56 protein-coding genes, 1 tRNA gene and 2 rRNA genes (2 of these 59 only partly in view) are annotated in these 55,275 nt (G+C 64.0%); 34 read left to right on the forward strand and 25 right to left on the reverse strand.

Going from position 1 to position 55,275, the window contains the following annotated elements:
- Together GDR53_RS10785 and rrf are read left to right on the forward strand one after the other, a co-directional pair.
- A 23S ribosomal RNA gene (locus tag GDR53_RS10785) occupies nucleotides 1-2,532 on the forward strand; it begins 189 nt to the left of the window's first position.
- 132 nt (nucleotides 2,533-2,664) lie between these two features.
- A 5S ribosomal RNA gene (gene rrf / locus GDR53_RS10790) occupies nucleotides 2,665-2,780 on the forward strand.
- Nucleotides 2,781-2,934: 154 nt separating this feature from the next.
- On the opposite strand, the gene GDR53_RS10795 is transcribed toward rrf, so the two are convergent.
- Nucleotides 2,935-4,124 (reverse strand): IS3 family transposase gene (locus tag GDR53_RS10795; RefSeq protein ID WP_193334513.1). Its coding sequence is split into 2 segments (ribosomal slippage): nucleotides 2,935-3,866 and nucleotides 3,866-4,124, totalling 1,191 coding nucleotides; the frame shifts between segments, so codons are not numbered across the junction.
- A gap of 234 nt (nucleotides 4,125-4,358) precedes the next feature.
- On the opposite strand from GDR53_RS10795, the gene GDR53_RS10800 reads away from it, so the two are divergent.
- The 4 genes from GDR53_RS10800 (at nucleotide 4,359) to GDR53_RS10815 (ending at nucleotide 9,845) form a co-directional block, all read left to right on the forward strand.
- Nucleotides 4,359-6,668: a mechanosensitive ion channel domain-containing protein gene (locus GDR53_RS10800; RefSeq protein ID WP_193334514.1), complete on the forward strand. Its 2,310-nt coding sequence runs from the start codon at nucleotides 4,359-4,361 to the stop codon at nucleotides 6,666-6,668.
- Between the two features lie 131 nt (nucleotides 6,669-6,799).
- Nucleotides 6,800-8,017, forward strand: coding sequence for a lytic murein transglycosylase (locus tag GDR53_RS10805; protein ID WP_193334515.1), 1,218 nt, complete (start codon nucleotides 6,800-6,802; stop codon nucleotides 8,015-8,017).
- Nucleotides 8,018-8,187: 170 nt separating this feature from the next.
- Entirely contained in the window at nucleotides 8,188-9,198 is a 1,011-nt protein-coding gene (locus GDR53_RS10810) for an alpha/beta hydrolase (protein WP_232846601.1), read from the forward strand.
- 32 nt (nucleotides 9,199-9,230) lie between these two features.
- Nucleotides 9,231-9,845, forward strand: coding sequence for a nucleotidyltransferase family protein (locus GDR53_RS10815; RefSeq protein ID WP_193334516.1), 615 nt, complete (start codon nucleotides 9,231-9,233; stop codon nucleotides 9,843-9,845).
- Between the two features lie 4 nt (nucleotides 9,846-9,849).
- Here GDR53_RS10815 and GDR53_RS10820 read toward each other — a convergent pair whose 3' ends face one another.
- The 4 genes from GDR53_RS10820 to GDR53_RS10835 all read right to left on the reverse strand — a co-directional run bounded on the left by GDR53_RS10820 (nucleotide 9,850) and on the right by GDR53_RS10835 (nucleotide 12,628).
- Nucleotides 9,850-10,260, reverse strand: coding sequence for a VOC family protein (locus tag GDR53_RS10820; protein ID WP_193334517.1), 411 nt, complete (start codon nucleotides 10,258-10,260; stop codon nucleotides 9,850-9,852).
- 142 nt (nucleotides 10,261-10,402) lie between these two features.
- Nucleotides 10,403-10,888 carry a bacterioferritin gene (gene bfr / locus GDR53_RS10825; protein ID WP_193334518.1) on the reverse strand — a complete coding sequence of 162 codons (486 nt, stop codon included), beginning with the start codon at nucleotides 10,886-10,888 and terminating at the stop codon, nucleotides 10,403-10,405.
- On the reverse strand, nucleotides 10,854-11,165 hold the full coding sequence (locus tag GDR53_RS10830; protein WP_193334519.1) for a (2Fe-2S)-binding protein: 312 nt from the start codon (nucleotides 11,163-11,165) through the stop codon (nucleotides 10,854-10,856). Before GDR53_RS10830 ends, bfr begins: the two co-directional genes overlap by 35 nt.
- 71 nt (nucleotides 11,166-11,236) lie before the next feature.
- Entirely contained in the window at nucleotides 11,237-12,628 is a 1,392-nt protein-coding gene (locus tag GDR53_RS10835) for a putative bifunctional diguanylate cyclase/phosphodiesterase (protein WP_193334520.1), read from the reverse strand.
- A gap of 154 nt (nucleotides 12,629-12,782) precedes the next feature.
- Between GDR53_RS10835 and GDR53_RS10840 the strand changes: the two genes are divergently transcribed.
- The gene (locus tag GDR53_RS10840) at nucleotides 12,783-13,628 is read left to right on the forward strand and encodes an alpha/beta hydrolase (protein ID WP_193334521.1); all 846 of its coding nucleotides are present in this window, start codon (nucleotides 12,783-12,785) and stop codon (nucleotides 13,626-13,628) included.
- Here GDR53_RS10840 and GDR53_RS10845 read toward each other — a convergent pair.
- Together GDR53_RS10845 and GDR53_RS10850 are read right to left on the reverse strand one after the other, a co-directional pair.
- Nucleotides 13,561-14,328: a DUF599 domain-containing protein gene (locus GDR53_RS10845; RefSeq protein ID WP_193334522.1), complete on the reverse strand. Its 768-nt coding sequence runs from the start codon at nucleotides 14,326-14,328 to the stop codon at nucleotides 13,561-13,563. The two genes, GDR53_RS10840 and GDR53_RS10845, sit on opposite strands and share 68 nt — an antisense overlap.
- Before the next feature lie 63 nt (nucleotides 14,329-14,391).
- Nucleotides 14,392-15,429 (reverse strand): aldo/keto reductase, encoded by a 1,038-nt coding sequence (locus GDR53_RS10850; RefSeq protein ID WP_193334523.1) that lies wholly within the window; start codon nucleotides 15,427-15,429, stop codon nucleotides 14,392-14,394.
- Nucleotides 15,430-15,643: 214 nt separating this feature from the next.
- On the opposite strand from GDR53_RS10850, the gene GDR53_RS10855 reads away from it, so the two are divergent.
- From GDR53_RS10855 to GDR53_RS10905, 11 genes are all read left to right on the forward strand, one after another.
- A tRNA-Met gene (locus GDR53_RS10855) sits at nucleotides 15,644-15,720 on the forward strand.
- A 257-nt stretch (nucleotides 15,721-15,977) separates the two neighbouring features.
- On the forward strand, nucleotides 15,978-16,346 hold the full coding sequence (locus tag GDR53_RS10860; protein WP_210321317.1) for a hypothetical protein: 369 nt from the start codon (nucleotides 15,978-15,980) through the stop codon (nucleotides 16,344-16,346).
- Between the two features lie 58 nt (nucleotides 16,347-16,404).
- Nucleotides 16,405-16,932 carry a YcnI family copper-binding membrane protein gene (locus GDR53_RS10865; RefSeq protein WP_193334525.1) on the forward strand — a complete coding sequence of 176 codons (528 nt, stop codon included), beginning with the start codon at nucleotides 16,405-16,407 and terminating at the stop codon, nucleotides 16,930-16,932.
- A gap of 55 nt (nucleotides 16,933-16,987) precedes the next feature.
- Nucleotides 16,988-18,589: a copper resistance CopC/CopD family protein gene (locus GDR53_RS10870; protein WP_193334526.1), complete on the forward strand. Its 1,602-nt coding sequence runs from the start codon at nucleotides 16,988-16,990 to the stop codon at nucleotides 18,587-18,589.
- 87 nt (nucleotides 18,590-18,676) lie between these two features.
- A complete protein-coding gene (locus GDR53_RS10875) occupies nucleotides 18,677-19,699 on the forward strand; it encodes an Ldh family oxidoreductase (RefSeq protein WP_193334527.1) in 1,023 nt (340 codons plus the stop codon).
- Nucleotides 19,699-20,931, forward strand: a complete 1,233-nt coding sequence (locus GDR53_RS10880) for an iron-containing alcohol dehydrogenase (protein ID WP_193334528.1) — start codon at nucleotides 19,699-19,701, stop codon at nucleotides 20,929-20,931. The genes GDR53_RS10875 and GDR53_RS10880 overlap by 1 nt, the downstream gene beginning before the upstream one ends.
- Nucleotides 20,932-20,934: 3 nt before the next feature.
- Entirely contained in the window at nucleotides 20,935-22,410 is a 1,476-nt protein-coding gene (locus GDR53_RS10885) for an NAD-dependent succinate-semialdehyde dehydrogenase (protein WP_193334529.1), read from the forward strand.
- Nucleotides 22,411-23,082 carry a GntR family transcriptional regulator gene (locus tag GDR53_RS10890; protein ID WP_193334530.1) on the forward strand — a complete coding sequence of 224 codons (672 nt, stop codon included), beginning with the start codon at nucleotides 22,411-22,413 and terminating at the stop codon, nucleotides 23,080-23,082.
- Nucleotides 23,083-23,155: 73 nt separating this feature from the next.
- A complete protein-coding gene (locus tag GDR53_RS10895; protein ID WP_193334531.1) occupies nucleotides 23,156-24,565 on the forward strand; it encodes a phosphohexomutase domain-containing protein in 1,410 nt (469 codons plus the stop codon).
- Nucleotides 24,566-24,613: 48 nt separating this feature from the next.
- Nucleotides 24,614-26,041: a mannose-1-phosphate guanylyltransferase/mannose-6-phosphate isomerase gene (locus tag GDR53_RS10900; protein WP_193334532.1), complete on the forward strand. Its 1,428-nt coding sequence runs from the start codon at nucleotides 24,614-24,616 to the stop codon at nucleotides 26,039-26,041.
- Nucleotides 26,042-26,127: 86 nt separating this feature from the next.
- Entirely contained in the window at nucleotides 26,128-26,277 is a 150-nt protein-coding gene (locus GDR53_RS10905; RefSeq protein ID WP_193334533.1) for a DUF2256 domain-containing protein, read from the forward strand.
- Here the strand turns inward: GDR53_RS10905 and GDR53_RS10910 are convergent.
- From GDR53_RS10910 to GDR53_RS10920, 3 genes are all read right to left on the reverse strand, one after another.
- A complete protein-coding gene (locus tag GDR53_RS10910; protein WP_193334534.1) occupies nucleotides 26,274-27,272 on the reverse strand; it encodes a sensor histidine kinase in 999 nt (332 codons plus the stop codon). The genes GDR53_RS10905 and GDR53_RS10910 overlap by 4 nt on opposite strands.
- A 115-nt stretch (nucleotides 27,273-27,387) precedes the next feature.
- Nucleotides 27,388-28,782 (reverse strand): L-serine ammonia-lyase, encoded by a 1,395-nt coding sequence (locus GDR53_RS10915; protein WP_193338051.1) that lies wholly within the window; start codon nucleotides 28,780-28,782, stop codon nucleotides 27,388-27,390.
- A 39-nt stretch (nucleotides 28,783-28,821) separates the two neighbouring features.
- Complete coding sequence (locus GDR53_RS10920; protein ID WP_193334535.1) at nucleotides 28,822-29,535, reverse strand: SDR family NAD(P)-dependent oxidoreductase; 714 nt, start codon at nucleotides 29,533-29,535, stop codon at nucleotides 28,822-28,824.
- Nucleotides 29,536-29,681: 146 nt separating this feature from the next.
- Here GDR53_RS10920 and GDR53_RS10925 point away from each other — a divergent pair, with 146 nt between their 5' ends.
- The 3 genes from GDR53_RS10925 to GDR53_RS10935 all read left to right on the forward strand — a co-directional run bounded on the left by GDR53_RS10925 (nucleotide 29,682) and on the right by GDR53_RS10935 (nucleotide 31,055).
- Complete coding sequence (locus tag GDR53_RS10925) at nucleotides 29,682-30,290, forward strand: alpha/beta hydrolase (protein ID WP_193334536.1); 609 nt, start codon at nucleotides 29,682-29,684, stop codon at nucleotides 30,288-30,290.
- A 114-nt stretch (nucleotides 30,291-30,404) separates the two neighbouring features.
- Nucleotides 30,405-30,845 (forward strand): hypothetical protein, encoded by a 441-nt coding sequence (locus GDR53_RS10930; RefSeq protein ID WP_193334537.1) that lies wholly within the window; start codon nucleotides 30,405-30,407, stop codon nucleotides 30,843-30,845.
- A gap of 3 nt (nucleotides 30,846-30,848) precedes the next feature.
- On the forward strand, nucleotides 30,849-31,055 hold the full coding sequence (locus GDR53_RS10935; protein ID WP_193334538.1) for a hypothetical protein: 207 nt from the start codon (nucleotides 30,849-30,851) through the stop codon (nucleotides 31,053-31,055).
- Between the two features lie 5 nt (nucleotides 31,056-31,060).
- Here GDR53_RS10935 and GDR53_RS10940 read toward each other — a convergent pair whose 3' ends face one another.
- Nucleotides 31,061-31,357 carry a GNAT family N-acetyltransferase gene (locus tag GDR53_RS10940; RefSeq protein WP_193334539.1) on the reverse strand — a complete coding sequence of 99 codons (297 nt, stop codon included), beginning with the start codon at nucleotides 31,355-31,357 and terminating at the stop codon, nucleotides 31,061-31,063.
- Between the two features lie 77 nt (nucleotides 31,358-31,434).
- Nucleotides 31,435-32,136: a DedA family protein gene (locus GDR53_RS10945; protein WP_193334540.1), complete on the reverse strand. Its 702-nt coding sequence runs from the start codon at nucleotides 32,134-32,136 to the stop codon at nucleotides 31,435-31,437.
- A 122-nt stretch (nucleotides 32,137-32,258) separates the two neighbouring features.
- On the opposite strand from GDR53_RS10945, the gene GDR53_RS10950 reads away from it, so the two are divergent.
- Complete coding sequence (locus GDR53_RS10950; protein WP_193338052.1) at nucleotides 32,259-32,633, forward strand: RidA family protein; 375 nt, start codon at nucleotides 32,259-32,261, stop codon at nucleotides 32,631-32,633.
- Between the two features lie 111 nt (nucleotides 32,634-32,744).
- Nucleotides 32,745-33,215, forward strand: a complete 471-nt coding sequence (locus GDR53_RS10955) for a hypothetical protein (RefSeq protein ID WP_193334541.1) — start codon at nucleotides 32,745-32,747, stop codon at nucleotides 33,213-33,215.
- A 40-nt stretch (nucleotides 33,216-33,255) separates the two neighbouring features.
- Here the strand turns inward: GDR53_RS10955 and GDR53_RS10960 are convergent, their stop codons facing one another.
- The 3 genes from GDR53_RS10960 to GDR53_RS10970 form a co-directional block, all read right to left on the reverse strand.
- A complete protein-coding gene (locus GDR53_RS10960) occupies nucleotides 33,256-34,107 on the reverse strand; it encodes a fumarylacetoacetate hydrolase family protein (protein ID WP_193334542.1) in 852 nt (283 codons plus the stop codon).
- 77 nt (nucleotides 34,108-34,184) lie between these two features.
- Entirely contained in the window at nucleotides 34,185-34,619 is a 435-nt protein-coding gene (locus GDR53_RS10965) for an RbsD/FucU family protein (RefSeq protein WP_193334543.1), read from the reverse strand.
- Nucleotides 34,620-34,633: 14 nt separating this feature from the next.
- Entirely contained in the window at nucleotides 34,634-35,383 is a 750-nt protein-coding gene (locus tag GDR53_RS10970; protein ID WP_193334544.1) for a GntR family transcriptional regulator, read from the reverse strand.
- Nucleotides 35,384-35,506: 123 nt separating this feature from the next.
- Here GDR53_RS10970 and GDR53_RS10975 point away from each other — a divergent pair, with 123 nt between their 5' ends.
- Nucleotides 35,507-37,057 (forward strand): UxaA family hydrolase, encoded by a 1,551-nt coding sequence (locus GDR53_RS10975; RefSeq protein ID WP_193334545.1) that lies wholly within the window; start codon nucleotides 35,507-35,509, stop codon nucleotides 37,055-37,057.
- A 20-nt stretch (nucleotides 37,058-37,077) separates the two neighbouring features.
- On the opposite strand, the gene GDR53_RS10980 is transcribed toward GDR53_RS10975, so the two are convergent.
- Nucleotides 37,078-37,710: a class I SAM-dependent methyltransferase gene (locus tag GDR53_RS10980; RefSeq protein WP_332872313.1), complete on the reverse strand. Its 633-nt coding sequence runs from the start codon at nucleotides 37,708-37,710 to the stop codon at nucleotides 37,078-37,080.
- Nucleotides 37,707-38,621 (reverse strand): SMP-30/gluconolactonase/LRE family protein, encoded by a 915-nt coding sequence (locus GDR53_RS10985; RefSeq protein WP_193334546.1) that lies wholly within the window; start codon nucleotides 38,619-38,621, stop codon nucleotides 37,707-37,709. The genes GDR53_RS10980 and GDR53_RS10985 overlap by 4 nt, the downstream gene beginning before the upstream one ends.
- 488 nt (nucleotides 38,622-39,109) lie before the next feature.
- Here GDR53_RS10985 and GDR53_RS10990 point away from each other — a divergent pair, with 488 nt between their 5' ends.
- A complete protein-coding gene (locus GDR53_RS10990) occupies nucleotides 39,110-40,291 on the forward strand; it encodes an alpha-hydroxy acid oxidase (protein WP_193334547.1) in 1,182 nt (393 codons plus the stop codon).
- Between the two features lie 2 nt (nucleotides 40,292-40,293).
- Here GDR53_RS10990 and GDR53_RS10995 read toward each other — a convergent pair whose 3' ends face one another.
- From GDR53_RS10995 to GDR53_RS11005, 3 genes are read right to left on the reverse strand one after another with little or no spacing between them, the layout of a single operon-like run.
- Nucleotides 40,294-41,097 carry an anti-sigma factor family protein gene (locus GDR53_RS10995; protein ID WP_193334548.1) on the reverse strand — a complete coding sequence of 268 codons (804 nt, stop codon included), beginning with the start codon at nucleotides 41,095-41,097 and terminating at the stop codon, nucleotides 40,294-40,296.
- Complete coding sequence (locus GDR53_RS11000; RefSeq protein ID WP_193334549.1) at nucleotides 41,094-41,600, reverse strand: sigma-70 family RNA polymerase sigma factor; 507 nt, start codon at nucleotides 41,598-41,600, stop codon at nucleotides 41,094-41,096. Before GDR53_RS11000 ends, GDR53_RS10995 begins: the two co-directional genes overlap by 4 nt.
- Nucleotides 41,601-41,612: 12 nt before the next feature.
- Nucleotides 41,613-42,011, reverse strand: coding sequence for a COG4315 family predicted lipoprotein (locus GDR53_RS11005; RefSeq protein WP_193334550.1), 399 nt, complete (start codon nucleotides 42,009-42,011; stop codon nucleotides 41,613-41,615).
- 247 nt (nucleotides 42,012-42,258) lie between these two features.
- Between GDR53_RS11005 and GDR53_RS11010 the strand changes: the two genes are divergently transcribed.
- Nucleotides 42,259-43,359, forward strand: coding sequence for a TRAP transporter substrate-binding protein (locus GDR53_RS11010; protein WP_193334551.1), 1,101 nt, complete (start codon nucleotides 42,259-42,261; stop codon nucleotides 43,357-43,359).
- A 57-nt stretch (nucleotides 43,360-43,416) separates the two neighbouring features.
- On the opposite strand, the gene GDR53_RS11015 is transcribed toward GDR53_RS11010, so the two are convergent.
- Both GDR53_RS11015 and GDR53_RS11020 read right to left on the reverse strand, forming a co-directional pair.
- On the reverse strand, nucleotides 43,417-44,808 hold the full coding sequence (locus GDR53_RS11015) for a TRAP transporter large permease (protein WP_193334552.1): 1,392 nt from the start codon (nucleotides 44,806-44,808) through the stop codon (nucleotides 43,417-43,419).
- Nucleotides 44,808-45,371: a TRAP transporter small permease subunit gene (locus tag GDR53_RS11020; protein ID WP_193334553.1), complete on the reverse strand. Its 564-nt coding sequence runs from the start codon at nucleotides 45,369-45,371 to the stop codon at nucleotides 44,808-44,810. Before GDR53_RS11020 ends, GDR53_RS11015 begins: the two co-directional genes overlap by 1 nt.
- Nucleotides 45,372-45,532: 161 nt before the next feature.
- Here GDR53_RS11020 and GDR53_RS11025 point away from each other — a divergent pair, with 161 nt between their 5' ends.
- The 4 genes from GDR53_RS11025 (at nucleotide 45,533) to GDR53_RS11040 (ending at nucleotide 48,751) form a co-directional block, all read left to right on the forward strand.
- The gene (locus GDR53_RS11025) at nucleotides 45,533-46,558 is read left to right on the forward strand and encodes a carbohydrate kinase family protein (RefSeq protein ID WP_193334554.1); all 1,026 of its coding nucleotides are present in this window, start codon (nucleotides 45,533-45,535) and stop codon (nucleotides 46,556-46,558) included.
- Nucleotides 46,559-46,663: 105 nt separating this feature from the next.
- On the forward strand, nucleotides 46,664-47,380 hold the full coding sequence (locus GDR53_RS11030; protein WP_193334555.1) for a cytochrome c biogenesis CcdA family protein: 717 nt from the start codon (nucleotides 46,664-46,666) through the stop codon (nucleotides 47,378-47,380).
- A 16-nt stretch (nucleotides 47,381-47,396) separates the two neighbouring features.
- A complete protein-coding gene (locus GDR53_RS11035) occupies nucleotides 47,397-47,810 on the forward strand; it encodes a thioredoxin family protein (protein ID WP_210321318.1) in 414 nt (137 codons plus the stop codon).
- Between the two features lie 65 nt (nucleotides 47,811-47,875).
- Complete coding sequence (locus tag GDR53_RS11040; RefSeq protein ID WP_193334556.1) at nucleotides 47,876-48,751, forward strand: c-type cytochrome; 876 nt, start codon at nucleotides 47,876-47,878, stop codon at nucleotides 48,749-48,751.
- Here GDR53_RS11040 and GDR53_RS11045 read toward each other — a convergent pair whose 3' ends face one another.
- On the reverse strand, nucleotides 48,752-50,338 hold the full coding sequence (locus tag GDR53_RS11045) for an L-aspartate oxidase (protein ID WP_193334557.1): 1,587 nt from the start codon (nucleotides 50,336-50,338) through the stop codon (nucleotides 48,752-48,754).
- Between the two features lie 75 nt (nucleotides 50,339-50,413).
- On the opposite strand from GDR53_RS11045, the gene GDR53_RS11050 reads away from it, so the two are divergent.
- Nucleotides 50,414-50,866 carry a hypothetical protein gene (locus GDR53_RS11050; protein WP_193334558.1) on the forward strand — a complete coding sequence of 151 codons (453 nt, stop codon included), beginning with the start codon at nucleotides 50,414-50,416 and terminating at the stop codon, nucleotides 50,864-50,866.
- Here the strand turns inward: GDR53_RS11050 and nadA are convergent.
- Nucleotides 50,863-51,930: a quinolinate synthase NadA gene (gene nadA / locus GDR53_RS11055; protein ID WP_193334559.1), complete on the reverse strand. Its 1,068-nt coding sequence runs from the start codon at nucleotides 51,928-51,930 to the stop codon at nucleotides 50,863-50,865. The genes GDR53_RS11050 and nadA overlap by 4 nt on opposite strands.
- A gap of 124 nt (nucleotides 51,931-52,054) precedes the next feature.
- On the opposite strand from nadA, the gene eda reads away from it, so the two are divergent.
- From eda to modB, 3 genes are read left to right on the forward strand one after another with little or no spacing between them, the layout of a single operon-like run.
- Entirely contained in the window at nucleotides 52,055-52,690 is a 636-nt protein-coding gene (gene eda / locus GDR53_RS11060) for a bifunctional 4-hydroxy-2-oxoglutarate aldolase/2-dehydro-3-deoxy-phosphogluconate aldolase (RefSeq protein WP_193334560.1), read from the forward strand.
- 20 nt (nucleotides 52,691-52,710) lie between these two features.
- The gene (modA, locus tag GDR53_RS11065; protein WP_232846604.1) at nucleotides 52,711-53,463 is read left to right on the forward strand and encodes a molybdate ABC transporter substrate-binding protein; all 753 of its coding nucleotides are present in this window, start codon (nucleotides 52,711-52,713) and stop codon (nucleotides 53,461-53,463) included.
- 12 nt (nucleotides 53,464-53,475) lie between these two features.
- Nucleotides 53,476-54,156, forward strand: coding sequence for a molybdate ABC transporter permease subunit (gene modB / locus GDR53_RS11070; RefSeq protein ID WP_193334561.1), 681 nt, complete (start codon nucleotides 53,476-53,478; stop codon nucleotides 54,154-54,156).
- Nucleotides 54,157-54,163: 7 nt separating this feature from the next.
- Here modB and ligD read toward each other — a convergent pair whose 3' ends face one another.
- A protein-coding gene (gene ligD, locus GDR53_RS11075; protein ID WP_193334562.1) for a DNA ligase D crosses the window boundary here: on the reverse strand, nucleotides 54,164-55,275 show its end. It continues 1,528 nt past the right edge of the window; the window shows 1,112 of its 2,640 coding nt (coding positions 1,529-2,640); its start codon lies off the right edge, out of view; it ends in the stop codon at nucleotides 54,164-54,166.

The raw sequence follows: 55,275 nt of genomic DNA on the forward strand, positions 1-55,275 counted from the left end.
GAGGAAAGGACATCAACCGAGACTCCGTTAGTAGTGGCGAGCGAACGCGGACCAGGCCAGTGGCCTCTTTGTAAGAACGGGAAGGATATGGAAATATCCGCCATAGTGGGTGATAGCCCCGTACCGGTAGAAAGCATTGAGGTCCTCGAGTAAGGCGGAACACGTGAAATTCTGTCTGAACATGGGTAGACCACTATCCAAGCCTAAGTACTCGTGCACGACCGATAGCGAACAAGTACCGTGAGGGAAAGGTGAAAAGCACCCCGACGAGGGGAGTGAAATAGTTCCTGAAACTGGATGCATACAAACAGTAGGAGCCCGCAAGGGTGACTGCGTACCTCTTGTATAATGGGTCATCGACTTAGTCTGACTAGCAAGCTTAAGCCGTTAGGTGTAGGCGTAGCGAAAGCGAGTCTGAATAGGGCGTTAAGTTAGTCGGATTAGACCCGAAACCGAGTGATCTAGGTATGAGCAGGTTGAAGGTAAGGTAACACTTACTGGAGGACCGAACCCACGTCTGTTGAAAAAGACGGGGATGACTTGTTCCTAGGGGTGAAAGGCCAATCAAACTCGGAAATAGCTGGTTCTCCGCGAAAGATATTTAGGTATCGCCTCGAGCGAATACTGTGGGGGGTAGAGCACTGGATGGGCTAGGGGATCTCACCGATTTACCAAACCTAACCAAACTCCGAATACCCACAAGTACTACTCGGGAGACAGACGGCGGGTGCTAAGGTCCGTCGTCAAAAGGGAAACAGCCCTAACCTACAGCTAAGGTCCCCAAGTGATAGTTAAGTGGGAAAGCATGTGGGATTGCTTAGACAACCAGGAGGTTGGCTTAGAAGCAGCCATCCTTTAAAGATAGCGTAACAGCTCACTGGTCAAGCGATCCTGCGGCGAAGATGTACCGGGTCTAAAACTATCCACCGAAGCTTAGGGTTTACACTTATGTGTAAGCGGTAGCGGAGCGTTCCGTAAGCCTGCGAAGGGATACCTGTGAGGGGTCCTGGAGGTATCGGAAGTGCGAATGATGACATGAGTAGCGATAAAAAGTGTGAGAGACACTTTCGCCGAAAGTCCAAGGGTTCCTGCGCAATGCTAATCAGCGCAGGGTTAGTCGGCCCCTAAGTCGAGGCAGAAATGCGTAGACGATGGGAATCACGTTAATATTCGTGAACCAGGTGGTAGTGACGGATCGCGCAGGTTCGTATCCCCTTATTGGATTGGGGGTGCGATGAGCCGGTTCCAGGAAATAGCTCCACCAATATTGACCGTACCCTAAACCGACACAGGTGGACTGGTAGAGTATACCAAGGCGCTTGAGAGAACTATACTGAAGGAACTCGGCAAATTGCATGCGTAACTTCGGGATAAGCATGACTTCTATGAGGGCAACCTTATAGGAGTGGCACAAAAGAGGGGGTGGCGACTGTTTACTAAAAACACAGGGCTCTGCGAAGTTGCAAAACGACGTATAGGGTCTGACGCCTGCCCGGTGCCGGAAGGTTAAAAGGAGAGGTGAAAGCTTTGAATTGAAGCCCCGGTAAACGGCGGCCGTAACTATAACGGTCCTAAGGTAGCGAAATTCCTTGTCGGGTAAGTTCCGACCTGCACGAATGGCGTAACGACTTCCCCACTGTCTCCAGTATAGACTCAGCGAAATTGAATTCCCCGTGAAGATGCGGGGTTCCTGCGGTCAGACGGAAAGACCCCATGCACCTTTACTATAGCTTTACGCTGGCATTTGTGTCGGCATGTGCAGGATAGGTGGTAGGCTTTGAAGCAAGGACGCTAGTTCGTGTGGAGCCGCAAGATGAGATACCACCCTTATCGTCATAGATGTCTAACCGCGGCATAACAGTGTCCGGGACAGCGTATGGTGGGTAGTTTGACTGGGGCGGTCGCCTCCCAAAGAGTAACGGAGGCGCGCGATGGTGGGCTCAGACCGGTCGGAAATCGGTCGCTGAGTGCAATGGCATAAGCCTGCCTGACTGCGAGACTGACAAGTCGAGCAGAGACGAAAGTCGGTCATAGTGATCCGGTGGTCCCGCGTGGAAGGGCCATCGCTCAACGAATAAAAGGTACGCTGGGGATAACAGGCTGATAATGCCCAAGAGTCCATATCGACGGCATTGTTTGGCACCTCGATGTCGGCTCATCACATCCTGGGGCTGGAGCAGGTCCCAAGGGTATGGCTGTTCGCCATTTAAAGTGGTACGTGAGCTGGGTTTAGAACGTCGTGAGACAGTTCGGTCCCTATCTGCCGTGGGTGTAGGAATATTGAGAAGAGCTGACCCTAGTACGAGAGGACCGGGTTGGACGAATCTCTGGTGGACCTGTTGTGGCGCCAGCCGCATTGCAGGGTAGCTAAATTCGGACGGGATAACTGCTGAAAGCATCTAAGCAGGAAGCCTCCTTCAAAACTAGTATTCCCTTGAGAGCCGTGGAAGACCACCACGTCGATAGGCCGGGTGTGGAAGCGTAGCAATATGTGAAGCTTACCGGTACTAATAGCTCGATTGGCTTGATCGTTCTCATTAATCTATGTCCGCATAGATTGTGAATGATCGGCTCAGATAATACACCAGACCAACACGCCTTGCATGGGCGCGTTGTTGGTCCTAAAACCAAAAAACCAGAATTCACTCATACGTTTTTCGCTGACCTTGTGGTTCTTGCGAGGAGCCCAAGACCCGATCCCATCCCGAACTCGACCGTCAAATTCCTCCGCGCCAATGGTACTAAGTCTTAAGGCTTGGGAGAGTAGGTCGCTGCAAGGTCTGCCAAAAACGTATGATCTCATTACAATGTCGAAACAGAATACTAAAAAGCCCACCCGGGAAACCGGGTGGGCTTTTTGCGTTCCAAAAGCCAAATCACAGTAAACCGCAAGGCCCCACCCCCCGCCAGACCCCGTGACGTTGCCCCCAACTTCTATCCAGCGTGAAGTAGACTCGGGCGGTTAGTTTGGTCGATCTGGCCGGGGTGAGCGACGGGGGCTGGCGCGGAGCTGGTCATTGAGCGGAGCGGCAGATCCCGTCGCGGGTTGAAGGTGTCGGCGTATTCGGCAGGCGTCATCCAACCCAGCCGCGAGTGCGGCCGGTGCAGATTGTAATCGGCGCGCCAAGACGCCACGGTGGCCCGGACGTGAGCAAGCGATGGGAACAGGGTCTCGTTGAGCAGTTCGTCCCGCAGCCGGCCGTTAAAGCTCTCGATGAAGGCATTCTGGATCGGCTTGCCAGGGGCAATGTAGTGCCAGTCGATCCCCATCCGGTCAGCGAAGCCCAGGATGGCATTGGACGTGAACTCAGTCCCATTGTCGCTGACGATCATCTTGGGGCGTCCTCGAGTAGCCATCAGCGTCTCCAGCTCTCTGGCAACGCGCAGACCAGACAGCGAGGTGTCGGCAACCAAGGTCAGGCATTCGCGTGTGCAGTCATCGACCACTGTCAGCACCCGGAAGCGCCGACCGTCGGTCATCTGGTCGGAGACGAAGTCCAGGGACCAGCGTTCGTTGGGCGCCATTGGGATCAGCATCGGCGCCCTGGTGCCCATGGCACGCTTGCGGCCGCCTCGACGGCGCACCATCAGCTTCTCCTCGCGATAGATCCGGAACAGGCGCTTGTGATTGACCTGATACCCTTCCCGCCGCAGCAGGACGTGCAGCCGCCGATAGCCAAACCGTCGCCGCTCATGGGCAATGGCCTTCATCCGGTCGCGCAGCACGATGTCATCGGTTCGCAGCGCCTGGTAGCGCATCGTCATCCGGCAACATCCCAATACTCGGCACGCCCGCCGCTCGCTCATCCCATAGGCAGTCTGGAGATGGGCGACAGCATCCCGCTCGGCGGCGGGCGCTACCATTTTTTTCCAAGAAGATCTTTCAGCGCGGCATTATCGAGCATGCTGTCGGCCAGCAGCTTCTTGAGCCGGGCGTTCTCGTCCTCAAGCGCCTTCAGTCGTCGGGCCTCGCTGACGTCCATGCCGCCATACTTGGCCTTCCATTTGTAGATGCTGGCATTGCTGACGCCATGCTTGCGGCACAGGTCGGCAACTGGAACGCCGGCCTCCTGCTCCTTCAAGATCGCAATGATCTGCTCTTCGGTGAACCTGGTTCGCTTCATCTCTGGTCCTTCTGATGGGGCCAGAGCCTACTTCAAACTGGATTAGGCGCAGGGGGCAACGTCACCCGCACTAAACCCGCGGCAACCCGATCCAGAACGTCGCTCTCGCGACCGGATTGGATCGAATTGGCCCGGCAGCGGTTGAACAGGCAGGCCAGTCCGGCGTATCCACAGGGGCGGTCGCCCACCTGGCTGCGCTGGCTGCCAACTCCTTTCTGTCTGGATCATTCTCCCATGCGCTCCTTCACCCTCTTGCCGTTGCTGATGCTGGCCCTGCTGCTGCCGAGCCTGGCCCAGGCGCAGGTGCCCTTCCTGCCCGCCACCGAGAGCACGGCCGCCAGCGGACCATCCGAAGCCAGCGATGCGGCGACAACGGATGCCAGTATCGATGCCCTGGTACGCATCCTCCAGGACGATCAGAGCCGCGCGGCCCTGATCGCGCGACTGCAGCAGGCGGAAGGCGGGGCCGACGAGGCTGCGGCAGTCGAGGCGCCGGCCGATCTGAGCATTGTGCGTCAGCTGGCCGAATATACGCGCGCCGCCGCCGAAGGCGCGTCTGCCACCATCAGGTCGCTGGGGCAGGTCTTCGTCGACCTGAAAGAGGGCCTCGGGGGCACCCGGAGCAGCGACTTCTCCACTTTTGCCGGCCTGCTGGGCGGCGTGTTCCTGACGGCAATAGGCCTGTTCGGCAGTTTCTTCGTGCTGCGGCTGCTGGCCCATTGGCTGGAGGGCCGCATGGCGGCGCGCGTGGCCTCGAAGGGCTGGCCCAGCCGGCTGGGCACGGCGCTGGTCGCCATGCTGATCGATCTGAGCATGGTCGTGCTGGCCTGGGGGATCGGCTATGCGCTGGCGCTGGCCTTTGTCGGCGACATGCCGGGCCGGATGGGCATCAACCAGTCGCTGCTGCTCAATGCGTTCCTGCTGGTGGAAATCACCAAGCTGGTGATCCGGACCATCATGGCGCCACGCCATGCGCCCCTGCGGCTGATCCCGATCGGCGATGACAATGCGGCCTATTGGTCATTCTGGCTGACCCGCATCATTTCACTGGTTGGCTATACCTTCCTGTTCGTGGCGCCGCTGCTGAGCGCCAACCTGTCGCCAGCCATTGCTGCGGCGGTGCAGGTGCTGGTGATGGCCACGGCGGTGACCATTGCCATCATCGTGGTGCTGCAGAACCGGGACGATGTCCGCCACTGGCTCGAGAGTCTTGCCGCCAAGCGCGACAATGACGGCATGGGCCTGCTGCTGCTGCTGTCGCGCCACTGGCACGTGGTGGCCATTGTCTATCTGCTGGCCCTGCTGGTGGTGTGGTTCGCCAATCCCGAGCAGGCCCTGCCCTTCATGCTGGCCGCCACGCTGCAGTCGCTGGTGGCCATCGTCATCGGCGTCGTCATCGTCAGCTTCATCGCCCGCTTTGTCAGCGCCGGCCTCAATCTGCCGGCCGATATCAGGGAGCGCCTGCCGCTGCTGGAAACGCGGCTCAAGACCTTCGTGCCCACAGTGATGCAGGTGGTGCGCTGGATGGTCATTGCCGGGGTGGTGCTGGCCATTGCCCAGGCCTGGTCGCTGTTCGACTTCGGCGGCTGGATCAGCAGCGAGGAGGGGCAGGCGGTTGCCGGCTCGGTGATCTCGGCGGCGCTGATCGTGCTGGTCTGCATGGCGCTCTATGTCGCTGTCTCGTCCTGGGTCGAATACCGGCTCAACCCCAATTTCGGCAAGACGCCGACGGCGCGGGAAAAGACGCTGCTGGGCCTGTTCCGCAATGCCTTCACCATTGCCCTGGTCATTTTCGGGCTGATGCTGGCGCTGGCGCAGATCGGGGTCAATATCGCGCCGCTGCTGGCCGGCGCCGGGGTGATCGGCCTCGCCATCGGCTTTGGCGCGCAGAAACTGGTGCAGGACATCATTACCGGCATCTTCATCCAGTTCGAAAATGTGATGAACGAGGGCGATGTGGTGGCCGTGGGCGACAAGTCGGGCGTGGTGGAAAAGCTCACTATCCGCTCGGTGACGATACGTGACCTGTCAGGCACCGTGCACCTGATACCCTTCTCTTCGGTTGATCAGGTCAGCAATATGGTGCGCGGCTTCTCCTTCCATCTGGCCGAACTGGGCGTGGCCTATGACAGCGATATTGCCGAGGTCAAGAAGGCCATGTTCGAAGCCTTCGATCGCTTGATGGAAACCGAGCACAAGGACCACATCCTTGACCACCTCGACATGCATGGGGTCACCGGCTTTGGTGATTCCGCTGTCACGGTGCGGGCGCGGATCAAGACGGTGCCGGGCGAACAATGGAGCACTGGTCGCGCCTATAACGAAATCATCAAGACCGTGTTCGAAGAGCGCGGGATCGAGATCCCCTATCCGCATATTACCTACGCGCCCAGCCGCCCCAAGGCCGACCTGGATGGGCCGCCCCCATTGCTGGCAGCGCGCGCGCCAGCCGCCAGCGCGTCGACCGGGCCAGACCTGCCGGGCCGGTCCGAATTGCCCGGCGAAGCGGGTGACGGCGACGACGTGCCAACGGGCAAGGCCTGACGTCTTCGTGAAGCCAGGAGCGGCATGGCCTTAAACCCCTCTTAATTTGGTGGGTTAATAATGTGATACGCGCCGGTTGGGTCCGTGGGCCCGACCGAGCCATTCATTGTTTGCGTATTGCGAGGCTCGTCATGTTTGTTGTCGACGGCAGCACAGTTCCGTTTTATCGCCGCCTGTCGGCTTTGGCCCTTGCCGGCCTGCTCTGTCTTGGCACGGCGCTGCCGGCCGCGGCCAATAGCGCCGATTTCGTCAGGGCGCTCTGGCCCGATGCGGCGGCGCGCGGGGTCAACCGTTCCGCCTATGACGCAGCCTTTGCCAATTACAGCTATCAGCCCAAGGTGATGGAGCTGACCGGCAAGCAGCCCGAATTCCGCCAGACGGTGCAGCAATATCTGGACAAGCGCATTACCAATGGCCAGGCCGCCAAGGGCCAGGCCATGCGCCAGGAATGGCGGCAGACCCTGAGCGGGGCGCAGCAGCGCTGGGGCGTGCAGCCGGAGATCGTGCTGGCGATCTGGGGCATGGAAACCAATTTCGGCGGCTTCATGGGTGGTGAGAATACCATCCATGCCCTGGCAACGCTGACCGAGGGCGGCTATCGGGCCAGCTTTTTCCGCGAGGAACTGCTGACGGCGCTGCGCATCGTCAGCGACGGTCATGTGAGCCCGGACAAGATGACAGGATCCTGGGCCGGTGCCATGGGGCATACCCAGTTCATGCCGACCAGCTTCATGCGCTATGCGGTCGATTACAATGGCGACGGGCGCAAGGATATCTGGAACTCGGTGCAGGATGCGCTGGGGTCGACGGCCAATTACCTCAACAATTTCAAATGGCGCCCCGGCGAGACCTGGGGCTATGAGGTGCGGCTGCCGCAGGGCTTTGATTTTGCCGCGGCCCGACAGGCGGAGCGTGCGCCGCTCAGCCAGTGGCAGGCCATGGGCATAACGCGAGTCTCGGGCAAGGCCTTTCCGCGCCAGAGCGATGTGGGGCGTCTCTATCTGCCGGCCGGCGCCAGCGGACCGGCATTCCTGCTATTGCCCAATTTTGATGTTATCAAGCGCTACAACAATTCGGACAGCTATGCCCTGGCCGTCGGCCACCTGGCCGACCGGATCATTGGCGGCGGCGAATTTGCCACGCCCTGGCCGGCCGGCGACTATGCGCTGACAGCAGCTCAGCGGACCCAGCTGCAGACGCTGCTGGCGCGGGCAGGTTATGACGTCGGCACGCCCGATGGCGTGGTCGGGCCCAAGACGCAGGCCGCCGTGCTGGCCTATCAGAACCGGGCCGGCCTGCCGGCTGACGGATATGTGTCCGGGCTGCTGCTCGAAAGGCTGCAGCGCTGAGCTGGGGTTAACTTTTCGGTAACGAATTAGGGACAATCTGAGGTCGCTTAAGTAGAGGGCAGGCCAGTTTCAGCAATTGAGACGCCTGCCCTCGCCCATTCCGGCACCGCCATACAAAGTCCGGTTTTGTCCGCTAGCAAACTCCTTTATCCGTTTGAAGCCATAGATCCATGCTCCGTCCAATGATGAATTCGCGCCTTGTGTTGCTGGCGCTTATGCTGATGCTCGCCTTTGCGCCCGCCCAGAGCTTTGCCCTGTCGGTGATGGATCCGTTCAATCTGCCGGCAGCCATGGATGGCGGCACGATCAAGGCCGGAGACGGCGTGGCCTATGCCGACGGCCCCCGCCACAAGCTGGATGTCTATGCACCCGAAGCGCGGGGCAGCCTGGCGCCGGTGGTGTTCTTCATCTATGGCGGCGGCTGGAACCGGGGCGAGCGCAGCGACTACCAGTTTGTCGGCCGGGCCCTCGCGGCACGCGGCTTTGTGGTGGTTATCGCCGACTACCGGCTGGTGCCCGAGGTGCAATATCCCGGATTTCTGGAAGACAGCGCCAAGGCGCTCAAATGGGTGCAGGACAATATTGCCAGTTATGGCGGCGATACCAGCCGCCTGTTCCTGGCCGGGCACTCGGCCGGGGCCTACAATGCCACCATGCTGGCGCTCGATCCGTCCTTCCTGCGCGATTACGGCGTGACGATGAACATCCTGGCCGTGGCGGCCCTGTCGGGTCCCTATGACTTCTATCCGTTCGAATATGGCGAGGTGCAGAATGCCTTCGGGGCGGCGCCCAATCCGGAGGGAACGCAGCCGATCAACCTGGTCACCAGCGGGACGCCACCGATGTATCTGGCCACCGGCACGACCGATCCGATCGTGCGGATGCAGAATACCGAGCGCTTCGCGCAAAAGCTCAAGGATAGCGGCGTCTGGGTAACGACGCGCTATTATGAGGGCTTCGGGCATATGGAGCCGGTCATAGCCATGGGCTCGCTCTGGCGCTGGCGCATGCCGGTGCTCGAGGACATGGTGGCATTTTTCCAGATGTTCGGGGCGTTTCCGAGCGGGGTGCCCTATGTGGCGGTAGCCCCCAATCCCCCCGAGCAACTGCCGGAGGCCATCGCGCCGATGGACCAGATCGTCAACGAACTCAATGCGATGTTCCAGCCCATCGAGAACTGACGCCAAGCCTGGAATCGCGCTAACCTCGCCACATGAACATGCATCTGCGATATGCCGGTGCCGCGCCGGAAAGCCAGCGTCAGGCGCTGGCGGCGATCATCCGCGACCAGCCCATGCTGATGGTGGTGCTGGAACAACTACGTGACATGGCGCTGCCCGATCATCTGCTGGTGGCGGGTGCGATCTACAACAGCGTCTGGAATGCGCTGACCGGTCGCGCTGCCCTTACCGGGATCAACGATATCGACGTCATCTATTTCGATGACCGCGATCTGGGATGGGATGCTGAAGATCGCGTGATCAAGGCCCTGGAGGCGCGCTTTGCCGGCTTGCCGATACCGGTGCAGGCGCGCAACCAGGCGCGGGTGCATCTGTGGTTCGAGCAGAAGTTCGGCATCCCGTTCCTCCCCTTAAGATCGTCAGCCGAGATGCTGGGGCGCTATGCGTCCAAGACGCATGCCGTCGGTGCCAGGCTGAACGATGCAGGCGGACTGGAGATCGTGGCGCCGTTCGGGCTCGACGACCTGTTCTCGTTCCGCATGGTGCCCAATCCGGTGCTGGACAACCGGGTTGCCCATGCCAGCAAGGCGGAGCGGGCCAAGGCGATCTGGCCCGAACTCACCATCATTGCCTGGCCAGACGACTGACTGGCTAAAGCGCCTCTATTTCTACCGAGGCGGCGGAGCGACGCGAAGGGCCATGAAACACAGCCTCGATATTGTTGCCGTCCGGATCGAGCATGAAGGCGCCGTAATAGCCCGGATGGTAGTCGCGTTCGCCGGGCGCACCATTATCGATGCCGCCGCCAGCGAGCGCGGCGGCGTGGACGGCGTTGACCGTGGCGCGGTCGCGGGCCTGGAAGGCCAGATGGAGATGGGTTTGCGGGGTGTCTGCCTCCGCTGCCTCGACAAACAGCTCATCTGCCTGGAACCAGTTGTCGCCGGAAAAGGCGATGTCGATACCCAGCACGTCAAGAATGGCTGCATAGAAGGCGCGGCTCGCGGCAAAATCGCGGGTGCGCAGGTGGACGTGGTCGATCAATCGGCCGGTATGGAATGTCATCACGGACTCCTTTTCTCGCCTGGCAGAAACGCGCGGGGCTATGCCCGGGTTGCCGCGACGTGCAGGGCGCCTGTGGGGCGCTCAGGCAGGCAAAAAGAAACCGCCCGGCGAACCGGGCGGTCTGGCATTCCGATGGTGGGTATTACTCGGCCTGATCGGCGGAGGCCGAGTTGAGCTGGCCGTACTTTTCGACGCCAATCTTGTCGAGCAGCTCAAGCTGGGTCTCGAGAAAGTCGATATGGCCTTCTTCGTCGGTCAGCAGGGCTTCAAACAGGTTCTTGGAAACATAGTCGCCCAGTTCCTCGCACAGCTCGCGGCTGGCCTTGTAGGCGGCGCGGGCTTCGTACTCGCCAGCCAGATCGGCCTCGAGCACTTCCTTGATGGACTGACCGATGCGCAGCGGCGCGACGCGCTGCAGGTTGGGATGGCCTTCCAGAAAGATGATCCGCTCGATCAGACGATCGGCGTGGTGCATCTCTTCGATGGATTCGGCGCGTTCCTTGGTCGCCAGCTTCTTGAAACCCCAATCGTCCAGAAGACGGAAGTGGACCCAGTACTGGTTGACCGCCCCGAGTTCGAGAAAGAGGGCTTCGTTAAGCCGCTCGATGACTTTTGCTTCGCCTTTCACGACGTACTCCGCTTCCTTGCTGCTTGAGTTTTTCCAGCCCGGACTGCAGGGAAACGAGTTCGCTAGAGGGTAGGGCTTGCTGCATGTGGTGGTTTTCGGTGACCCGAACAATTATGTCTACCACATTCGGCACGCAGCCACCACACTTGGCGCGGCGGTCGAGTTCTTTGTACACCTTGGCCGGCACGACGAGCTGCCACGGATCGGCGCGCAGCAGATCAAGGACGATATCCTCGATCTCCTTGGACGTGATCATATTGCACTGGCAGATGAGCATTGCGCGGCCATGTTGAAGGCATAACGGACCGGTGCATAAAGCGTGGACTATAGCTGATTGTCAATGTCAGATTAGCTGTGCCACGAGGCCTCGTTGGATTTTCCGCGTCCCTCGAGCCAGTCGAGCAGGTGGTCGGCGGGCATAGGCCGCGCCATGAAATAGCCCTGGCCCTCCTCGCAGCCCAGCTCCCGCAGCCGGGCATAGGCGTGATCGGATTCGATGCCCTCGGCGCAGACGCGAAAGCCCAGGCCTTGCGCGATCGAGACAATGTGACACAGCAGGAAGTCGTCATCGCCGGAGGCCTTGAGAGGACGCACGAAGGACTGGTCGATCTTGATCACGTCGGCCGGGATGTGGGCGATATAGGAGAGGTTGGAATAGCCCGAGCCGAAATCGTCCAGGGCAATGGCGACGCCGGCTTCGCGCAGGCTGCTCAACTGGGCGACGGCGCGCGCCGAATTGGTGGCCAGGGTGCCCTCGGTGAATTCAAGTTCAATGTGGTGCGGCGCCAGCCCGGCAGAATGGCACCGATGCAGCAGCGTCTCGACGAAGCCGGCCTCGGACAGGTTGACCGGGGAGGCGTTGATCGACATGCGCAGGGCATGGCCGGCATCGAGGAAGCGCCGGTTCTGCGCCAGGGCGTGATCGATGACCCATTCGGTCAGCGGGTTGATGAGCGCCGTCTGCTCGGCCAGCGGAATGAATTCGGCCGGGGAAATCGCTCCCAGCTCGGGGTGATTCCAGCGCAGCAGCGCTTCGGCGCCGTGGCACTGGCCCGTGCCCAGGGCAATGCGCGGCTGATAGTGTAGCGCCAACTGATCACGGGCGGCCATGGCGCGCGGCAGATCGGCCAGCAGGCGGAAGGCGCGCAGATGGGCGGCATCGGACTTGTGATCATAAAAGGCAATGCCGCCGGGTGCGTTGCGGCTGTCCTGTGCCGCCACGAGGGCCGCGCGCAGCGATTCGGCGGCGCCGCGTCCCGCGTCGAGCGGCAGCAGGCCGACGCCGACATCAGTCTTGATCGGAATGGCGTTGACCGAGAGCGGGCCGGCAAAGGCGGCAGCGATGCGCCGGGCGGCGGCGGGCGCGATGTCGATGGTGTCGACGGTGAGCACCACGACAAAGCTGAGCACGCTGACATGATAGATGGTGAGGTCGGCAGGCAATTGGGCTGCCAGCAGGTCGACGCCGGTGCGCAAGAAGTCTTCAGAAAAGGCCATCCCCAGGGCCCGCAGGATCTCATTGTAGTGCTTGGCATCGGCCAGGGTGACCAGTACCAGCATGGTGGGCTGGTCAGCGCGGGCGAGGACATCGAAGTGATCGATGAACTGCAGCCGGTTTGGCAGCCGGCTGACGTGATCATAGCGGCCGAGCTGGGTCAGGAATTCGGCATTGAGACGCGCGCGCGTTGCAACCGGGGCCGGAGTCATGACGTTGGCGATCGGTCGGGTTCGCTGCTTCACGCGAGGATCCTGTTGTGGCTCGCGCCGGACGATGTGCCGTCACTATGCCGCCAAGTGCCTTAAGTCTGAATGAATTCATTAGCCATAACGGCGTGGGGCGCGAAACAACAATCTGTCGTGCACCGTAACTTGGTGCAACAGCAGCGGAGCCTCCATGCCCTTCCCGATCCTGAGCATCATCAATTTCCTCAGCCCAAAGGATGCCGGCTCCCGCAAGACCGCAAAAGACATTGCCTATGGCGCGGCCGCGCGCCAGAAGCTCGATATCTATACCCCCCGCGCGGCGCCGCCGCCCGATGGCGGCTGGCCGGTGGTGTTCTTCATCTATGGCGGCTCGTGGAACGATGGCAGCAGGGCGGATTATGACTTTGTCGGCCGGGCAGTCGCGGCAATGGGCTTTGTGACGGTGATTGCCGACTATCGCCTGCTGCCCGAGGTGGAATATCCCGGTTTCCTCGACGACGGCACCGCAGCAGTGCGCTGGGTGGCGGACAATATCGCGGCCCATGGCGGGGATCCGCAGCGCATTGCCTTGATGGGGCATTCGGCCGGTGCCTATAACGCGGTCATGCTGGCGCTGGACCCTGGTCATCTGGCCAGAAGCGGCCTGCTGGGCAATATCGGCTGCGTCGTTGGCCTGTCGGGTCCCTATGATTTCTATCCGTTTGACGGCCGCATCAGCCTGCGCACCTTTGGCGCCGTTCGCGAGCCGATGGCGACCCAGCCCATCCACTTCGTCAGTCCGTCGGCGCCGCCCATGTTCCTGGCCACGGGCGGCAAGGACACCCTGGTCTATCCGCGCAACACTGTTGCACTGGCCAAGCGGCTGCGCGTGGTCGGCTGTACGGTCGTCGAGCGGCACTATGACAGTCTGGGCCATCCTGGTCCGCTGCTGGCCCTGGGCCGGCCGGGGCGGGCCATGGCGCCGCTGCTCAAAGAGCTGGGGGTGTTCCTGCATCGCCATCTGGGCGCAGCCGTGCCGGCGCTTCAACCGGCGTAGCGGCGCCCGTGGCCTTACCCTGCTGGCGGCGTGCGGCGATCACGGCGGCGGAGGCGGCGGTGCGATGGGCGGAGGAGAAGAACTCCCGATGCGCCAGGATGAGGACAGTGAGCAGGCAGGTGGCGATGGGCAGCCAATCGGACACGAACCAGGCGACCGTGGCCACCGAGAAATAATAGGCGCGGATGCCGCTGTTGAAATTGGCGGCGCCCAGCGCATTCATGCGCGTAATGGCGTCAAGCTCGGCTTCGGTCGTGCCATTGTCCTGGTCGATGGCGCCCAGCATGATGCAGAAGTGGTTGAACTGGCGCAGCGAAAGCGTAAAGGCGAAAAACGCCATGACGAACATGGTCAGCATGACCAGCAGATGCAGCTGTACGTCGAGCGGCGAATAGACCCGGTGCAGCGATAATGCATTGAGCGCGGCGATCAGCGCGGGCACCTGGCCGAAAGCGGCAAAGATCGACAGGATCAGCAATACCGCCGTCGAGGCCAGAAAGCTGACCGAGCCCATGATATTGCCCGACAGGATGGCATCGAAGGGCGAATGCCGCACCGCCGCATTGGCGACCCAGCGGCGGCGCTGCAGGTTCATGATCACCGAGAGCGACGGCCGCAGCTTTTCCACCTGCGGCACAATGATATTGTAGGCCAGGTAGCAGAGCAGCGGAAACAGCGTGGAGATGAGCGTGGTGGACAAGGGCGGCCCCGGAAAACGTGTACGCCCTTGTTTATAGCGTGATCGGTTAAAAAGGCGATTGCATCAGATCGGGCGCGGATAGCACCGATGTACGGCGTCGATCTCGGCCAGCACGTCGGGTGACAGTGTCACATCCGCCGCGCCGATGGCCAAAGCCAATTGCGCTGTGCTGGTGGCGCCAATGATCGTGGCCGTGGTGAAGGGGCGCGACAGGGTGAAGGCGATGGCCATCTGTACAGGATCCAGACCGTGCCGGGCGGCAAGAGCAAGATATTCGGCCGTGGCCGCCTGGGAATGTTCATTATAGCGCCAGAAGCCCTTCTGGTAGTCGCCGCGGCTGCCCGCCGGTACCGCGCCATTCTGGTACTTGCCCGTCAAGAGGCCGCCGGCCAGCGGCGAATAGGCCAATAGCCCGACCTGCTCATGATGGCTGAGTTCGGCCATGTCGAGATCGAACTGGCGGCGGGTAAGGTTGTACTCGTTCTGCACCGAAACCAGCCGCGGCAATCCCTTCTGCTCGGCGATCCGCAGCCACTGGGCAATGCCCCAGGCGGTTTCGTTGGAGACCCCGATATGGCCCAGCTTGCCCTGTTTGACCAGGTCGCCCAGGCCCTCCAGCATGTCCGCGATATTGTCGAGGGTATCGGCCGTATCCTGCTTGTGCGGCGCATAGGTCCAGGAGCCCTCGAAATTGTAGCTGCCGCGCGAGGCCCAGTGGATCTGGTAGAGATCGATATGGTCGGTCTGCAGGCGCTTGAGGCTGGCATCGACGGCCTGGCGGATGGTCTTGCCGCTGGCGCGGGAATTGTCGCGGATGAACTCCACCGGTCCGCCGGCAATCTTGGACGCCAGAATAAATTTGTCGCGCTTGCCGGTCTGCTTGAACCAGTTGCCGATGATTTCCTCGGTCCGGCCGGAGGTTTCGAGACTGCGCGGCACGGCGTAGATCTCGGCCGTGTCCATGAAATTGATGCCGGCCTCGAGCGCCATGTCGATCTGGGCGTGGCCTTCGGCCTGGGTATTCTGGCTGCCCCAGGTCATGGTGCCCAGGCAGATTTCAGTGACCCGCAGATCGGTGCGGCCAAGCTTGTTCAGTTTCATCGGGGGCAAAACTCGAATGCGGGGATGGGATGGCCGACACTAGCCGAACTGGGCTGGAATGGTAGGTTGCGACGACAAAAAATGGCTTTGTCAAAAAAGCGTCACGCAAGTCCGTTTGGGGGTTGAGCATTCCAGCTCTACCCCCTATATAGCCCTCACGTCGCGGCACGGGCCGCACCGATGATAGCCAATCAGGCATTGTTATCGACTTTGACGCGGGATGGAGCAGCCCGGTAGCTCGTCAGGCTCATAACCTGAAGGTCGCAGGTTCAAATCCTGCTCCCGCAACCAAAAAAGCCCAGTGAACTCATCGAGTTCGCTGGGCTTTTCCTTTTCAGGACCACTTTGTGCCCCGCCCACGCCAGGGAGGCAGAAGGCGCGCACCCAGCAGCTGAAGCGATCGCGAACTGCTGCATGCCGGAGATGGCGCAAGGCCATGCGCCGCTTTGCAAAAACGAACTGGTCTGCGGCGATTGGATACTTGTCCCCGGCGCGGCCAAAGGGTAGTTGGGGAATCTGAGGGGCACATGGCATTTCGGCGGCGCAGCATGACAAGGGAGTTCGGCACGGCATTGGCCGTGCTGGCCATCTACGTCCTGACGCTGCTCCTGCCGCTGCACCAGGCCGCCGGCCTGCAACGCGATCTGGACAGGCTGGGCTTTGAGACGCTGACCGCATGGTCGGTCTGTGCGCCCCTGGTCCAGGACGAGGATGGCAATCCCAAGACCGCCACGGTCGTCAAATGTCCCGCGACCGGCTTCGGCAAGCAGGATTTTGCCGCCGTCGCGCCGGCACCCGTGCAAATTGCCGTGCCGACGCTGGCCAGCGGCATAGCCTGGCCCGATCTCCAGCTCGCTTTCAAGCCATCAATCCCCGAGCATTTCGGACAATCGCGCGCGCCTCCAGTCGCCGTCTGAACGCTTCACGGCGGCCATCGGCCGCCTTTCAGACCTGCTCTATCGACTGGAGATCATCATGATCCGCACCGTATCTCGCCTTGCCGTTGCTCTTGCGACCCTGACGACCCTTGCCGCTCCGGCCTTCGCCCACTCCACGCTCGAAGTTCAGGAAGCCGCGATCGGCTCGAGCTACAAGGCTGTCCTCCGCGTGCCCCATGGCTGCGGCACCGAAGCCACCCATACCGTTCGCGTGCAGATTCCCGAGGGCTTCTTTGCCGTCAAGCCGATGCCCAAAGCCGGCTGGGACCTCGACATCGTCACCGGCCCCTATGAAAATACCTATCTGAACCACGGCACCGAGGTGACGGAAGGCGTCAAGGAGATCGTCTGGTCGGGCGGCAACCTGCCCAACGAGTTCTATGACGAGTTCGTCTTCCGCGGCACCTTTGCCGATACGCTCGAACCCGGCACCTTCTCCTTCCCGTCCATCCAGGAGTGCGCCAATGGCGAAGAAGCCTGGATCGACACTTCCGGTGCGGAGGATGCCGAGATGCCCGCTCCCAAGCTGGAACTGGTGCCGGCTGGCGCGAGCCATAGCCACTAAGTGACGTCGGGCGCGGGACTTGATCCCGCGCCCCTTCCACCTGTTGGATCTCGCCATGCCATCCATGACCAAACGCCTCTGCGAGCTGCTGCTGGCCGTCTTGCTGTCGCTCGCGGCGACGCATGCGGCCTTTGCCCATGCCCAGTTGCTGTCAACCAGCCCGCAGGAAAACGCCGTTGTGACATCGTCGCAGACGCAGCTTGAGCTGGTCTTCAACGAGCCTGTCAGCGCACTCGCCATCAGTCTCATAAAGCCCGATGGCGGGGCACTGGATCTGCTCGACCAGACCAGCAGCGGGCAGACAATGACCGTGCTGCTGCCAACCGGTCTTGCTGACGGCACCCATGTCTTGAGCTGGCGCGCTGTCTCGGTGGATTCCCATCCCGTTGCCGGTTCGCTGGTGTTCTCGATCGGTGCCGCCGGTGGAGCGGCCATTGCCGAACTGCCGACGTCCAGCCTTGCCACAGAGCTGGCGCTCTGGGCCGCCAAGGGTCTGCTGTTTGTGGCGCTGCTGTTTGGCGCCGGCGGGGCGATCTTTGCGCTGGCCGCGCCCTTGCCGCGACAAGGCCGTCAGCTGGCTATGATCCTGTCGGGGCTGGGCTTGGTGGTTGCCCCGCTTAGCCTAGGCCTGCAGGGCCTCGATGCGCTGGGCCTAGCGCCGGACGCGCTTGCCAGAACCCGGCCCTGGCTGGCGGGCTACTTGACCAGCTATGGCGGCACCGTCATTGCAATACTGGTGGCTTTGGCCCTGGGATGGATGACCTTGCTGTTGCCCGCCCTGCGCGCTGCCGGCTGGCTGGTCTGGGCCCTTGCCGCCATGGCGCTGGCGCTGAGTGGCCATGCCGGCGCCGCCGAGCCGCAATGGCTGACACGCAGCGCGGTCACGCTGCATTTGGCGGGCATTCTGTTCTGGGTCGGGGCGCTGCTGCCGCTGTGGTTCTGGCTGGGCCAGCATGATGACAATGCCGACCGGGCCCTGGCGCAATTCTCCCGCTTCATCCCCTTTGCTGTCGCGTCCATCATCGTCTCCGGCGTCACCCTGGCGGTCATCCAGCTCGGCGCGCCCGGTCCGGCCTGGCTCACGCCCTATGGCTTGATCCTGGCGGCCAAGCTGGCCCTGCTGGCCGTGCTGTTTACCCTAGCTCTGATCAACCGCATCAGGCTGACCGCCCCCGCCTTGGCGGGTCAGGTCGCGGCGCGCCAGCGACTGCGACAGTCGATTGCCGTCGAAATCGGCATTGTCCTGCTCATCCTGGCCCTTGTCGCAGGCTGGCGGTTTACCCCGCCGCCGCGGGCCCTGGCGCAGGTGGTGCAAGCAGCCGTCAGCAGTGCGCCGCTTTATGCCCATGCCATGGACAATGTCGCCATGGCCGACATCACCATCGTGCCGGGGCACGTCGGTCCGGTGGTGATGGACTTGTTCCTGACCGATATGGCCGGCGCGGCGCTTGAGCCGCTTGGCGTTACGGTGACCCTCAGTTCGCGCAGCCTTGGCATTGAGCCGATTGTCACCGACGCTCGACTGGTCGACGGGGCCTGGCGGATCGATCCGCTGACTATCCCGGTCGCCGGGACCTGGCTGGTCGACATCGATCTACGGCTCAGCCGCTTCAGCCTGTCGCGCCTGCAAACCGAAATTGATATTCCATCACCTTGAAACAGCAGCCTCGTCGTCGCTACCAGTGCGTTGACATCACCGCTCGGACCCCGCAGGTTGCCGATCCAATATCGTATCGGATTTTTCATGCCGCGGATTTCAGTCGAGGAGTGCAGGCAGGCGGCGCAGCTGGCGCTGGAAGGGGCGGGCGTCGGCACCGAGGCGGCATGGCTGCAGGCCGATCTGCTGCTCGATGCCGAATTGCGCGGCTTGCCCTCGCACGGCTTCCTGCGGCTCGAGCGGATCATTGCGCGCATCAACAATGGCGTCGCCGACCCGAATGCGCGTGGGCTGCACAGCTGGCGCGGCGACGGTTTTCTCAGCGTCGATGGCCAGCAAGGCCTGGGGCCGGTGGTGGCCATGCACGCGGCCGAGACGGCGGGCGAACGGGCGCGCCAGACCGGTATCGCCGTGGCCGCCATCGCCAACAACAATCATATCGGCATGCTGGCCTGGTATGCCGAAGCGCTGGCTGAGGCTGGGCTGGTCTCGATCATCCTGACCACCAGCGAGGCACTGGTGCATCCCTTTGGCGGGACGACGGCGCTGCTAGGCACCAATCCGATCGCCATCGGCGTGCCCACCGATACCGGGCCCTTCGTCATCGATCTGGCCACCAGCCTGGTATCGATGGGTGAAATCCACGATCACGCCCATCGCGGCGCGCCACTGGCGGAGGGCTGGGCGCTTGATGCGGACGGCCGGCCGACGACCGATGCCGAAGCGGCCAAGAATGGGGCCATTGCCCCCTTTGGCGCGGCCAAGGGCTATGCGCTGGGGCTGGCCTTCGAGCTGCTGGTGACGGCGCTGACCGGCGCGGCGCTGGGGCGCGACGTCACCGGCACGCTCAATGCGCAGTTCAAGAGCAACAAGGGCGATGTGTTCATCCTGATCGATCCGCTATCGGGGCAGGGGGCGGCTCTGTCGGCCTATCTGGACACGATCAGGCAGACGCCGCCCACGGAAGGCTTCGAGCAGGTGCTGATCCCGGGCGAGCGTGGCCGGGCGCGCAGGGCCGAGCGGCTGGCGGCCGGCATCGAGCTGGCCGAGCCGGTCTGGGCGACCATGCAAAGGCTGCGCGACGCGGCCAAACCCGAATCGAGGATCTGATGACCCTGTTTGCCACCATGCGTGCGCCGCGCAGCATCGTCTTTGGCACCGGGCAGCGGCACAGCCTGCCCGGCTATGCGCGGGCGCTGGGCCAGAAGGCGCTGATCGTCACCGATGAACGCATGGGCGCCAGTGCCGACCTGGCCGCCATGGTCGATGGCCTCAGGGCGGCCGGCGTCGCGGTGGCGGTGTTTGACCGGACGCTGCCCGAAGTGCCGCTGGACTGCATCGACCAGTGCGTCGCCTTTGGGCGCGGCTTCGGGCCCGATCTGGTGATCGGGCTGGGTGGCGGGTCGTGCCTCGACATGGCCAAGGTCACGGCTATCCTTTTGGCGCATGGCGGTTCGCCGCGCGACTATTTCGGCGAGTTCAAGGTGCCCGGCCCGGTGCTGCCACTGATTGCCGTGCCGACCACGGCCGGCACGGGCTCGGAAGCGACGCCGGTCGCGGTGGTGGCCGACAGCGAACGCCTGCTCAAGGTGGGCATTGCCAGCCCGCAGATCATCCCGCTGGTGGCGATCTGCGATCCCGAACTGACGCTGAGCGCCCCGCCGGGGCTGACCGCGATTGCCGGTGCCGATGCGCTGACCCATGCCATCGAGGCGCTGACTTCCCTGCCGCGCGTGGTGGATCCAATGATTACCCATGAGCATGTCTTCCTGGGCAAGAATGCCCTCAGCGACGGGCATGCGCGCGAGGCGATCTTCCATCTGGCGCGCGGGTTGCAGCGCTCGGTCGAGAACGGCCAGGACCTGTCGGCGCGCGAAGACGTCATGTATGGCGCCCTCTTGGCCGGGCTTGCCTTCGGCACCGCTGGCACGGCCGCGGCCCATGCTATTCAATATCCGGTGGGCGCCCTCACCAAGACGGCGCATGGCGCCGGGGTGGCCTGTCTCATGCCCTATGCCATGAGCTTCAATCTCGGCCATGCGACGGCCTCAATGGCCGAAGTGGCCACAGCCATGGGCGTGGCGGTGGCGGGCGATGGTGCCGAAGCCAATGCCGAACGGGCCATCGTGGCGGTGGAGACCCTGTTTGCCGCCATCGGCATTCCGCCCGACCTCAAGACGCTGGGCTTGCGCGCGGATCAGCTCGACTGGACCGCCGAACAATCGCTGGGCGCGGCGCGTCTGGTCAAGAACAACCCGCGGCCGCTCGATCTCACTGCCATGCAGGCCATCGTGCGGGCCGCCTTTGCCGGCGACCGCCGGCCGCTGCTAACCCAGGAATAGACCATGCTCAAGCTCCCAGAATCCCTTCAGTCCTTCGGCATCGAGGAAGCGGTCAAGACCGATCTCTATATCGATGGCGCATGGCGCGCCGGTGCCGCAGCCAAACGGATCGACGTGCTCGATCCCTCCACCGGCAAGAGCATCGCTACCGTCGCTGACGCAACCGTCGAGGATGGTATCGCGGCGGTCAAAGCCGCCCATGACGCGCTGCCGGCCTGGGCCGCCATGGCGCCGCGGCAGCGCGGGGAAATCCTGCGCAAATGCTGGGAGCTGATGATCGCCCGCAGCGAGATGTTCGCGCGGCTGATCAGCCTCGAAAACGGCAAGGCGCTGCCCGATGCCCGCGGCGAGGTGGCCTATGCGGCCGAGTTCTTCCGCTGGTTCTCCGAAGAAGCCGTGCGGCTCAATGGCGATTTTTCGACCGCGCCGAGCGGCAATAACAAGATCCTCGTCACCCAGCAGCCGATCGGCGTGGCCGTTTTGATCACGCCGTGGAATTTCCCGGCCGCCATGGCAACCCGCAAGATCGCCCCGGCTTTGGCGGCGGGCTGTTCGGTGGTGCTCAAGCCGGCGACCGAGACCCCGCTCACCGCCTTTGCCATGGCGGCGCTGATGGCAGAGGCTGGCGTGCCCAAGGGCGTGGTCAATGTCGTCACCACCTCGAGCGCCGGCGCACTGGTTTCGGCCATGTTGCATGATCCGCGCGTGCGCAAGCTGTCCTTCACAGGTTCGACCCAGGTGGGCCGCACGTTGCTCAAGGAGGCGGCTGATCAGGTGATCAACTGCTCGATGGAGCTGGGCGGCAATGCACCCTTCGTGGTGTTCGACGATGCTGATCTGGGCAAGGCGCTCGATGGCGCCATGCTCGCCAAGATGCGCAATGGCGGCGAGGCCTGCACGGCGGCCAATCGCTTTTACGTCCAGAGCGGCATTGCCGAGCGCTTCTCCAGGGGCCTGGCCGAGCGCATGGGCAAGATGCAGGTCGGCGCCGGCTATGACGAGGCGGTGGCCTGTGGCCCGCTGATCAACCAGAAAGCGGTTGATCGCATTGCCGATCTGGTCAAGGACGCTGTGGCCAAGGGCGCCACGGTGCTGACCGGCGGGGCGCCGAGCGGTGGCGATGGCTTCTATTTCCCACCCACCGTGCTCACCGGGGTAACCGGCGATGCCGAAATGGTGCGCGACGAGATTTTCGGGCCGATTGCACCGATCTCGATCTTCGAGACCATCGACGAGGCGGTGGCCCTGTCCAATGACAGCGAATATGGGCTGATTGCCTATGTCTATACCGAGGACCTCAAGAAGGGCCTGCAGGTGGCCGAGCGCTTCGAGGCCGGCATGGTCGGGCTCAATCGCGGCCTGGTCTCCGATCCGGCCGCGCCCTTTGGCGGGGTCAAGCAGTCGGGCCTGGGGCGCGAGGGTGCCCATCACGGCATCCTGGAATTCTGCGAGACCAAATATATCGCGGTGAGCTGGTAAATGGCGGTTCCCAGCGCGGTCGCCGGCCTGCTGCGGCGCCCCGCCCGGCTGGGCGACGAGGTCTACAGCGCCATCTTTGCCCGCATCATGTCGCTCGAGATCGCCCCGGGCACGCGCATTTCGGTGGATGCCGTGGCGCGGCAGCTGGGCGTCTCGCAGACCCCGATCCGCGAGGCATTGACCCGGCTCGAGGCCGAGGGGTTGGTCGTCAAGACGCACCTGGTGGGCTATAGCGCGGCGCCGCAGATGACCGCGGCTCAGCTGGCCGAGCTTTACCAGCTGCGCCTGCTGCTCGAGCCCTTCGTGGCGCGCCAATGTGCCCTGAACATGCCAGACACGATGTTGGCCCACCTGGCGGGATTGTGCAGCGAGATGGCGGCGCTGTCGCAGCGCGAGGGGCTCGACGCCTATGCCCAGTTCGCCCAGATCGACATGGCGTTTCACGATCAGCTGGCGTCCAGCGCCGGCAATGGCCTTGTCGTCGAGGCCCTGTCGCGGCTGCATACCCATGTGCACCTGTTCCGCCAGGTGTTCGACGCACGGGCGCCGGCAGCGGCCGTAACCGAGCATGAGACTATCCTCAAGGCCATCGGGGCGCGCGACGCCGATACCGCCGAGGCGGCCATGCGGACCCATATCGAGCAGTCGCGGGCGCGATTTGGCGGGCGCTAGGGGTCAAGTAGCGGTTTTAACATCGGCGCAGGTGGGCTAGATACGCCTGATCGTGCAAGGATAGCGCAACAGTATGAGCAGCCTCAAGTTTGGAACCAGCGGCCTGCGCGGCCTGGCCGTTGATCTCGTCGGGGACGCGGCGCGGCGTTATACCAAAGCGTTCCTCGATTATCTGTTGCGTGACGGACATGTCACCGCGCTTTATCTGGGGCGTGACCTGCGTGCCAGCAGTGCGGCGATTTCGGCTGACTGTGCTGCCGCCGCTGCGGCCATGGGCCTGCGCGTGATCGACTGTGGTGAACTGCCGGCGCCGGCCCTGGCCCGGCACGCCATGGCGGCGGGCGCCCCCAGCATCATGGTCACCGGCAGCCACATTCCGGCAGATCGCAATGGGCTGAAATTCTTCCGCGCCAGCGGCGAGATCAGCAAGGCAGACGAAGCCGGCATCCTGGCGCAGCTGGGCGATGCCGTGGACGGCGACTACAGCGCCAAGCCTGTCGATGACAGTGCCGCGGCCGCGGCCGGTTATCGCGATCGCTATCGGGGATTGCTGGCGGGTGATACGCTCAAGGACTGGCGCATCGGGGTTTTCGAGCATTCGACCACCGGACGACAGGCGCTGGCCGAGATGTTTGCCGGCTTCGGGGCGCAGATTGTAGCCTTCGGCCGGGTGGCTAACTTTGTCGCGGTCGATACCGAAGCCTTTGGTGATGCGGTATTTGCGCCGCTGCCGGGCTGGATCGTCGAGCACGGGCTTGATGCAATCATTTCGGCCGATGGCGATGCCGACCGGCCGCTGCTGATGGACAGCCAAGGCCAGTTTGTCCGGGGCGATGTGCTCGGCCTCTTGGCGGCACAGTTCTTTGGCGCCGATACAGTAGTCACCCCCGTTACCTCCAATACCGCGATCGAGGCCACGAGCTATTTTGCCTCGGTGGTGCGGACCCGTGTCGGCTCGCCCTTTGTCGTCGCCGGCATGCAGGCGGCCATCGCCGCCGGCGGACGCTGCGTGGTCGGCTTCGAGGCCAATGGCGGCACGCTGCTGGGCAGCGCGCTCAACCTGGGCGATGCCGCGCTGCCGGCCCTGATGACGCGGGACGCCATCCTGCCATTGATCGGGGTGTTCGGCCGCGCGGCTGCGGAAAACTGCAGCATTGCCGAGCTGGTCGCGGCGCTGCCGCTGCGCGTGGCGCTGAGCGACCGGCTGGAGAATTTTGCCGCCGAAAAGAGCCGTGCCCTGCTGGATGGGCTCTCCGTACCGGCAGAAGCTGCGACCTATTTTGCCGCGCGCGGGGCGATCCTGCGGTCGGCCGCCATCGACGGGCTGCAGGTCTTTCTTGACGATGGCACCATGGTTCACTATCGCGCGTCTGGAAATGCGCCGGAACTGCGCTGCTATGTCGAGGCCGATACCGAAGCGCAGGCGCAGGATGCGCTGCGCTGGGGCCTTGCGACGGCCAGCGCGGCGACGACGCATGGCTGATACTGCCGCAGATTGTTTTTACCTGTCACCCCAATGGCTGAGGCCTTCATGACCAGCAAAATCGTTCCCGTCATCCTCGCCGGCGGCCAGGGCACGCGGCTATGGCCAATGTCCCGGGCGACACGGCCCAAGCAGTTCATCGAACTGATGGGCAATCGCTCGCTGTTCCAGCAGACGCTGGAGCGCCTGGCTGGCTCGGATCGCTATGCGGCGCCGATCGTGGTGACCAATGCGGACTATCGTTTCGTGGTCGCCGAACAGGCACAGGAGGCCGATATTGCCCTGGGGGCGATCCTGCTCGAGCCGGTCGCGCGCAATACGGCGGTGGCTATTGCCGCTGCGGCCTATTTCGCCCTCGAACAGGATGCCGACGCCATCTTGCATATCCTGGCCTCCGATCACGCCATCACCGCCGATGCCGCCTATTATGGCGCCGTGGGTACCGCCGAAGCGGCGGCGCGCGCCGGCTGGCTGGTCACCTTCGGTATCGTGCCGACCCGGCCCGAGACCGGCTATGGCTATATCGCGGTGGGCGAGGCGCTGCCGGATGGCGGCAACAAAGTTGGCCGCTTTGTCGAAAAGCCGGATCTGGCGACGGCCGAGCGGCTCCTGGCCGAGGGCGGCTATGTCTGGAATTCGGGCATGTTCATGATCGGCGCCAGCGCCTTCATCGCCGAATGTGAAGCACTGGCCCCCGAGACGGCGGCAGCGGCCCGCCGCGCCGTCGAACTGGCCAGGACCGATCTTGACTTCGTGCGGCTCGATACCGAGGCATTCGGCGCAGCGCCGAGCATTTCGGTGGATTATGCCATCTTTGAAAAGACCGGCAAGGCCGCGGTACTGCCCGTGACCTTTGCCTGGTCCGATCTGGGCTCGTGGGACGCGGTGTGGAGCGCCCATGCGCCCGACGCCAATGGCAATGTGGTGCTCGGCTCGGCGCTGCTGTCGGGCACCAGCAATACCATGGTGGTCACCGATGGTGCGCATGTCGTGGTCGAGGGACTTGACGATGTCGCCATCATCGCCAGCCAGGACGCGATCTTTGTCGGCCGGCTGTCGCAGGCGCAGCGCGTCGGGGCGCTGGTCAAGCAGCTCAAGGCCGATCCGGCCACCCAGGCCCTGACGGAAACGCACAAGACCGCCTATCGCCCCTGGGGCGGCTATTCGTCGGTGCTGCTGGCCGACCGCTTCCAGGTCAAGCGCCTCTTCGTCAAGCCGGGCAAGAAGCTGAGTCTGCAGAAGCACTTCCACCGCTCCGAACACTGGGTCGTGGTCAAGGGCACTGCCGAGGTGACGATCGACGGGCAGATTTCCATCCTGACCGAGAACCAGTCGATCTATCTGCCGCTCGGCTGTACGCATCGCCTCGCCAATCCGGGCAAGATCGAGCTCGAGCTCATCGAGGTGCAGACCGGCTCCTATCTGGGCGAAGACGATATCGTACGCACCGAGGACGATTTCGGGCGGGCCGGCTGAGGGCTGACGCTTCAGCGTGCAGGAACAATCCAGGCGCCGGCCTGCCGCGTAACAACGGTGATCGGCAGCGGCGCCTGGGAGCCAGCATGCACAAGAAGCCCCATCTGCCGGAAAAGCCCTGCGCCAGTTGCGGCCGGCCGTTTGCATGGCGCAAGAAATGGGCGCGCGACTGGGATGCGGTCAAATACTGCTCGGAACGCTGCCGACGCGACAAGGCGCCGGCGCGGGCCTCCTAGCTGGCCAGGCGCTGGGCGCTCATCGTCACATGAACAATGATGCCTTCCTCGGACCAGTCGGTCTTGAGCGAACCGCCCAGCTGGCCGGTGATGATGCGGGTCAGCAGCTTGCTGCCATAGCCTTGGTCGGCCGGCGGCGCCACGGCGGGGCCACTGCGTTCGGTCCAGACCAGGCTGACCTCGTCGTCCGAGGCGGTGCCGGAAATGTCGAGCAGGCCGGCTTCCACCGAGAGCGCGCCGTATTTGAGCGAATTGGTGGCCAGTTCGTGGATCACCAAAGCGACGGTGGTGGCCGCCTGTTCGCCAATGCCCATGCGCGGCACGGCCACGCGGATGCGGCCACTGAAGGCGCCGGAATCGTCATAGGGGGCCAGCAGCACGGCGATGAGGTCGCCCAGCAGCGCCGCGCGGCCCTGATTGTCGGGCAGGGGCCGGACCATGTCATGGGCCCGGCCGAGCGCGGTCAGGCGCGATGTCAGCTCTTCGGCCATCTGCGCAACCGAACCGGCGGACCGCGAGGTCAGCGTGGTGAGCCCCGCGGCGATGGCCAGCAGGTTCTTGACGCGGTGGCTCATCTCGCCGGCGAGCAGTTCGTGGCCTTCCTCGGCCTGCTTGCGACCGGTGACGTCAAGGAAGACGCCACTCATCTGGCCCTTGTGCAGGCCCTCGTCATTGCCCAGGCCGCGGGCGGAGATCCAGCGGATTTCCTCGCCAAGCAGGATGCGGAAGTCGATCTCATAGGCGCCGACGAGGGCGCGCGTAGCCGAAAATGCCGTGCGGACCCGATCGCGATCGGCCGGATGGATGCGTGAGGACAGGTCCTCAAAGGTAACGGTCTGGGTCTGGGGCAGACCCCACAGATCGAAGGCCAGTTCGTCCATGTCGAAGGCGTCGGTTTCCACCCGCCAGGACCACAGCGCCACACCGGCAGCATGCAGGGCCCGCTGGAGATTGCCCACTTCCCAGAGCGGGTGGTCTTCGTCGCTGAAAGGCATGGGCGGTCTCCTGACCCCCGTTTGACAGATTGCGCCCGCTCGCGCCACCCCTGACACCGCGCTGCAGGGACAGCACGGGCCTCACCGGTCCAGATTCAGCGGAGGAAGCTCTCCATCAACAGGCCACGACATTGACCGCAAGGCCGGCCAGGCTGGTTTCCTTGTACTTTTCGCTCATGTCGAGGCCGGTCTGGCGCATGGTTTCGATGCAGGCATCGAGGTGGACATGATGCGTGCCGTCGCCCTTGAGCGCGAGCGACGCGGCGGTCACCGCCTTGACGGCGCCAAAGGCATTGCGCTCGATGCAGGGGATCTGCACCAGGCCACCGACCGGATCGCAGGTCATGCCCAGATGGTGTTCCAGCGCGATTTCGGCCGCGTTTTCGACCTGTTCGGGCGTGCCACCCATAATGGCGCAGAGGCCGGCGGCGGCCATGGCCGAGGCCGAGCCGACCTCGCCCTGGCAGCCCACTTCAGCGCCCGAGATCGAGGCATTGTGCTTGATGATGCCGCCAATGGCAGCGGCGGTCAGCAGATAGTCGCGCACCGTCTGCGGCGTCGCCGCAGCGTTGAACTTGAGGAAATAGCGCATCACGGCGGGGATGACGCCGGCCGCGCCATTGGTGGGCGCGGTGACGACGCGGCCGCCGCCGGCATTCTCCTCGTTGACTGCCATGGCGTAAAGGCTGAGCCAGTCATTGGCCATCAGCGGGGTAATCTCGTTGCGCTGCCATTGCGGCTCGAGCTGGGCATGGATGGCGCCGGCGCGGCGCTTGACCTTGAGGCCGCCGGGCAGGATGCCGGTCTGGGCGATGCCGCGGTCGATGCAGGCATTCATCACCCCCCAGACCTCGTCGATGCCACGGTCCAGTGCCTGCCGGCTGGTGCCGGCCTCCTCATTGGCACGCTTCATGGCGGCGATGGAGAGGCCCGAGGCGGCGGCCATGGCCAGCATGTCGCGGGCATGGGCAAAGGGGTAGGGCACGTCGGCCTGTGCGGGCGGGGCGTGCTTGAGCGCGGCGAGCTCGTCACCGCTGACGACAAAGCCGCCGCCGACGGAAAAATAGGCGCGGCGCAGCAGCAATTGGCCATCGCTGTCATAGGCGGAAAACTGCAGCCCGTTGGGATGGCCGGGCAGCGGCGTCTTTTTGTCGAATACCAGGTCGACCGCCGGCCGGAACCGATAGGTGCCATGGCCGGGCGGGTGCACGGTGCCGCCGGCCTCGACGGCGGCCACCAGCGCATCCATGGCGTCGGGATCTACGGTCTTGGGGTCCTGGCCGCAAAGGCCCAGAATGACGGCGCGGCCGCTGCCATGGCCGATGCCGGTAAAGGCCAGCGAGCCGTGCAGGCTGGCGGTCAGCGCGGCGGGCCTGGCATTGGCGGCGCGCGGCCAGTCGCCGGTCGCCAGTTCATCGAGGAAGCGCCGCGCCGCCGTCATCGGTCCCATGGTGTGGGAGCTGGACGGGCCGATGCCGATTTTGAAGACGTCGAAGACGGACAGGAACATGGCCAGCATAGTGGCTGATCTGTGCGCCGACGCAAGGGGTTACCAGGGCAGGGGCAGGCCGGTATGGTCGAGCATCATCCCGGTGTCCGCCGGCCCGGCACCATCGAGCACGCCGAGCATTCGCTCGGCTGCTTCCATCGGTGATACCGGGGGGTGGCCAGGGCCTGAAAAGGGCGCCGAGAGCGGCGTGGCCACGGTGCCCGGATGCAGGGTCAGGCACAGTGCTTCGGGCCGCGAGCGGGCCAGTTCGATGGCGGCGGTGTGGATCAGCTGGTTGAGGGCCGCCTTGGCGGCGCGATAGCCGTACCAGCCACCCAGCTGGTTGTCCCCAATGCTGCCCACCTTGGCGGAAATGGCGGCAAAGGTCGCCTTGCCCTGACGCGGCAGCAGCGGCAGGAAGTGCTTGGCCACCAGTGCCGGGCCGACAGCGTTGATGGCAAAGCTGCGCGCCAGGTTGTCGCCATCGAGCTGGCGCCAGCTCTTTTCGGGCTGCTGGGCGCCGTCATGCAGCAGGCCGGTGGCCAGCAGGACCAGGCGGACGGGCAATTGGGTTGCGGCTGTGGCCTCGGCAGCGCGGACAATGCTGGCCTCGTCGGTCAGCTCGAAGCCGTCCATGCGGCGCGAGATGCCGAGAACCTGCTCGAACCGGCCACTCTGGCGCAAGGCCAGATCGAGTGCGCTGCCAATGCCGCCACTGGCGCCAAGGACGACGGCGATGCCGCCAGACGGAAAGGATTGCAGGTCAACGGGCATGGGTGCCTCCTAACCATGTTACGCAACAGCGGGCGAAGCGGTTCAGTATCGTTCCACATCCTGCAACAGTGTGGGCCGGCATTGGCGATTGTGTCGGCGGGCCGGGTCGCCGATATCTGGGACCATCCCAGCCAAGGAGTTCAGTCGTGGCCGCTTATCACTATGCCGAAGCCAAGGGTGCCGATCCGACCGCGCCGCTGCTATTCGTGTTTCACGGCACCGGGGGCGACGAAAACCAGTTCTTCGAGCTGGCCGGCCAGCTGCTGCCTGGCGCCCGCATCATTGCGCCGCGTGGCGATGTCAGTGAAGGCGGCGCGCTGCGCTATTTCCGGCGTACCGCCGAGGGCGTCTATGACATGGACGACCTGCGCCAGCGCACGGCGCAGATGACGACCTTCGTGCAGGAACGCCTTGCCGAGAGCCAGCCGCGCGCCGTCATCGGGCTGGGCTATTCCAATGGCGCCAATATCCTGGCTGCCGTTCAGTTCGCCGCGCCCGAGCTGTTCAGCGCAAGCGTGCTGATGCACCCGCTGATCCCCTTTGTTCCCGCCAGTGCCGATTTCACCGGTCACCAGGTGCTGATCACCGCCGGGCAGCGGGATCCGATCTGCCCGGCGCCCGCAAGCCAGGCGCTGGCTGACTATTTCCGCGCCCAGGGCGCGCAGATGTCGCTTTACTGGCATGCCGGCGGCCACGAAATCCGCCCCGAGGAACTGCGCGAAGCGCAAACCTTCCTGGCGCCATTCGCCGGCTAGGTCCGGCGGGCCGTCCGGCCGGCAATTGTCGTCGCCAGCCCAACGTGTATAGTTGCCCCAGGATATGGCGGCCTCGCTTGATGACTTGCGGGCGGGCCGGCCAAAGTGGGTGGAATGAAGAAAATCCTGTTGAGCCTGCTGTGTGCGCTGGCTCTGGCCGGTTGCACAGGCGCCAATACCAGCTTCAACACCATCCAGGTGTCGGGCGCCGAGGAAGCGTTTCCCGCCGATTATCAGCTGCGCGCCCGGCGCTACCTGGCCGAGCAGGATCTGGCAGGCGTCCAGATCTCCTATCCGCGCACCGTGGTGGGCGAAACCGCGTTCAGTCCGCGGCGCTGGTATGTGTGCCTGGATGGGCTGGCGCCGCCCGCCCCACCAACGCGCCGCGCCAAGCCACTGCTGGAAGCCGCGCTTAATCTGGCCCGGCCGGACGTGGCCGCAGACGATTATCAGGTTATCCTGATCCTGCGCGCCAGCGGGTCGACGGCGGCGATCAAGGGGTTCGACGCCCCCCTATGTGGCAATGGTCGCTATGAGGCGCTGGCAGCGGGATAGAGCATGCAGTTCAAGGTCACCTATGCCCGGTACCTGGCTGACCGGCGTCGTCTCGAATTCACGGCCTCGGGCGAGCGCAATGGGTGCCTTTTTACCGTGGTGACCGACGTGATCTGTCTCAAGGAACCGCGCACGCCCGAAAATGTGCATCTGGTGGCCCTGGCCCGGCTGACCGAGATCTTCCGGCGCCGCAGCGCCTCGGGCTACTAGCGCCATCAGGCCTTGATGTCGGACCAGTTGGCGTGGCGGCGGAACTGGTTGACCGCATAGGAGCAGACCGGGGTAATGCGGAAATGGCCCTGGCGGGCATCGTCCACGGCAAATTCCATCAGCGTGGCGGCGATGCCGCGACCCTGGAATTCAGGCGGTACGCCGGTGTGGTCGATGATGATGTTGCCGTCCTCGGTCTTGCGGAAGGTCATTTCGGCCTCGGCAGTGGGCGAGAGCTTGATGACATAGCGGCCGGTCGTGGCCTCGTCTTCGCGTTGGACGGTCATTTCATTATCGTTCATGGCGCGGTCTTCCTGCTGCTGAGCTCAAGATATGGGGCCGGCCGGGCCGGTGGGCAAGCCGATTAATGGGCGATGGCTTAATGGGCGATATCGCTATTGCCCCAGCGCGCCTGGATGGCGCGACCCAGCCCGCCCAAAGCCGGGGCCACAAACAGCAGGATGCGCTGATAGGAATGGAGCAGAACGAAGAGGCCGGCCAGGATCAGCGTGCCCACCACGATCACCAGTTCGAGCGACAGGCCGATCGATTTCAGCCAGGCGGTGAGCAGCATGCCGGGCAGGATATGGGCCGCCGCCCAGGCAAAGGCCGAGGTGACGTTGATCAGGGTGAAAAAAGCGTAGTTCATGCCCATGATGCCGGCCACGCCCGGAATGACGGCTTTGACGCCGGGAATGAAGCGGCCGATGAACACGGCCTTGCCGCCATGCCGGGCGAAAAATGCCTCGCCGCGCGCGATCATGGCGCGGTGGTGGCGGAAGGGCCAGATGTCGCGGATGGTGTCCTTGAGGAAATGGCCGATCGTATAGGACAGCGCGTCGCCGATGATCGCCCCCGCCACCGCCGCCAGATAGACCTCCCAAAACGGCAGGCGTCCTTCGGCAATGATGCCGCCGGCCAGCAGCAGGACGGGCGTCGAGGGCACGAAGAGCCCGAGAATGAACACGGCCTCGCCGATGGCCACCGCGAAGATGAACCAGAAGGTCAGCCAGAAATTGCCGGAAATGGCATTCAGGAATTCTTCGAGATAGACCGAGACTTGATGGAAAATGTCAAACATGCCGGTCCGGTCTGGTGACGCTGTGGCGGCAAGCCTCCAGCACTGGTTGACTATGGGCGCCTGCGCGAACAGGCTCAAGCTTTATCCTCTAGAGACCGCCCATGAACTCTTTGTTACATCACATGATTGCCGCCGGCCCCCGCCCGGTGGCGCCGTTTTCCCATGCCGTGGAGGCCGATGGCTGGGTCTTCGTCACCGGCCAGATGCCGACCGACCCGGCTGCCCCCGATGCGCCGCTGCCCAGCGGCATTGCCGCCCAGACTACGCGGGTGATGGACAATCTGCGTGTGGTGCTGGCGGGCATCGGCCTCGGCTTTGCCGACATCACCATGGCGCGGATCTACCTCACCCAGTTCGAACGCGACTATGCTGAGCTCAACGCGCTGTGGCCGAGCTTCTTCGAGCCCGGCAAGCTGCCGGCGCGTACCACGATTGGCGTCACCGCGCTGGCCGTCGGGGCGCTGGTCGAGATCGACCTGATCGCGCGGCGGCCCTAGCGGGTTGGCGCCGGTGTAGAGGGCTCCTTCGGCGACATCGGCCATACCGCCACCGCTGCGGAACCGACTGCCGGGCCTGCCTGTTGGAGAACAGGCAGGTGGAGTGCGCTCATGGCTGAAATTGGCAAGCAGGACGATCAGCTCGACTACATACGAACGGAAATCCGGGAGGAGGTCGGCCTGCTCAACAACCGCCTCAATTCCCTGATGTCCTCGCAATCCTTTCTGGTGATCGCTTATGCCTCGACCCTGAGCAGCAGTAATGGCAATTTCCACAAGCTCTATACGGTGCTCCTGCCGCCGTTTCTGGCCATGCTGGGCGCCGCACTCGTGCTGGAGGCGCGCCCGAGCCTCCATGCCGCGCTGGAAGCCATCGACAACTGGCGCCAACGCGAGGCGAACCTGGTCAGTTCTTCGGAGGATTATGCGCCCTATACCCTGGCCGTCGACGACCGGTCGCGCCAGGACATCATGCGGCGGCAGCATCAAGGGCGCCACTTTGCCATCCGGGCGCCCATGATCATGCTGGTCGCCTGGCTGGTGCTGCTGCTCCTGCCGTTCGGCTTGTACTTCGCGGGCTGAAGCCGCCCCATCTGCGCCTCTCAGGGCGGGGCGGCCCTGGTCAGCCGCGGTAAGCCTTTACGCTCTGCTGCTGTTCGCCCATGCCCTCAATGCCCAGGCGCATGACATTGCCCGGCTGGAGCCAGACCGGCTCGGGCTTGATGCCCATGCCAACCCCTGGAGGCGTGCCGGTGGTGATGATGTCGCCCGGCTGCAGGCTCATGAACTGGCTGACATAGCTGACCAGATGGGCGACGCCGAAGACCATGGTCCCGGTCGTGCCGTCCTGGTAGCGGTGGCCGTCGACCTCGAGCCAGAGCTTGAGGTTCTGTGGGTCGGGCACCTCGTCGCGCGTCACCAGCCAGGGGCCGATCGGGCCGAAGGTATCGGCCGACTTGCCCTTGACCCACTGGCCGCCGCGCTCGGTCTGGAAATGGCGCTCGGAGAGGTCGTTGACCACGCAATAGCCGGCCACGTGATCGAGCGCGTCGGCCTCCTCGACATAGCGCGCCTCGGTGCCGATGATGACACCCAGCTCGACCTCCCAATCCGGCTTGATGGCGTTCTTGGGAATGATGACGTCGTCATTGGGGCCGATGATGGCGCTGGTGGCCTTCATGAAGAGGATCGGTTCGGCGGGAATGGCGGCGCCGGTTTCGGCGGCGTGATCGGCATAGTTGAGGCCGATGCAGATGAACTTTCCGACATTGGCCACGCAGGGGCCGATCCGCTCTCCGGCCTCGAGCCGGGGCAGGGTGCCGAGGTCGGTGGCGCGGATCCTGGCGAGGCTTGCATCCGAGAGGGTGGCGCCGCCGATGTCATCGACAATGCCGGAGAGGTCGCGGATGGCGCCGTCCTCGGCCAGGATGGCGGGCTTTTCGGCGCCCTTGGGGCCGATGCGCAGCAGTTTCATCAGTGAAGTCCTTGTGAAGCGGCCAGCCTGGGGCTGGCGGGGCGCGGGTAGCGCAGTGACGGGAGGGGCAGGCGGCTCTAGCCGTCCGGGCGGATGATGCCCTTCTTGAGCAGGATATTGCCATAGAGGCGCCGCTCGCCGGTCTGGACGATGGCATAGCCCTGCTTGACCCGGTCATAGAAGGCGAAGCGTTCGAGCGCGGCGACGCTCATCTTGGGCTCGTGCTGCTGCACGATCGTGTCGAAGGCTTCCACCACCGGCTCGCGCTTGCTGGCGTCGCCGACCGTCTGCATGACGAAGACGGCATTGTCGACGAAATCGTCGAGCGGCAGCAGCGTCAGCACGGCGTCCAGCACATCGGTGGCGCTGATGCCGTCCAGCCGCACCAGAGCCGGGCCGGCAGCGTCGGCGGGATAGTTGGCGTCGACAATGGCGATCTCGTCGCCATGGCCCATGGCCCGCAGGATGCCGAGCAGGTCGGGTCCCAGGATGGGGGGAATGAGTTTGAGCATGATCTTTGGCCTCCTCAGCCGAAGGGAAAACTGTCGCTGTCGCTGCCCAGGCTGGCGCCATCGGCGAACAGAGCGGGATGTTCGCGGGCAAAGGCAAAGAGCTCGACCATGACGGCGTCGACATGGGCGCGGATGGCGGCGATGGCCTGCTCCTTGTTGCCGGCCAGGATGCCATCGAAGATGGCCTGGTGTTCGGCGATGGTCAGGGCCAGGCGGCGCGGGGTGACGATCAGCCAGCGGGCCCGATCGAGATTGGCGCGGGCCGAATCGATGATGTTCTTGATCTTGGTGAATTCCATGGCGCGGAAGATGATGTCGTGGAATTCGATATCGAGCTGGTGGAAGGCTTCGGCGTCGTCGCGCTCGGCCGCGCCGCGTTGCGCCGCCATATTGGCGTGCAGGGCCGCGATGAGGTCGCGGTCATGGCGGCCGATGAAGACGCGCAGCGCCTCGCTTTCGAGCCCCTTGCGGATCAGCATATATTCGCGGACATCGGCAATGCGCACCAGCGACACGGTCGAGCCGCGTTGCGGCGCGATATCGACCAGGCCCTCGGCCTGCAGCCGGGCCAAAGCCTCGCTGACGGGAAAGCGGGAGACGCCCAGCTGGGCGCAGACCTCGGACTTGTCGATGGCGCTGCCGGGCGGCAAAGCCAGCGAGACAATGGCCTGGCGCAGGGCATTGGTGACCTCATTGGTCACGCTGCCGCGAGTCAGCACGGTGGGGGCGGCCAGAAAAGAATAGGGACTTGCTGCCATCTTCATGCTAACATGTTAGTTAGAGCCGAGGTGCTTTACAACGCCCATCGCTGCGGATTGCGGGCGCAATCTGGCGGTTTATGACGGCGGGGTAAAGTGCAGTTGAGACCCAAAGCTGAAAGCACACCGATGTCGCAGACAATGACCCGTCCCCAGCCGCGTACGCTGGTGCTCAATAGCGCCGACAATATCGCGGTGGCACTGGCCAATCTTGAGGTCGGCAGCGCTACGCCGCAGGGGCCGGTCATCGTGCGGCGGGTGCCCAAGGGCCACAAATTCGCGCTGCGGCCCATCGCTGCCGGCGAACCCATCCTCAAATTCGGCCAGATCATCGGCTTTGCCAAAGAGCCCATCGTGCCGGGCGACTGGGTACATGAGCACAATTGCGGCATGGGCGGCGCCGATGGCAGCCTGACGCATGACTATGCCTTTACCGAGGGCGCGATCCCGCCCGACATGATCCCGGTCGAGGAGCGCGCCACCTTCGAGGGCTATCGCCGCGCCAATGGCAGCGTCGGCACGCGCAATTATATCGGTATCCTGACTTCGGTGAACTGCTCTGCCACGGTGGCCAAGTTCATCGCCGAGGGTATCAACCGCTCGGGCCTGCTCGACGATTACCCCGAGATCGACGGCGTCGTGCCCTTCGTGCATGGCACGGGCTGCGGCATGGAAAGCCGCGGCGAGGGCTTTGACATCCTCAAGCGCACGCAGTGGGGCTATACCTCCAACCCCAATCTGGGCGCGGCCATGCTGGTGGGCCTGGGCTGCGAGGTGTTCCAGATCGGCCGCATGAAGGAAATGTACGGTATTGTCGAAAGCGACACATTCCAGACCATGACCATCCAGGAAAGCGGCGGCACCAAGAAGATCATCGAATGGGGCATCGAGCGGATGAAGGAAATGCTCCCGGTGGCGGCGCGGGCAAGGCGGGAAACCGTCGACGCCTCCGAGCTGATGCTGGCTTTGCAATGCGGCGGGTCGGACGGCTATTCCGGCATTACCGCCAACCCGGCTCTGGGTTATGCCGCCGATATCCTGGTGCGCAATGGCGGCACCGCCATCCTCAGCGAAACGCCCGAAATCTACGGCGCCGAGCACCTGCTGACGCGCCGCGCCACCTCGCGCGAAGTTGGCGAAAAGCTGATCAGCCGCATTCACTGGTGGGAAGATTATACCCGCCGCAACCATGGCGAGATGAACAATAATCCCTCCCCGGGCAACAAGCTGGGCGGGCTGACGACGATTCTCGAAAAGTCGCTCGGGGCCGCCGCCAAGGGCGGCACGACGCCGCTGACGGCGGTCTACGAATATGCCGAAAAGGTCACCGAAAAGGGCTTTGTCTTCATGGACACGCCCGGCTTTGATCCGGTGTCGGCCACTGGCCAGGTGGCCGGCGGCGCCAATGTGCTGACCTTCACCACCGGGCGCGGCTCGGCCTATGGCTGCAAGCCGGTGCCCTCGATCAAGCTGGCGACCAATTCGGACATGTATGCCCGCATGACCGAGGACATGGACATCAATTGCGGCGACATCGTCGAGGGCGTCTCCATTGAGGACAAGGGGCGCGAAATCTTCGACCTCATCCTCAAGACCGCCTCGGGCGCGCCCACCAAGTCGGAAGCCCTGGGCTATGGCGACAATGAATTCGTGCCCTGGCAGGTCGGCGCGACGATGTAGGCAGGGCTGGGCGGTCGCGCTCAGCGTAGCCGATAGACCGCCCCCAGGCGGTCGGCCGTGTCGCGGGCGTCGCCGACATCACTTACGGCATAGGATGCCAGCAATTCGAGCTGATCGAGCGGCAGATCGCGTCGGTCGGGGTCGCCGATCAGCACGGTGATGCCGGCCGCCTGGCAGCGCTGCAGGAATGGCAGCATGGTTGCCGCGACCTGGGCATTGTAGAACACGTCGCCGGCAGCGATGAGGTCAATCTCGTCCGGTACCGGACCATCAAGGACCATGTCGCGCAGGCCGATGCTCACGCCATTGGCGACCGCATTGAGGGCGATGGCGGCCTGGCCATAGAGGTCGATCTCGGCGGCCGATACCGTGGCACCCGCTTGGGCGGCGACGATGCCGACCAGGCCCGAGCCGGCCCCCAGATCGAGCACATGCTTGCCGGCCACCAGCACGGGGTGGCGGCGGAAATGCTGCGCCAGTGCCAGGCCGCCCGCCCATTGATAGGCCCAATAGGGCGCAGGCGGATCGGGGTCATCATCGTCGAGCAGGCGCGACAGGCGGCTGCCGGCATGGGCCGTGTAAAGCCTGATGCCAGGCAGGGAGGGAACCGGGTCAAGCCGCAGGCTGGCGGTGATGAAGTCGGCAGGCTTCAAGGGCGCTGCAGGCCGGTGGCGCTGACATAGGTGCTCATCAGATATTGCGAGCAGGTGATGAAGAGCCGGTTCCGCTTGGGGCCGCCAAAGGTGACATTGGAAGTTTTCGCGCCGGTCTTGATGCGGCCCAGCAGCGTGCCCGCGGGATCATAGACATTCACGCCCAGCCCGGCGCTGGTCCAGATATTGCCCTCTGTATCGAGCCGGAAGCCGTCAGGCAGGCCGGAATCGATATCGGCAAAGACTTTTGGGTTTGTCAGCGTGCTGCCGTTCACGTTGAACTGGCGGATCTGGGCGGGCCAGTCGGGGTCGTGGCTCTGGCCGGTGTCGGACACGTAAAGCACCGATTCATCGGGCGAAAAAGCCAGGCCATTGGGCTTGGCAAAATCGTCGGCCACCACGCTGAGCGATCCATCGGCCGGATCGAAGCGATAGACGAAGCAGCCGGCCTGCTCCTGATCGGATTTATAGCCTTCGTAATCGCTGAGAATGCCGTAGGGCGGATCGGTGAACCAGATCGTGCCGTCGGACTTGACCACCACGTCATTGGGCGAGTTCAGCCGCTTGCCCTGATGGGAATCCACCAGCGTGGTAATGCTGCCATCCGGCTCGGTGCGCAGCACGGCGCGGGCGCCGTGCGAGCAGGAAATCAGTCTGCCCTCACGGTCGCGGGTATTGCCGTTGACGAAGTTGGACGGGGTGCGGAACGGGGTGACGCCCAGGTCCGGCACATATTTGAGCATGCGGTTATTGGGAATGTCGCTCCAGACCAGGTAATTGCCGTCGGCAAACCACACCGGGCCCTCGGCCCACAGGCAGCCGTCGAAATGGGTTTCGAGCAGCGCATTGCCGACCGTCAGTTCCTTGAAGCGCTTGTCGATGATCTCGAGCGCGTCGCCGCCAATAGCCATGATGTTCCTCCCAATTGCCGGCATTTGACGGGAACATGGCCGGCGCGGCAAGCCTGTTATGGCGATGCCATATTAAGGGCCGTTGCGGTTGCGCACCGAGCATCCTGTCCCAGCCAAAAACAAAGCAGCGACAGGGCGGTAAAGATGTAATCCCCGGCGGCGCCGGCTCGATTAAACTCATGCCCATCACCCCGCATGGGCGGCCTGCAGGCGAACAGTGGCGGGGTGAGCCGGGTGGGGGTTTTGCCTCCCCCACAGGTTCCGAGACGGCCGTGCGAGGACGAGCGATCCCGTGCCGCCGAACAGTTCCAAAAACCGGCACCCCGAGGCGAAGGTCGTCTCATATTTTTACTTACTCAGGGGCGATTGCCGTCTCGGGGTCCGTCCTTCTTGACACCCGCGCTGCAGGCGGCGCCTTGGCGCGTCCATGTGCCAATTGACGACTAACATGTTAGTTGCTAGGGCAGGCTAAGCCTAGGAGCGCGCCCATGCCCAATCTCGCCAAGATCCTCACCGTCGACGAGATGAAGACCGCGGCGCGGCGCGCGGTGCCCAAGATGTTCTTCGAATATGCCGATAGCGGCAGCTATACCGAGGGCACCTATCGCGCCAATGAGAGCGATTTTAACAAGATCAGCCTCAAGCAGAAGGTGGCAGTGAACCTTGAGGGTCGCAATCTCAAGACGCAGATGCTGGGCAAGACCATCGCCATGCCGGTGGCCATTGCCCCGGCGGCGACCGGCGGCATGCAAATCGCCGATGGCGAGATCAAGGCGGCCAAGGCGGCTGAAAAATTCGGCATTCCCTTTACCCTGTCGACCATGGCCGTGTGCTCGATCGAGGACATTGCCGAGAACACCACGGCGCCGTTCTGGTTCCAGCTCTATGTCATGCGCGACCGCGGCTTCATCGAGCGGCTGATCGACCGGGCCAAGGCGGCGAAGTGTTCGGCGCTGGTGCTGACCATGGATCTGCAGATTCTGGGCCAGCGGCACAAGGACATCCACAATGGCCTGTCCACCCCGCCCAAGTTCAATGCCTATTCGCTCTGGCAGATGATGCAGCACCCGCTCTGGTGTGCGCGCATGCTGGGCACCAGGCGCCATACCTTCCGCAATATAGTGGGCCATGTCGGCGGCGATCATGACCTGGCCTCGCTGTCCTCCTGGACGGCCAGCCAGTTCGATCCGACGCTGAACTGGGCCGACGTGGCCTGGGTCAAGAAGCGCTTCGGCGGACCGGTGATCGTCAAGGGCGTGCTCGATGCCGATGACGCGCAGTCTGCCATCGACAACGGCGCCGATGCCATCGTGGTCTCCAATCATGGCGGCCGCCAGCTCGATGGCGCGCCCTCGACCATTCGCGTGCTGCCCGAGATCGTCGAGCGGGTCGGCCACAGAACCGAGGTCTATCTCGATAGCGGCATCCGCTCCGGGCAGGATGTGCTGAAGGCTTTGGCCTATGGCGCCAAGGGCACCTTTATCGGCCGGCCCATGCTCTATGGCCTGGGCGCGGGCGGGGAGGCCGGCGTCACCCGCGTGCTCGACATCATCGCCAAGGAGCTCGACACCACCATGGCCCTGTGCGGCGAGCGCGACATTGCCAATGTCGGGCTGCACAATATCTATTCCAACGACATTCCGCCGCGCAACGCGCCGCTGGCGCGCTAGAGTTATCCCCGGTAGGGGCGGCCGCTGTTAACATCGCCCTCGGTGAGCTGGGCATAGATGGCCCCGGCCAGTGCCTTCATCTGCTCCTGGGGCAAGGTGCCCACCACGGTGCAGGTGATGCGGGTATTGGCCCAGTAAAAGGCCTCGGCGCCGTCATAGGCGGTGAACTGATAGGCCGGTTCGCCGCCGGGCAGGGCAGCCGTGACATAGATGGTGACGCGTTGCTGGTCGGCATTTTCATACATCAGCTGGGCGGCGCGGCCGCCGGTGTCGGGCTCGCCGGGCAACAGGCGTCCGCCCACCAGGGCAAAGCCCTGGGCATCGAGGTCGGGCATGCCCAGCGTGGTGTCGAGCCTGTTGGACAGCCAGGTCGACAGATGCTCGCTATCGTCGCTGCCGACTTCCACGGCATGGCGGTTCTCGGCGACATAGACGGTGTGGGCATTGACCGCGTCGGCAATCAGCGTGGCGCTGGCGGGCCGGGCATCGAAGAGCGGGCGCGCGAACCAGCCCATGCCCAGGCCGAGGCCGACCAGCACGACGGCGGCCACGGCCCAACCCCAGGACCGGATGCGGCGGGGGCCGATCTCGGCGGCCAGGCGGCGCGGTCGCAGGCGTGCCGGCACGGGTTCGGCGCCGGCAGGGCCGAACAGCGTCCGGATAGCGTCGTTCTGGCGCTGGATCATGGCAATTTCGGCAGCGGCCTCGGGATTGGCCAGCAGATAGGCATCGACGGTGGCGCGCTCCCCCTCGGGCAATTGGCCATCGGCATAGGCCATCAGCATGTCGCGGGTGATCTCGTTCATTTCACCGTCCTCAGATGCGGCTCTGCCGGGGTGCCGGTCAGCAGGCGCAGCGCAGCGCGGGCGCGGCCCAGACGGCTCATCAGCGTGCCAGCGGGAATGTGCAGGATGTCGGCAGCCTCCTGGTATGAAAAGCCTTCAAGCGCGACCAGCAGCAGGGCCTCCTTCTGCTCTGTTGGCAGGGTCTGGATGGCTCGGGCCATTTCGGCGAGGGCCAGATGACCCGGCTGGGGAGCGGGTGTTGCAAGTTCGGGGACGGTGTCGATATCGACCTGTTGCCCCCGCCTATGGGAGGAACGCAGGGCGTTGCGATAAAGGTTCAGCAGAATGGTAAAAAGCCAGGCGCGGACCGGCCCGGTAGGCCGGAACAGGCCACGCTTGGCAATGGCGCGTTCCAGGCAATCCTGCACCAGGTCATCGGCCAGATCGATATTGCGCGTCAGCGCCCGGGCATAGCGCCGCAGGGCTGGAACGCAGGCTTCGACCTGGTCGAGAAACTGGTCCATGAACTGTCCGGATTATTCGATGGCAAGATGCCAGACGCCACCGACGCCGTCACCCTTGATGTCGCCGGCGGCCATGTCCTCGTACCAGTAATACAGCGGCCAGCCGTCATGGGCCCACATCTTGGCGCCGTCGTCGCGCGTCACGACAGTGAACTCGCCTTCGTCCTTGGCATCGGCGGCGGCCATCAGCGGTGGCCATTTGACGGCGCAGTCGCCATTGCAGACGCTTTTGCCATCACCCTTGGTGTCCTTGTCGAAGGTGTAGAGCGTCATGCCATTGGCATCGGTCAGCACGGACTTGCCGGCAATGTCGACGGACTTGACGGCGCCACCGAGATAGTCGGCGGCCAGTGCGGGCAGGCTCAGGAAGGCAAGGGCGGCGACGCCGGCCAGGATGGTTCGGATCTGCATGGGGATCTCCCTCGGGGTTGCGGGGCCGCTTGTGCGGTCCTCATGGCGATCAACACCGCGCAGCCCGGTTTAATCCCGGATGCCGGAAAAATCTTATCCGAAGAGATTAGCCGGCCAGAAGACAAGAGGCTGGACAGGGCGGTGGGACATTGCTTTGGTAGCGCCAACTGGTGCGCACCGTCTGGGAGAGGGCGACAAGCGACACCGGCGCTGCCGGCAAAACGCCGGCGGCTTACGGAGGAACGCAATGAAAAGACGCGAATTTTTCAAGACCGCTTCGGTCGCCACCATCGGCGCCGCTGCGGCCACCACACTGGCGGCCCCAGCCCTGGCCCAGGGCAATATCACCTGGCGCATGGTCACCACCTGGCCGAAGAACTTTCCGGGCCTGGGCGTCGGCGCGCAGACGCTGGCCGATCGCATCACCAAGGCCTCGGGTGGCCGTCTCACCGTGCAGGTCTTTGCTGCCGGCGAAATGGTGCCGGGCCTGCAGGCGCTCGACGCCGTCATCGACGGCTCGGCCGAAATGAGCCATGGCACGCCCTATTACTGGCAGAACAAGAGCCAGGCGCTGAGCTTTTTCACCGGCGTGCCCTTCGGCATGACCAATCGTGAGCTGACCGCCTGGGTGCGCTATCTCGGCGGCCAGGAAATCTGGGACAAGGTCTATGACCAGTTCGGTCTGCAGGGCTTCCTGTCGGGCGATACCGGCACGCAGGCCGGCGGCTGGTTCCGCAATGAACTGACCGGCGTTGCCGATATCCAGGGCCTGCGCTTCCGCACGCCGGGCCTGGGTGGCCAGGTCTGGGGCAAGCTGGGCGCTTCGGTGACCAACCTTGCCGCCGGCGAAATCTTTGCCGCCCTGCAGTCGGGTACGCTCGATGCCGCCGAATTCGTCGGCCCCTACAACGATCTGGCGCTGGGCTTTTACCAGATCGCCAAGAACTACTACTTCCCCAGCTTCGTCGAGCCGGGCCTCGCCACGGAAATCGCCGTCGACAAGGCCAAGTTCCAGGCCCTGCCGGAAGACCTGCAGGAAATCGTCCGCATTGCCGCCCAGGCTTCCTATGACGAGGTGGCTTCGGACATGTATGCCAATGATCCGCGCGCGCTCAATGCGCTGGTCAGCGAGCATGGCGTGCAGGTGCGCCGCTTCCCCGAGGAGATCATGGAAGCCGGTGCCAAGGCATCGATGGAACTGATCGCCGAAATCCGCGAAGGCGGCGACGCGCTGACCAAGGAAACGGCCGAGAGCTTCGTCTCGGCGTTCAACCTGCTGCGCCAGCGCACCGAAGGCACCGACATGCCCTATCTGGCGGCCCGCGAGAAGTACATCAAGTACACCTGACGCCACGCAGGCGACAATGAGAAAGGCCCGGGGAAATCCCCGGGCCTTTTGCTTGTGCTAATTGTAGATCAGCCGGGGCAGCCAGGTGATCAGGTCGGGGAATAGGAAGAGAAGAAACAGGCCGGTGATCTGCAGCAGTACGAAGGGGATGACACCCTTGTAGATCATGCCGGTGCTGATGCTGCGTGGCGCCACGCCACGCAGGTAGAACAGGGCAAAGCCGAAGGGCGGGGTCAGGAAGCTGGTCTGCAGGTTGACGCCAACCATCACGCCCAGCCAGATCGGATCGACCCCCAGGGCCAGCAGCACGGGCGCGGTGATGGGGATGACAATGAAGATGATCTCGAAGGTGTCGAGGATGAAGCCGAGCAGGAACATGATCAGCATGACGATGATGGTGGCGCCGATGGCGCCGCCCGGCATGGCCGAGAGGAATTCATGCACCAGATTGTCGCCGCCCATCATGCGGAAGACGATCGAGAAGACCGCGGCACCGAACAGGATGATGAAGACCATCGAGGTGATGGTGGCGGTGGAGACCACGGCCTGGCGCAGGATCGAAAAGCCCAGCCTGCCCCGCAGGGCGGCCAGCACCATGGCGCCGATGGCGCCGACAGAGGCCGCCTCGGTCGGCGTGGCGACGCCGGCCAGGATCGACCCGAGCACGGCCAGGATCAGCAGCAGTGGCGGCACCAGCGCCACGAAGACCTCGCGCATCAGCCCGGCCTTCTCGGCTTGGGGTACCGGCGTGGCGGGGCAGGACTTGGGGTCGGTGACCGCCTTGAAGACCACCCAGCTGGCATAGAGCCCGACCAGCAGCAGGCCGGGAATGATGGCGCCGGCAAACAGTGCACCCACCGAAACGGGCTCGGGGGCGAAATTGCCCTTTTCCATCTGCACCTGGGCATTGATGCCCGAGAGGATGTCCGCCATGAAGATCAGGACGGTCGATGGCGGGATGATCTGTCCCAGCGTGCCCGAGGCGCAGATGACCCCGGTCGCCAGTTTGGGATCGTAGCCGGCGCGCAGCATGGCCGGCAGCGAGATCAGGCCCATGGTGACGACGGTCGCGCCGACGACGCCGGTGGAGGCGGCCAGCAGGGCGCCGACCAGGATCACCGAAAGGCCGAGACCGCCGCGCAGATTGCCGAACAGCTTGCCCATGGTCAGCAGCAATTGCTCGGCAATGCCGCTTCGTTCCAGCATCACGCCCATGAAGACAAAGAGCGGCACCGCCACCAGCACTTCATTGGTCATCAGGCCGATATAGCGACCAACCAGGGACCCGTAATTGGAGGGGTCGAAGACGCCGAGCATCCAACCGACGAGGCCGAAGATCAGGGCTGTGCCGGCCAGCGAGAAAGCCACCGGAAAGCCAAGCATCAGCACGCCGATGACGCCAACAAACATCAGGGCGGCGAGAATTTCACCAAGCAGGATCGGGTCCATCAATGGGCTTCCTTGGCGTCATTGGCGCTGTAGCGCAGGTGTTCGGGCAGCAATTGTTCGCGATCTGCCAAGACCAGGATGGCGCGCAGCGCCATGGCCAGGCCCTGCAGGCCGACCAGAACGCAGAAGACGATGATGAAGCTCTTGAGCACGAACAGGCCCGGCATGCCGCCGATATTGCTCGAACCCTCGTAATAGCCCCAGGAGCGGGCAACCGCTACCCAGCCGAACTGGAAGACAACATAGATAAAGGGCATCAGGAAGAAGACGACGCCGAACAGATCGGCCATGGCTTTGCGACGAACCGGCGCCGGGCGATAGAAAATGTCGACGCGCACATGGTCGTCGCGCAGCAGGGCAAAGCCGGCCACGCCGGTGAACATGGCCCCGCTGAGCCAGACATAAAGGTCCTGCACCCACAGCGTCGATGTATTGAAGAAATAGCGCTGCACCACGACGGTGAAACAGACCAGCACGCAGGCCAGCGCCAACCAGGAGAGGGTCTCGCCGACCACCCTGTTGAGGGCACTGATGGCCCTGACAATCCAGGCAAGAAGTTGCAACAGCTGGTCCTCCCTTGTCCCCTCGATGGCCCGCTGGTCTTGATCCCAGTTCGAGCCCGACTATCCTTGGATTGAGCAGGATAAGCCCGCAAGGTCAACTGTCACGCCGTCGTCTGCGACGAAAGTCGCCTCAAGCTGGTGACAAAGCCGGCAGAAATGCTATGTCGCTGCCCATCGCGCCCAAGCGCGATCTGGCGGGGGAGCAGTGCATGTTTGTCGTGGGTGGTGAAAGCCTGATCGATCTCAAGGCCGAAGTGGCGCTGTCGGATGGCCGGCTGATCGGCCGCGACGGCGAGGATCAGATCGTCATGACCGCCCACCAGGGCGGCTCACCCTATAACTGCGCCATTGCGCTGGCCAAGCTGGGGAATGAAACCGGCTTCCTGTGCCCGATTTCGGCGGATGCCTTTGGCGACTATCTGCTGGGCCCGCTCAAGGCGGCCGGTGTCACGCCGCTGCTGCCCGAGCGCATGGCAGAATATACCACGCTGGCGGTGATCAATTTCGACAGCAATCACAATGCCCGCTACGGCTTTTACCGCTCGGCCGACGGCGCGATCGACGCGACCAAGGCGATTGCCGCGCTGCCCGAGCAGCTCGAGCTCTACCAGATCGGCGGCTTCTGCCCGATCAAACCGGATGAAGCCGCCCAGTGGCTGCAGATCGTCCGGGCCGCCATCGCCAAGGGAGCGACCATTTCGATGGATCCCAATGTGCGACCCAGCCTGATCGACGACTTTGCCGGCTACAAGGCGCGGCTTTCGGACTTCCTTGACCTCACCCATGTGGTCAAAATGTCCGAGGAGGATCTCGACGCCCTCGACAGCAGCAAATCCATCGAGCAGCACGCAGCCGAGCTGCTGGGCCGCCCCAACTGCAAACTGGTCGTCATCACCCTGGGCGACAAGGGGTCGCGGGCCTTCACCGCTGCCGGCACGGCGCAGGCGGCGATCTATGCGCCGCCGGTGTTTGGCGACACGGTTGGCGCGGGCGACAGCCTGATGGCAGGCATCCTGTCCTGGCTGGATGAACGTGATCTGCTCAAGCCGGGTCGGCTGACGGCCCTCGACGCCGCCGCTCTGGCCGATATGCTGGCTTTCGGCGCCGTGGTGGCAGGCATCAATTGCGGCCGCAAGGGCTGCAAGCCGCCGACAAGGGCGGAAGTCGATGCGGTAATGGGCGCCTGAGCTTGTCACTTCACGATGAGGTGATAGCCCCGCGGTAACCCCAAAGGGTCCAAAGGCGAATGACTGGCGTATCTGCTTTGATAGCGGAGGTTCCGGGGCCATGCTGTGCTTGATCTGATCCTTGCCTATGCAGCGGGCCTGCTGACCCTGCTCAATCCCTGCGTGCTGCCGCTGCTGCCGCTGATTGCTGCCGGTTCGGTGGCGCGCCATCCGCTGGGTCCACTGGCCATGGCCGCGGGGCTGGCGGTGAGTTTCACCCTTGCCGGCATTTCCATATTTGGCATCACCAGGGCCACCGGCCTGGCCCAGGAAGATATCGCTGTCGCTGCCGGCTGGATCATGGTCGCGTTCGGTGTGGTGCAGCTGGTGCCGCAGGCGCAGATGGGCTTTTCGCGGCTGGCTGGTGCCGCCGCCAGCGGTGGCACCCAACTGATGGGGCAGGTCGAGGGGCGCGGGCTGGGCGGCGAGGTGCTGGCCGGCGCGCTGCTGGGGCTGGCCTGGTCGCCCTGTATCGGGCCAACCCTGGGCGGCGCCATCGGTTTGGCAGCGCAGGGCGAGAACCTGCTGTTTGCCTTTGCCATCATGGTGATGTTCTCGCTGGGCGCCGCCACGGTCATGCTGGCGCTGGCCTATGGTGCGCGTTCCCTGATTGCCAGCCGTCGCGCCTTGCTCAGCCGGGTCATGCCCTATGCCAAGACCATTCTGGGCATCGGCCTGATCGTGGTCGGCTTGGGCATTATCTTTCATGTCGACCGGATTCTGGAGGGCTGGGCTCTTGCCACGCTGCCAGGCTGGTTCACCGAAATTTCCGTCAGTCTTTGAACTTGAGGAGCTTGTGATGATGAAAATCGATCGACGTGCAGCGCTGGCCCTGCTGGCCGGCCTGGCCGCCACAACGGTGAGCGGACCGGCTTCCGCGCTCGCCATTACGGACTATTCGGACGATAGCCTGCCCAAGCTGGAGGCCTGGGGCAAACCCTATCTGCTCGATTTCTATGCCAGCTGGTGCGTCACCTGTGCGGCCCAGCAGCGGGTACTCGACAGCCTGATCAAGGCGGATCCGCGCTATGCGTCGATCCTGATCGTTCGCGTTGACTGGGACAAGTACGGTCGGGGCGAGCTGGTGCAGCGGATGGCCATCCCGCGGCGTTCGACCCTGGTGATGATGCGCGGCGCTACCGAACTCGGACGCCTGGTCGCCGAAACGCGCGAGGACAAGATCGCCGCGCTTCTCGAACTGGGAGTGTCCTGACCCACCCTTTATTGCATCGCGCGGCAGGCTCTGTTTGTATCGGTGCGTCAGTTGAGGGGTGAACCGTGCGGCTTTGGGTTTGGGGTGTGGCGGCACTGGCCGTCATCGGCATTGGCGCCGCGGGCTATCTGCTCAAGCCGGTCAGCGGGCCAGCGCGCGATCTGACTCTGGTGGGGGATGTGGAGCGGGGCAATTACCTGATCCGGCTTGGCGGCTGCGTGGCCTGCCATACCAATAACCAGGCCGGTACGGGGTTTCTGGCGGGCGGGTTCGGGCTCGAAACCCAGTTCGGTACCTTCGTGCCGCCCAATATCACGTCGGACCCCGATGCCGGGATTGGCAGCTGGACTTTGGCGCAGTTCAGCGACGCCATGAGCAACGGCATGGGACCGCAGGGTCATCTCTATCCGGTCTTTCCCTATGAAAACTACACGCTGATGAGCGATCAGGAGATCGTCGATCTCTATGCCGCCCTGATGGCGACCGAGCCGGTAAGCACACCGGCGGCCGAGAACCAGATCCCGTTCCCCTTCAATGTAAGGCTGGCCATGGCGGGCTGGCAGAACCTGTTTTTTTCGCCTGCGCGATTTGTGCCGGAGGAGGGACGTTCCGACACCTACAACCGTGGCAAGTACCTGGCCTATGGGCCCGCCCATTGCGTCGCCTGTCACTCGCCGCGCAATGCCCTGGGCGCGCTGGACTGGGATCAGGCATTGACGGGCTCTCCGGGCGGTACCGGCGGGCGGGCACCGGCGCTGACCCGGCAGGCGCTGCTGGATGAGGGCTATGACGTGGACACCCTGGCCCAGACCCTGGCCGACGGCTTTACACCCGGGTTTGACGTGCTGGGCGGCGCCATGGGCGAGGTGATCAGCGACGGTACCTCACAATGGACCGAGGCCGACCGGCAGGCGATCGCGGCATACCTGCTGGCCGAGTGATCAGGCCTCGGCGCGGATGGCGAGCGCTTCGTCAAGCGTCATGGTCGTGTGGTGTTCCCAGGTCGCGTCGTCGGTGGCCGGAAAATCGGTGCGGAAATGACCGCCCCGGCTTTCAGTGCGCTTGAGGGCGGCGGCGGCCACCAGGGTGGCTGAGGTCGTCATGTTGAGAAAGGCGCTGGTGACCTGTTCGGCAGTGGCCTCGAGGGCGGCGATCTGGCGCAGCGCCTGCTTGAGGCCGGTTGCATCGCGCTCCACGCCGACAAGCGCGGTCATTACCGCTCGCAACTGCTGCACGGCCGGCAGATCACGCAGGACCGCCTCGGCCTTGGCGCCTTCGGCTTCGTTCCATTCGATGCCCCTGAACGGGGCGAGATTGCGCACCGGCTCGAGCCCGCCAATGTCATCGGCAATGCGCGCGCCATAGACGGTGGCTTCGAGCAGGGAATTGGAGGCCAGGCGATTGGCGCCATGCAGGCCCGTGCAACTGGCCTCGCCGCAGACCCACAGGCCCGGCAGCGACGAGCGTCCGCGCTCGTCTACCTTGACCCCGCCCATGTGGAAATGAGCGGCGGGCGTCACCGGAATCATGCCGTTGACCGGGTCGATGCCGGCATCGAGACAATACTGGGCCACGGTAGGAAAGCGCGTCAGGATGGCGGCGCCCAGGACCTGCCTGGTGTCGAGAAAGACCCGGCGGCCCGACTGGATCTGGCGGAAATTGGCCCGGGCGACGATGTCGCGCGGGGCCAGTTCGGCGTCGGGGTGAATGGCGGGCATGAAGCGCTCGCCCAGATCGTTGACCAGGATGGCGCCTTCGCCGCGCAGGGCCTCGGTTGCGAGCGGGGCGGGATCGGCGCCGGTAGCGATGGCGGTGGGGTGAAACTGCACGAATTCGGCGTCGGCAATCAAGGCGCCGGCGCGGGCCGCCATGCCCATGGCGTGGCCGCGCACGCCCGGCGGATTGGTGGTGACGGCATAGAGCCCGCCCAGGCCGCCGGCGGCCAGCACGGTAGCGCGGGCGCGGATGAAGACCGGCTCGGAATAGCGGTCGCCCAGCTTGCGGCAGAAGACGCCGACGATGCGGCCATTGTCGCGGGCGAGGCTGAGGGCGGTGATGCCCTCGACTATACGAATGGAGGGGGTGCGGCGGACTTCGGCAATGATGGCCTGCATGATGGCCCAGCCAGCCCGGTCGCCCTCGACCTTGACGATGCGGTTGGCCGAATGGGCGGCTTCCTTGCCCAGCGCATAATTGCCGAAATCATCGCGATCGAAAGGTGTGCCCCAGCGCGCCAGGTCCTCGATGCGGGCGGCGGCTTCGGCGGTAACGCTTTCGGCGATGCCGTGGTCAACGATGCCGGCCCCGGCCATTTCGGTGTCGACAGCATGAGCATGGCTGCTATCGCCCAGTCCGACCGCCGCCGCGACGCCGCCCTGGGCCCAGGCCGAACTGGCGCCAAAGCCCAGGGGCTTGGGCGAGAGCACGGTCACCGGCCGCGGCGCCAGCTTGAGGGCCGTGAAAAGACCGGCGAGACCTGCGCCGACTATCAGGGCGCCATCGGCATTGAGGGTGTTGTCGAGGGTCATGGACGGTTCCGCACTGTTCTCAAACTAGGTATTTGCCCGTAAGGTCTTTGCCGTAGCAAGATCGGGGCTGCAAGGATGGCAGGTTCAGACGACGACAAGGGGCTGGGCGAAGAGCGTCAGACCGGGTTTTCTGCGGCGGCGCCGCTCGAGGCCTATGAGGCGATCTATCGCCTGGTGCTGAGCGCCTATGGTTATCGCTGCGCCCTTACCGGTGAAAAGTTCCTGCCCGAGACCGGCCTGCTGCACCCGCATCTGGCGGTGGAGGCGATCCGACCGCGCGAGGCGGGCGGGCCGCTGCAGATCAACAATTACATCGCGCTTGAAGAACATGCGGCTCAGGCCTTCCGCCGGGGGCAGATATTGGTCGAGGACGATTATAGCTTCGTTGTGCCCAATCCGGACGCCCTGGATCGCGCGGTCCTCGTTCGGCTCAACAGCTCGGGTCGCCTGCTGGTGCCAGCAGAAGGGCTGTTCCAACCCAGCCCCGCCCATCTGGCGTTTCATCGGCGGAGCGTGCTGGGCACCTAATCGCCCTTGCGGCTCATCTCGATCATGCGCTCGACGGCGAGGCGGGCCGCCGGGATGATCTCGGCGGGCACAGTGACCTCCTCGGTCATGGTGTGCAGGCTCCACAGCACGTTCTCAAGATTGATGCGTTTCATGTGCGGGCAGATATTGCAGCCGCGCAGGAAATCGACGCCGGTGGTCTCGCTGGCGACATTGTCGGACATCGAGCACTCCGTGACCATGACCACGCGGGCCGGACGGGTGGTCTTGACCCAGTCGATCATGGCGGCAGTCGAGCCGGCAAAGTCCACTGCGTCGATCACTTCGGGCGGGCATTCGGGATGGGCGATGATCTTGGCCGTGGGATAGGCATGGCGCAGTTCGGCGATATCGTCCGCCGTGAAGGTCTCGTGTACCTCGCAGGCACCGGCCCAGGTGATGATCTTCTTGGACGTCTTCTTGGCGGTGTTCTTGGCCAGGTACTGGTCGGGAATCATGATGACGGTGTCCCCATCGACCCGATTGACGATGTCGAGCGCATTGGAGGAGGTGCAGCACACGTCGGTCACGGCCTTCACCGCTGCCGAGGTGTTGACATAGGTCACTACCGGCACGCCGGGATACATGTCGCGCATGGCCATGACGTCTGCCACGGTGATGGATTCCGCCAGCGAGCAGCCGGCGCGGCTGTCGGGAATGAGCACGGTCTTGTCGGGGTTGAGCAGCTTGGAGGTCTCGGCCATGAAGTGCACACCGCACTGCACGATCACCTGCTGGCGCACCTTGGTGGCCTCGATCGCCAGCTGCAGGCTGTCGCCGACGATATCGGCCACGCCGTGATAGATCTGGGGCGTCTGGTAATTATGCGCCAGGATGATCGCATCCTTTTCCGCCTTGAGCCGGTTGATCTGGAAAATCAGCGGCGCATAGAAGGGCCACTCGATCTCGGGGATCTTGTCGCGCACCCGCTCGAACACCGGGGCTGTGGCACGTTCGACAGAATCGGAAAACTTGAGGTCGAAATGGCTGCCAAGAATGGCCCGGGCCTCATCGAGGGGCGTGATCGCGTTGATGGTCTGCGCCATGGAAAGTCCCTCTCGATACCGAGGGGGAACCTAGGGATTATTCGCCGGCTTTTCAATGAACGGGGTTGCAGGAAATTGGCCAAGCTCCTAACCCTTTGCCAATCCACCGCTGAAAGGCCCCACCATGCCGCAAGATACCGCCGCCCTTCGCTCCATCCTGTCGCTGGCGCCTGTCGTGCCGGTGATCATTCTTGATGATGTCAGCCAGGCGCGACCTCTGGCAGAGGCCCTGGTGGCCGGCGGGTTGCCTATTCTCGAAGTGACGCTGCGCACCCCCAATGCGCTCAAGGTCATGGAAGAAATGGCCAAGGTGACTGGCGCCATTGTCGGCTCGGGTACCGTGCGCACGGCGCTGCACATGAAGCAGTCAGTCGATGCCGGCTGCCGCTTCATGGTCTCGCCGGGCATCTCCCCGCGCATTCTCGACGCGGCCGATGATATCGGCATTCCCCTGTTGCCGGGCATTGCCACGCCGAGCGAGGCGATGACGGCGTCGGAACGGGGCTATGGTTTCCTCAAGTTCTTCCCAGCCGAAGCCAATGGCGGCGCGCCGGTGCTCAAGGCGTTTGCCTCGCCGCTGTCCGACATCACCTTCTGCCCCACTGGCGGCATCGATGCGGCCAAAGCCAAGATCTATCTCGGCCTGCCCAATGTGATCTGTGTGGGTGGCAGCTGGATCATGCCGGCCGACGCGCTGGAGGCCAATGACTGGGCCCGGATCGAAGCGCTGGCGCGCGAAGCCAGCCAGCTGCGGGGCTAGCGAGTTCGCAGGAGGCTGCTGTGACGAATGCCAGGCTGATCGGTCAGCTCGCCGGGGTCGCTGTGAGCGTGGCGGTGCTGGCCAGCCCCGCAGCGCGGGCCGAGACGGTCAGCGTCGCCGTAGCGGCCAATTTCACCGCCGTGGCCGAGCAGTTGGCGCCGCTGTTCAAGGCCGAGACCGGCCATGACGCCCTCTACAGTTTTGGCGCCACCGGCCAGCTCTATGCCCAGATCAGCCAGGGCGCGCCGTTCGAGGTGCTGCTGGCGGCCGATGACGAACGGCCCGCCCTTGCCGTGACCGAGGGGCTGGCAGTGGAAGGTACGGTGTTCACCTATGCCATTGGCGCGCTGGCGCTTTACAGCACGTCGATGGATCTGGGCGACGGCGAGGCTGTGCTCCGGGCAGATGCGTTCGACAAGCTTGCCATAGCCGACCCCGAGACCGCGCCCTATGGCCGGGCTGCAGTTGAAACGCTGATGGCTTTGGGCCAGACTGAAGTGATCATGCCCAAGCTGGTGACCGGCGAGAACATCTCCCAGACGCTGCAGTTCATCGAAAGCGGCAATGCCGAACTCGGCTTTGTCGCGGCCAGTCAGGTGATCGGCAAGACCAGCGCGTGGCTAGTCCCGGCAGCGCTCCATGAACCGATCCGGCAGGATGCGGTCCTGCTCAAGACAGGCGAGGCCAATCCGGCTGCCATGGCCTATCTACAATTCCTGCGCAGCGATGCCGCTCGGGTCGTGATAGAAGCGGCAGGGTATCGGGTCGAATAGCGGACGGGACGGATGAGCTTTGGTGATATCTGGGCGCCGGTCAGCCTGACGCTGACTTTGGCCAGCATCAATACGCTGATCCTGCTGCTGGTGGGGACGCCCATTGCCTGGTGGCTGGCCCGCAGCCCGAGCCGCTATCGCGAACTGGTTGGCGCCCTGGTCGCCATGCCGCTGGTGCTGCCGCCCACGGTGCTGGGCTTTTATCTGCTCATCGCCCTGGGCCCGAACGGGCCCGGTGGCTGGATCGCCGGGCTGTGGGGCGGGCGGACCCTGGCCTTCTCCTTCACCGGTCTTGTGATCGGGTCGTTCTTTTATTCGCTGCCCTTCATGGTGCAGCCGCTGCGCAACGGTTTCGGGGCGATCGGCACCGATATGCTGGACGCGGCCTCCAGCCTGGGTGCCAGTCCCTGGCGGCGGTTCTGGCAGATCTCCCTGCCATTGGCGCGTCCGGCCTATATCACCGGCGCGGTGATGACTTTTGCACACACGGTGGGCGAGTTCGGCGTGGTGCTGATGATCGGCGGCAATATTCCGGGCCAGACCAAGGTGATCGCCATTGCGCTCTATGACTATGTCGAGCGGCTGCAATGGCAGGAGGCGCATGTGCTCGCCCTGGGGATGGTCGTGTTTGCCTTCGTGGTCATTGCCATAACCCTGACGATCGACCGCCGCGTCAACGTCCCGATGCCCTAGAAGGGCTCTAGACGTCCGCCCCGACTGCCTTGAGCATGGCTTTGCTGATGGACTGGTCGAGCTTGAAATAGTCGGTCCAGGGATCGGGCGCTTTGGCCCGTTCGGCGGCGATGGCCAGCGAGAACTGGTTGGCGGCGGTCACGCTCTCGAGTTCTTCCCAGGTTACGGGCACGGCAGCCGGCGCGCCTTCGCGCGACCGGCTCGACCAAGGTGCAATGGCGGTCGAGCCGCGTTCATTGCGTAGATAGTCGATGAACAGTTTGCCCTTGCGCTTGGCCTTGCTCATCGTGGCGACGAAACGGTCAGGTTGATGCTCTGCCAGAAGCTGGGCGACCGCCTTGCAGAAGGCCTTGACCTCTGGCCACTCGGCCTTGGGTGTCAGCGGGGCGATGACATGCACGCCTTTGCCGCCGCTGACCAGCGGATAGCTCTTGAGGCCCAGTGCGTCCAGCGTATCGCGGATATCGGTGGCCGCAGCCCGAACATCCGCAAAGCCCAGGCCCTCGTCCGGGTCGATATCGAAGATGATGCGTTCGGGCTTTTCCACATCGGCGGTGCGCGAGCCCCAGATGTGCCATTCGAGCACGTTCATCTGCGTGCCGGCGATCAGGCCGGCGAGGTCATCGAGATAGAAATAGTCCTCCTTGCTGCCGTCCTTCTCGGTGATCAGCAGTGACTTGAGACCCTCGGGAAAGCCACCCGTGTCGTGCTTCTGGAAGAAGCAGTATTTTGCCCGACCCTGGGGGCAGCGCAGCAGGCTGAGCGGGCGATTGGCAAGATAGGGCAGCATGCGCTCCGCCACGGCGGCGTAATAGGCGACGAGGCCCGCCTTGGTGACGCCCTGGCCGGGATAGACGATGCGATCAGGGCTGGTGAGTTTGATGCCGGCCGCCTCTGCGGCGGCAAGGCCGGCCGCGTTGCTGAGTGCACTGACCCTGGCCGAGGCCGGCTTCGCCTTGGGCGGTGTCTTGGGCCGCGGCATTGCTTTGCCCTCCGGGGAATCGCGGTCCGCCTGCTCGAGCACGATCTCCTGGGCAGGCTTATCCTCGCGCAGGCCCAGAAAGGACGGGTGGCGCAGAATGCCATCGGGAGTGAACTCGGCAAAGCCGATTTCGGCAA

The organism is Devosia beringensis (genome assembly GCF_014926585.1).
Lineage (GTDB): Bacteria > Pseudomonadota > Alphaproteobacteria > Rhizobiales > Devosiaceae > Devosia > Devosia beringensis.

Coding starts and splice junctions, on each gene's coding strand:
- GDR53_RS10800 (WP_193334514.1), top strand. CDS start 4,359: ATGCGCTCCTTCACCCTCTTGCCGTTGCTGATGCTGGCCCTGCTGCTG.
- GDR53_RS10805 (WP_193334515.1), top strand. CDS start 6,800: ATGTTTGTTGTCGACGGCAGCACAGTTCCGTTTTATCGCCGCCTGTCG.
- GDR53_RS10810 (WP_232846601.1), top strand. CDS start 8,188: ATGCTCCGTCCAATGATGAATTCGCGCCTTGTGTTGCTGGCGCTTATG.
- GDR53_RS10815 (WP_193334516.1), top strand. CDS start 9,231: ATGAACATGCATCTGCGATATGCCGGTGCCGCGCCGGAAAGCCAGCGT.
- GDR53_RS10820 (WP_193334517.1), bottom strand. CDS start 10,260: ATGACATTCCATACCGGCCGATTGATCGACCACGTCCACCTGCGCACC.
- GDR53_RS10830 (WP_193334519.1), bottom strand. CDS start 11,165: ATGCTCATCTGCCAGTGCAATATGATCACGTCCAAGGAGATCGAGGAT.
- GDR53_RS10840 (WP_193334521.1), top strand. CDS start 12,783: ATGCCCTTCCCGATCCTGAGCATCATCAATTTCCTCAGCCCAAAGGAT.
- GDR53_RS10850 (WP_193334523.1), bottom strand. CDS start 15,429: ATGAAACTGAACAAGCTTGGCCGCACCGATCTGCGGGTCACTGAAATC.
- GDR53_RS10860 (WP_210321317.1), top strand. CDS start 15,978: ATGACAAGGGAGTTCGGCACGGCATTGGCCGTGCTGGCCATCTACGTC.
- GDR53_RS10865 (WP_193334525.1), top strand. CDS start 16,405: ATGATCCGCACCGTATCTCGCCTTGCCGTTGCTCTTGCGACCCTGACG.
- GDR53_RS10870 (WP_193334526.1), top strand. CDS start 16,988: ATGCCATCCATGACCAAACGCCTCTGCGAGCTGCTGCTGGCCGTCTTG.
- GDR53_RS10875 (WP_193334527.1), top strand. CDS start 18,677: ATGCCGCGGATTTCAGTCGAGGAGTGCAGGCAGGCGGCGCAGCTGGCG.
- GDR53_RS10880 (WP_193334528.1), top strand. CDS start 19,699: ATGACCCTGTTTGCCACCATGCGTGCGCCGCGCAGCATCGTCTTTGGC.
- GDR53_RS10885 (WP_193334529.1), top strand. CDS start 20,935: ATGCTCAAGCTCCCAGAATCCCTTCAGTCCTTCGGCATCGAGGAAGCG.
- GDR53_RS10890 (WP_193334530.1), top strand. CDS start 22,411: ATGGCGGTTCCCAGCGCGGTCGCCGGCCTGCTGCGGCGCCCCGCCCGG.
- GDR53_RS10895 (WP_193334531.1), top strand. CDS start 23,156: ATGAGCAGCCTCAAGTTTGGAACCAGCGGCCTGCGCGGCCTGGCCGTT.
- GDR53_RS10900 (WP_193334532.1), top strand. CDS start 24,614: ATGACCAGCAAAATCGTTCCCGTCATCCTCGCCGGCGGCCAGGGCACG.
- GDR53_RS10905 (WP_193334533.1), top strand. CDS start 26,128: ATGCACAAGAAGCCCCATCTGCCGGAAAAGCCCTGCGCCAGTTGCGGC.
- GDR53_RS10910 (WP_193334534.1), bottom strand. CDS start 27,272: ATGCCTTTCAGCGACGAAGACCACCCGCTCTGGGAAGTGGGCAATCTC.
- GDR53_RS10915 (WP_193338051.1), bottom strand. CDS start 28,782: ATGTTCCTGTCCGTCTTCGACGTCTTCAAAATCGGCATCGGCCCGTCC.
- GDR53_RS10920 (WP_193334535.1), bottom strand. CDS start 29,535: ATGCCCGTTGACCTGCAATCCTTTCCGTCTGGCGGCATCGCCGTCGTC.
- GDR53_RS10930 (WP_193334537.1), top strand. CDS start 30,405: ATGAAGAAAATCCTGTTGAGCCTGCTGTGTGCGCTGGCTCTGGCCGGT.
- GDR53_RS10935 (WP_193334538.1), top strand. CDS start 30,849: ATGCAGTTCAAGGTCACCTATGCCCGGTACCTGGCTGACCGGCGTCGT.
- GDR53_RS10940 (WP_193334539.1), bottom strand. CDS start 31,357: ATGAACGATAATGAAATGACCGTCCAACGCGAAGACGAGGCCACGACC.
- GDR53_RS10945 (WP_193334540.1), bottom strand. CDS start 32,136: ATGTTTGACATTTTCCATCAAGTCTCGGTCTATCTCGAAGAATTCCTG.
- GDR53_RS10950 (WP_193338052.1), top strand. CDS start 32,259: ATGATTGCCGCCGGCCCCCGCCCGGTGGCGCCGTTTTCCCATGCCGTG.
- GDR53_RS10955 (WP_193334541.1), top strand. CDS start 32,745: ATGGCTGAAATTGGCAAGCAGGACGATCAGCTCGACTACATACGAACG.
- GDR53_RS10960 (WP_193334542.1), bottom strand. CDS start 34,107: ATGAAACTGCTGCGCATCGGCCCCAAGGGCGCCGAAAAGCCCGCCATC.
- GDR53_RS10965 (WP_193334543.1), bottom strand. CDS start 34,619: ATGCTCAAACTCATTCCCCCCATCCTGGGACCCGACCTGCTCGGCATC.
- GDR53_RS10970 (WP_193334544.1), bottom strand. CDS start 35,383: ATGAAGATGGCAGCAAGTCCCTATTCTTTTCTGGCCGCCCCCACCGTG.
- GDR53_RS10975 (WP_193334545.1), top strand. CDS start 35,507: ATGTCGCAGACAATGACCCGTCCCCAGCCGCGTACGCTGGTGCTCAAT.
- GDR53_RS10985 (WP_193334546.1), bottom strand. CDS start 38,621: ATGGCTATTGGCGGCGACGCGCTCGAGATCATCGACAAGCGCTTCAAG.
- GDR53_RS10990 (WP_193334547.1), top strand. CDS start 39,110: ATGCCCAATCTCGCCAAGATCCTCACCGTCGACGAGATGAAGACCGCG.
- GDR53_RS10995 (WP_193334548.1), bottom strand. CDS start 41,097: ATGAACGAGATCACCCGCGACATGCTGATGGCCTATGCCGATGGCCAA.
- GDR53_RS11000 (WP_193334549.1), bottom strand. CDS start 41,600: ATGGACCAGTTTCTCGACCAGGTCGAAGCCTGCGTTCCAGCCCTGCGG.
- GDR53_RS11005 (WP_193334550.1), bottom strand. CDS start 42,011: ATGCAGATCCGAACCATCCTGGCCGGCGTCGCCGCCCTTGCCTTCCTG.
- GDR53_RS11010 (WP_193334551.1), top strand. CDS start 42,259: ATGAAAAGACGCGAATTTTTCAAGACCGCTTCGGTCGCCACCATCGGC.
- GDR53_RS11015 (WP_193334552.1), bottom strand. CDS start 44,808: ATGGACCCGATCCTGCTTGGTGAAATTCTCGCCGCCCTGATGTTTGTT.
- GDR53_RS11025 (WP_193334554.1), top strand. CDS start 45,533: ATGTCGCTGCCCATCGCGCCCAAGCGCGATCTGGCGGGGGAGCAGTGC.
- GDR53_RS11035 (WP_210321318.1), top strand. CDS start 47,397: ATGATGAAAATCGATCGACGTGCAGCGCTGGCCCTGCTGGCCGGCCTG.
- GDR53_RS11045 (WP_193334557.1), bottom strand. CDS start 50,338: ATGACCCTCGACAACACCCTCAATGCCGATGGCGCCCTGATAGTCGGC.
- GDR53_RS11050 (WP_193334558.1), top strand. CDS start 50,414: ATGGCAGGTTCAGACGACGACAAGGGGCTGGGCGAAGAGCGTCAGACC.
- nadA (WP_193334559.1), bottom strand. CDS start 51,930: ATGGCGCAGACCATCAACGCGATCACGCCCCTCGATGAGGCCCGGGCC.
- eda (WP_193334560.1), top strand. CDS start 52,055: ATGCCGCAAGATACCGCCGCCCTTCGCTCCATCCTGTCGCTGGCGCCT.
- modB (WP_193334561.1), top strand. CDS start 53,476: ATGAGCTTTGGTGATATCTGGGCGCCGGTCAGCCTGACGCTGACTTTG.